This window comes from Streptomyces sp. NBC_00285 (assembly GCF_036174265.1).
GTDB lineage: Bacteria > Actinomycetota > Actinomycetes > Streptomycetales > Streptomycetaceae > Streptomyces.
The window spans coordinates 3,027,976-3,083,771 of sequence record NZ_CP108055.1 but is presented as its reverse complement, the minus strand read 5'-3'; the positions used below and the strand labels follow the sequence as shown (position 1 = coordinate 3,083,771).

Below are 55,796 nucleotides of genomic sequence, written 5' to 3'. Positions count from 1 at the left end.
CCGGGCCGTCGCCGAGACGGCCCTGGAGCACGGCTGGGACGTGACCGTCTTCCACCGGGGACGGCACGCACCCGTGGCCGGGGTGCGGTCGCTGCACGGCGACCGCACCGAGCCCGACGGACTCACCGCCCTCTCCGGAGGCGGCACCTGGGACCTGGTCGTCGACACCTGGTCGGCGGCGCCCCGCGCGGTCCGGGACACGGCGCGGCTGCTGCGGGACCGCGCCGACCGGTACGCGTACGTGTCGAGCCGCTCGGTGTACGCCTGGCCGCAGCCCCCCGGGTTCGCCGAGGACGCGCCCCTGGTCGAGGGCGCCGAGCCCGACGCGGACGAAACCGACTACGCGCGGGACAAACGGGGCGGCGAACTGGCTGTCCTCGACACCTTCGGCGCGGAGCGCTCCCTGCTCGCACGGGCCGGCCTGATCCTCGGCCCGTACGAGAACATCGGCCGCCTGCCATGGTGGCTCGGCCGTATCGCCCGCGGCGGCCCGGTCCTCGCCCCCGGCCCCCGGGACCTCCCGCTCCAGTACGTCGACGTCCGCGACCTGGCGCAATGGGTGCTGGGGGCCGCCGTGGCCGGTCTGAACGGGCCGTACAACCTGGTCAGCCCGCCGGGCCACACGACCATGGGTGAACTCCTCGACGCATGCGTGGCCGTGACCGGCTCCACCGCCGAACTCCGCTGGACCACCCCGGACATCGTCCTCGGCGAGGGCATCGACCCCTGGACCGAACTCCCGATCTGGGTTCCGCCGGACACGGACCTCCACGACACCCTCCACGCGGGGGACACCTCCCGGGCCGGTGCGGCGGGCCTGCGGTGCCGCCCGGTCACCGAGACCGTGAGCGACACCTGGCGCTGGCTCCAGGAGCTCGGTGGGGTGGCCCCGCAGCGAGCTGACCGGCCGGTGGTCGGGCTCGATCCGGAGAAGGAGGCGAAGGCGTTGGCGCTGACGCTGGGGGAGGGGGAGGCGCGGGTTCCTTAAGGCGTTGCGCGTCGGGTGGCTGCGGGCCGGTGGGGGCTGGTCGCGCAGTTCCCCGCGCCCCTGGGGGGTGGGGGCGGCGCTGGTCACCCTTCGTGGAAACGGCGGTCCTGCTGTTCGTGGCCGCGAACAGCAGGACCGTCACTCACCGGGCGTGGCCGGTGTCACCCCACCTTCTCGATCACGGCCCGGCGGATGAGGAACTTGCCCGGCTCCCGCACCTCTTCGAAGGCCGCGTTGTTGAGCAGGGCACAGCTGCCGGAGACCGAAGTGACCTCCACCGTCGTGGACTTGTTGTTGTCCAGGTTGGTGACCTTCAGTTTCGTACCGGCCGGGAACTGGTTGCTGGACGCGGCGGGCGCACCGGCCTCCCCGGACAGCGTGACCGTCGAGCCGTTGCAGACCTGCTGCCCCGAACCGGCGTTCCCCGTCGAGGGGGCCTGGGACGCGGGAGGGGCCTGAGCGGCGGGTGCCGACGCGGAGGCGGTCTGCGAAGGCTGTTGCTGTGCGGCCTGGGAGTCCTGAGCCGACTCCCCGACCACACAGGTGGACGCCTTCTGCTGGACCTCGATCTGCGCGATCACCGCTTCCCGGTTGGCGATCCGGGCCGCCGACTGCGCGTCGGGAGCGGCCCGTTGGCCCTCGATGAACCGCTGGTTGTTGCCGAGCGCGGTGGCGAGCCCCTGGCAGACGGTGGACTCCGCCGCCGTCTGCGGACTCTGCGCGGCGTTGGAGGTGCCGGCCAGGACGAAGGCCCCACCGCCCGCCACCGCCGCCGCGCTCACCAGCAGCGCGACCTTCTTCTTCGTACCGAGTGTTCTCCTGCGCGACATCCGCGCCTCCTGCGAGGTAGGGGAGCGTACGCCGCCATGTACGAAATACCGAACGAGGTTGCTCAGCCGTCACGGGAGACGTGCGACGTAACCTGCGTCACATCCCGTCATTTCCTGGCCAGGGCGTCCCGTACGGCGTCGTCGGTGCGGGCGACCAGGGCAGAGCCGTCCTCCGCGGTGATGATCGGGCGCTGGATGAGCTTGGGGTGCGCGGCGAGTGCCTTGATCCAGCGGTCGCGTGAACTGCTCTCCCGGGCCCACTCCTTGAGCCCGAGTTCCTTGGCGGCGGCCTCCTGGGTGCGGGTGATGTCCCACGGTTCGAGGCCGAGCCGGCCGAGCACCTCGCGGATCTCGTCCTCGCTCGGGACGTCCTCCAGATAGCGGCGGACGGTGTACTCGGCGCCCTCCGCGTCGAGCACTCCGATCGCGCTGCGGCACTTCGAACAGGCCGGATTGATCCAGATCTCCATGCCGCCAACGGTACGCGAAAACCCGTCCTCCACCTGCGTCACAGCACCCCCGACAGCCTTGTGGCCAGGGGCTTTTGTCAGTGCCGAGAGGTAGAATAGAAGCAGTGTTCGAGGGTGTCGCCGGAGCCCCGGGGGCCGCCCTTACCGCGACAGGAGGATGCCTGTGCCCGCTGCCGCACTGAAGCAGAAGCCGTTGCCGACCCAGTCCACCGCGAAGCACCCCGTGCTGCTCGACCTTCCGTACACGCCTGTGGAGAAGCGCCCGTTGCCGCCGGGCCGCCCCCGCGAGTGGTACGTCACCCACAACCGCCGCCTCAAGGCGATGCGACTCGCGATCGCCCTGCTCGACTGCGGCGTCCTCATGCCGAACCAGGCCCGCAACGAGACGATCCGGGACACCGCCGAGATGATCGGCGTCCACCCGCCGTCGGACACGACGTGCCACATGGTGCGGGCCCTGATGCGGTACGCGCGGTAGCCGTGACGCCGGGCGCCCCTGTGACGGGGCGCCCGCTGTTGCGGTCAGCCGCCGGACTCGGCCAGTTCCCTCTCCAGCGGGTTCCGGAAGCGCGGTGTCACCCGGGTCGAACCGACCCACCCGCGCAGCCGGTCCGCCTGCGCGGCGATCGCCTCTCTCTCCTCACGCCCGATTCCCTCCGGGGCCAGCAGGCGCCAGACGATCTCCCCGTCGGGACGCTGACCCCAACCTCCCACCACCCGCCCGTTCCACCACACCGTCGGACCCACGTTGCCGCTCCCGTCGAACAGTGCGGGCCGCAAGGACGGGGCCAGATACCAGTCCCGCTGCTGCCAGCCCATCGCCGTCGGGTCGAGGCCGGGCAGCAGCGCCGCCCAGGGTTCGGCGGGGCCCGCGACCGGGTCCGCGTCGCCGTCGACGACATAGGCAGGGCCCTCGTCGACGGACACCGTCACCGCGCGGATCGCCGTGAGGGCACGGCGGACGTCGGTCACCTTCCAGCCCGTCCACCACTGCAGGTCGGCCTCCGTGGCGGGACCGCACACGCTGAGCCAGCGCCGCAGCAACCCGGCCTGCGCCTCGGCCACGTCCAGTTCGGGATGCGGCGGTGCCACCGCCCAGCGGAACTGCGTGGAGGTCCAGGAGCCGAGGGGGCGGCCGCGGACCACCTTGCCCTCCACGCCGAGCACCTTCAGCAGCCGGGTCGAGACACTGTGGACGCCCTCGTAGCTCTTCCCGGCCGCGTACACGAACTGCTCCCGCAGCCGCGGCTCCTCCACGCCGAGCTCCGAGGCCGTCGCCTGCCCGCGCCGGGCGAGCGCGGCCAGCGCCGACTCCTCGACCTCCTTCAGCCAGGTCGCGTCCGGGGCACCCGCCTTCGCCATGTCCTTGAGGAGCTTGGCCCGTTCGCGGGCGGCCACCGTGAGTCCGGTGGAGGCGTGCACTACCGCGGTCAGCTCGGCGGGGAACGCGAACACCGTGTGCCGCATGCCGTGCATCCGCACCAGCGACCGGTCCTCGTACAGCGCCCGCTCGGTCTCGGCGACGGTCCCGGCGGAATCCGTGAGCCGCGCGCCGACCGCCAGATACACGGTCGCCGGATCGGACCCGTGCAGGGCGACCAGAGCGGCGGCCACCTCCTCCGGACTCCCCACGCGAGCCCCGCCGGCGAGCTGCTGCCGCAGCCCCAGCCGCCCCCGCCGCTCGGCCACCCCGATGTACCGCACCCCGTCACCCAAGACCATGGGGCCCATCCTGACCCAGGCCACTGACAACGACCCCCTTCAGGGGCCGCGGACCACAGACGAGCTGCCGCGTCCCGGCGGGACACACAGTCACCCGATCGCCGTACCCGGCATGCGTACCTCCCCGCTCCGGCTCTTCACTGCGATCAGGAGGTGCAGGCACCGGGAACCTGGAGGCGGGCGTGACGCAGAGGCAGGGCGCATGAACACCTCCGGCGCGGCCGGCACTCCCACCGCCCGAGCCGACCGCGGCCGTGCCGCCCGCAAACGCGTCGGCCGTTCCGCGCACGCCCTCTGGATCCCGTCCGCGGACCGCCGGGACCCCGTCGCCGTACTGGAACGACAGGGCCGTGACCGTCTGCCGGAACTGCTGCCGATCCGGTACGGCAGGATGTCGGCCTCACCGTTCGCCTTCCTGCGCGGCGCCGCCGCCGTGATGGCCGCCGACCTTGCCGCCCAGCCCCACACCGGCCTCACCGTGCAGCTCTGCGGCGACGCCCACCTGCTCAACTTCGGCCTCTACGCCTCCCCGGAACGCTCCCTCCTCTTCGACCTCAACGACTTCGACGAGACGTTCCCCGGCCCCTTCGAGTGGGACGTCAAACGACTGGCCGCGAGCATCGTCGTGGCCGCCGGGGAGAACGGGCACAGCGAGGCCGAGGCGCACCGGGCGGCCCGGGAGGCGACCACCGCGTACCGCACGTCCATGCGCCAGCTGGCCCGGATGGGCGAGCTGGAGGTCTGGTACGAGACCGTCGACGCCGACAGCCTGCTGCCCCTCGTACGCTCCGGCCGCCATCGCCGCCGCGTCGCGTCCAGCCTCACCCGGGCCCGGCGCCGCACCAGCCTTCAGGCCCTCGGCAAGCTGACGGAGACCGTCGACGGCCGCCACCGCATCATCAGCGACCCGCCGCTCCTCGAACCCGCCGGCACCCTCGACACGGCGGGCCTGCGCAAGCTCTTCAGCGACTACCGCTCCACGCTCTCCGAGGAACGGCGGCTGCTCTTGGACCGCTACCGGTTCGTCGACGCGGCCCGCAAGGTCGTCGGCGTCGGCAGCGTCGGCACCCGCTGCTTCATCGTGCTGCTGTCCGGGCGGGACGCCGACGACCCGCTGTTCCTCCAGATCAAGGAGGCGCGGGCATCCGTACTGGAAGAACACCTCCCGCACGGGCCGTACGTCCATCCCGGACGCCGTGTGGTCGCGGGCCAGCGCCTGCTCCAGGCCGCGAACGACATCTTCCTGGGCTGGATGAGCGGACCCCAGGGCCGCGCGTTCTACTGGCGCCAACTGCGCGACATGAAGGGCTCCGCGGACGTGGCCGGCATGCCCCCGGCCGACCTCACGGCCTACGCCCGTCTGTGCGGGACCACCCTGGCCCGCGCCCACGCCCGTTCCGGCGACCGGATCGCCATCGCCGGATATCTGGGCACCGCCGAAACCTTCGACCACGCGATCGCCGACTTCGCCCTCACCTACGCCACCCGGACGACCAGGGACCACGCGGCCTTGACGGCGGCCATCGCGGCGGGCGTCGTCGGAGCGGCGCCGGGTGAGTAGGCGCGGGTGCGCGCGGGGGCGGCGTGCGCCGCCGACCCGGACCACCCCCGTCACCCGTACCGCTCCACCAACCCCCGCACATACGCCTCCAGCCGCCCGCCCAGCACCCCCGGAGTCAGATCGGTCCGTCCGAGCTCGCGCCACGGGCCGGCGAGCTTCGCCGCGTCGGGGCAGTAGGCGAGGGCGTCCAGGAGCCTCCAGTACAGGTGGTCCGGCCCGTCGGCGAGGCCGCGGCCGCCGTGCGCCTCGTACCGTTCCCGGAAGCCGAGGCCGTGTTCGGGGCCGTGGAGGAGTGCGAGGGCAGTGGAGCAGTGGGCGACGTCGAGGTCGGCCGGTCCCCACGAGGTCTCCACCCAGTCGACCACCCCGCTGACGGCGAGCCCGGAACCCGACCCGGTGAACAGCACGTTCCCGGGGTGGAAGTCCCGGTGCAGGAAGCACCCTTCGTACGGCGGCGGGTCCCGGCGGATGACGTCCACGGCCCGTTCCCACAGCGGGCCCCGCACCCCTCGCACCTTCTCGGGCGACGTCCACGCCTGATAGGCGCGCGGCCGTTCCTCGGGAACGACCCGGTGGATCCGGACGAGTTGGGCCGCCAGCAGGTCCAGGCGGCGCTCCAGTTCCTCTTCGTCGACCCGCACGCGGCCCGGCAGCCGGGACATCAACAACGAGGGGTGGTCGCAGTGTTCGGCCGTGGCGTCGACGGCGATCGGCGCGGGTGCCGGAACGCCGTCGCGAGCGGCGAGCAGCGCGAGGACCGATGCCTCGCGGTTCAGAAGCCCGGGCGCGTGGTGGCGGAAGAACGGCTTCACGAACGACCGCAGGACCAGCTCGGTGTCGTCGTCGAGGGTGAGGCGGCGCATCTGGGAGCTCCAACCTCCGGACAGGAAACCGGTGTCGACGACCGACCGGCCTTCGGGAAGCTGCTTGGCCACCCACCGCCGGGTCGCCGTCCACCCCCGGTCGCCGAGGCCGGTCAGCAGCGCCGTCACCAACTCGCGCCGGTCGTCCGGGTGATCATGCAACCATGCCCCCAACCGGTGATCCGCGTGGGGCAGTTCGAGGCGCCTGAACTGGGACCGGAAGACCAGCGCCTCCTGCACGGCCTCGGTCACCTCCGGCGGGATCACCGCGTCCGTGCCCGGCACCGCGAGCACCGCCCGCCCCTGATGGGCCCGCAGCACATCGAGGGCCGGTGCCCGGCGCCAGCTGTCCGGACGCCGGATGATCTCGCTGAACCTCCCGTCGCCGCGGCCGAACGGCACGTCCCAGGCCTCGGCCGCGTACACGGCGGGCGCGCACAGGGCGAGCGCCGCGACCCGCTCGCCGTAGTGCCGGGTGAGGTCGGCCACCGTCTGCCCGCTCATGCTGAACCCGACCAGCACCAGCGGACCGTCCGCCGGAGCATGCGCATCGATCACGGCGACCGCCTGCTCGAACCGCCTGCGCAGACTCAACTCCGCCAGCTCACCGGTACTTTCGCCGTGCCCGGAGAAGTCGAAGGCGAGCGCGCTGCAGCCGTGCGCCACGAACTCGTCGAGCAGCGGCAGGAGTCGCTCCGCGCTGCCGTTCCCGGCTCCGTGCAGCAGGACGACCGTCGCGGCCGCGGCCCGGTCGCCGCCGCCGTCCCGGACGCCGTACAGGCGCTCACCGTCGTGTTCCTGAGTGAAGGACTCGGGCATGGCGGCGACTCCAGGGTGCGGGGAAAGAGCTCACGCAGGGCAGGCGCCAGGCCGCCCCTCCGGCGCTACTCTTCTACACCACAACCACGTACACGGAGGCCCGTCATGGGCACCATGGTCATTTCCGGGACCGTCGTCCTGGTCGTCCTGGGCTTCGGGAACCACACCTGGTGGCTCGTAGCCGTAGCCGTGCTCTTCCTGTACATGCAGTACGGCCGCAGCGGCCGTGTCGGCCGGGGCGCCTCCACGTCCTCGCCGGGCGGCTCGGGCGGGGGAGCCTCGGGCATGACGCCCGGCAGTTACCGGGCGTACCGCGACCGCCGGGACAAGCAGGCCAGGTGGGAACGCCGTTACCGCCGCGAGCACCCCATGGAGGCCCGCCGACAGGCGCGCGAGAGAAAGAGCTAGGAGCTCAGAGGCCGGGCGCGCCCCACACCGGGAACCAGCGGTTCAGGTCCTGCTCGATCCGCAGGTCGTTCGTGAGCGCGGCCTTCACCCGCAGCTCCAGCGGGTTGTCGCGGCGCTGCCCGTCACCGGGCAGCGGGGCGAAGGGGAAGAACGTGCCGCGCTTGTAGAGGTAGACGAGCGCGAGCGACCGGCCCTCGGTGTCGTGGAACCCGGCGAGCGAGCACAGCAGTTGCGGCCCGAAGCCGTTGACCTCCATCGAACTGTTCACCGCGTGCAGGTCGTTGACGAGTTGCGGCAACTGGTCCGGGGTGCGCTCGGAGACCAGCCAGGAGTAGCCGAAGTCGTCCCGCCGCAGCTCCACCGGCGGGCCGTCGCGGTCGGCGTCCGCGTCGAGCAGGGCCTGGACCTCCCGGTGCGTCTGCTCGAAGGCGGCCCCCTCGACCGTCGCGAAGCACACCGCTCCGCGTCCGGTCGGCGTGAGGGAGACCGCCGCCTCCAGCGTCACGGCCGCCGACGGCAGCGCGAAGAGCTGGTCGAGATCGGGCGCGACAGGCTTTGTGCGCCCGAGCAGGATGTCCAGCAGCCCCATCCTCAGCCCGCCTTCCCGGGCTCCGCGGCCTCACCCAACTCGGCGGAGATCCGCCCCAGTTGATCGAGCCGCTGTTCCAGGGACGGGTGCGTCGAGAAGTACCGCTCGATACCGGGCTCCTTGCCGGTGGCCGGGGTGAAGTAGAAGGCGTTGAAGGCCTGGGCCGTGCGCAGGTCCTTGGTGGGGATCCGGGCCAGCTCGCCGGAGACCTTGGTGAGTGCGGACGCCAGCGCCGAGGGCCGGCCGGTGAGGTGGGCCGCGGCCCGGTCCGCCGCCAGCTCCCGGTACCGCGACAGCGCCCTGATCAGCAGGAAGCTGAGCGCGTACACGGCCGCCGACACACCCATCACGGCCGCGAAGATCACGGCAGTGTTCTGGTCCTTTCGCCCGCCGAACACCTGGCTGTAGAAGGCGAACCGGACGATCAGGCCGGCGATCACCCCGAGGAAGGACGCGATGGTGATCACGGCGACGTCCTTGTGCGCCACGTGCGACAGCTCGTGCGCAAGGACGCCCTCCAGCTCGGCCGGATCCAGCCGCCTGAGCAGCCCGGTCGTCACGCACACCACGGCGTTGTCGGGGTTGCGCCCGGTGGCGAACGCGTTGGGCATGTCCATCGTGGACACCGCGATCACCGGCTTGGGCATGTCGGCGATGGCACACAACCGGTCGACCACGGCGTGCAGTTCGGGATACTCCTCCCGCTCCACGACCCGTCCGCGCATCGCGAACATCGCGATCTTGTCGGAGAACCAGAACTGCGCCACGAACATCACGGCGATCAGGCCCACGACCAGCAGCCAGGATTTCAACAACACGATCAACGCGGCGAAGAACGCCACGTACAGCAGTCCGAGCAGGAACATCGTGACCGTCATCCGCACGGTCAGCCGCCGGTCGCTCCGGAAACGACTCCGCATCTGCACCACCCCGCAGTCAGGCACTCGTCCCACCTTCCAGTGTGCACCCGGCCCCGGCCATGAAGCGGTCGCGATCAGCCCTAGGGCCAGCAAAGGCTCAGCCCTTGAGGCCGGTTTCCCACCGGCGCGTCCTGAGCACGTGGTCACTCAGGAGATGGCGCACCCGCCCCAGCAGCTCACCCACCTCGTCCGCCCCACGCGGCACATCCGCAGTCGGGTGCCAGCGCTGCACGGACTGCCGGGCCCAGGCGCGCAGCCGGTCGTCCGGATCGTCGACCAGTGCGACGGCGGCCCGCAGCCGTACGAGCCCGCCGTGCGCGGTGAGCAGCCGGAACGCGGAGACCCGCGTCCCACGGGGCCGCTCCCCAGCCGGCTGCTCCAGCAGCCACCCGTCGTCCAGCAGCCGCGCGGACGGCAGCAACGCCAGGGTCGCCTCCCGCACGACAGCGGGCGCGGAATCGTCGAGCAACGCCCGCAGCCGCCGTACGTCCAGCGTCCGCAACCCGCCGCTCCTTCACCCGCGGAGATCCGTGAGACCGGCCTCAGTACGGTCGGAAGTTCGCGTATCCCAGCACCAGGATGAGCACCGCCATACTCCCGAGGACGATCGCCGTCGACCGCCAGGACGAGCGGCTCGGTGTCCTCGGCCCCGGGTCCGCTCGGAAGGGCTGGGGCTTCGGCGGGTTCTCCTTCCAGCGGGCGGCGAGCATCCGGGCCCGCGCGGAGGGCTCCTTGAGCTCGGCCCCGTCGGCCCACCTGATGTCGAACTCCCGCTCGCTGTCGTCGTCCTGCGCGGACATCGCCGTCTCCCCCGTCGTCCCCTGTCGAACAGCTGTGCAGGAAACGATACGACGGCGCCCCCGTCCCGGGAAACCGGAACGGGGGCGCCGTAGGACGGTCGCAGGCCCGCCGTGGGACGGCCTACGTGCCGATCACACGTCGAAGTACAGCTCGAACTCGTGCGGGTGCGGACGCAGCTGCAGCGGCGCGATCTCGTTGGTGCGCTTGAAGTCGATCCACGTCTCGATCAGGTCCGGCGTGAAGACGTCGCCCTGGAGGAGGAACTCGTGGTCGGCCTCGAGGCGGTCGAGGACGGCCGGGAGGGAGGTCGGGACCTGGGCGACGCCCGCGTGCTCCTCGGGAGCCAGCTCGTAGAGGTCCTTGTCGATCGGCTCGGCCGGCTCGACCTTGTTCTTGATGCCGTCGAGGCCCGCGAGCAGCAGGGCCGAGAAGGCCAGGTACGGGTTGCCGGAGGAGTCGGGCGCACGGAACTCGACGCGCTTGGCCTTCGGGTTGGAGCCCGTGATCGGGATACGCATGGCCGCGGAGCGGTTGCGCTGCGAGTACACCAGGTTGATCGGCGCCTCGAAGCCCGGGACCAGGCGGTGGTACGAGTTCACCGTCGGGTTGGTGAAGGCCAGCAGCGACGGGGCGTGCTTGAGGATGCCGCCGATGTAGTAGCGGGCGGTGTCCGACAGGCCCGCGTAACCGGCCTCGTCGTAGAAGAGCGGCTGGCCGCCGGTCCACAGCGACGAGTGGATGTGCATGCCCGAGCCGTTGTCGCCGAAGATCGGCTTCGGCATGAAGGTCGCGGTCTTGCCGTTGCGCCAGGCCACGTTCTTCACGATGTACTTGAAGAGCTGGAGGTCGTCGGCCGCGGCGAGCAGCGTGTTGAACTTGTAGTTGATCTCGGCCTGGCCGGCGGTGCCCACCTCGTGGTGCTGGCGCTCGACCTGGAGGCCGGACTTGGCCAGCTCCAGGGAGATCTCGGCACGCAGGTCGGCGAAGTGGTCGACCGGCGGGGTCGGGAAGTAACCGCCCTTGTAGCGGACCTTGTAGCCGCGGTTGTTGTCGACCGCACCGGTGTTCCAGGCGCCCGCCTCGGAGTCGATGTGGTAGAAGGACTCGTTGGCGCTGGTGGCGAAGCGCACGCTGTCGAACACGTAGAACTCGGCCTCGGGGCCGAAGTACGCCGTGTCGGCGATACCGGTGGAGGCGAGGTAGGCCTCGGCCTTCTTCGCCACGTTCCGCGGGTCACGGCTGTACTGCTCGCCGGTGATCGGGTCGTGGATGAAGAAGTTGATGTTCAGCGTCTTGTCGCGGCGGAAGGAGTCGACCCGGGCGGTCGACAGGTCCGCGCGCAGCGCCATGTCGGACTCGTGGATGGCCTGGAAGCCGCGGATCGACGAACCGTCGAACGCGAGCTCCTCGTCCGGGTCGAACGCCTCGACGGGCAGCGTGAAGTGCTGCATCACGCCCGGCAGGTCGCAGAAACGGACGTCGACGAACTTGACGTCCTCGTCCGCGATGAACTTCTTGGCCTCGTCGGCGTTCTGGAACATCCAGCTCCTCCTACTCCCGACCGTTCCTGGGCCGGGGTGGTAGTTCGTTCGTGCGGCCAGTGCGGTGGCACACGCTGTCCACGACCCTAGGGACGGGTGGTTTCTCGGGCGTGACCCATTTGTTTCGCACAAGTTAACCGGACATCGTCGGCACCGCCCCACCTGTCCGTATCCCGAAACGCGCGCAGTACCGTGGACCCGTGGACAACAGGGATGCAATCGGATCATGGCTCTCCGGACCCCGCGCGGCCGCCGAGGACGCCGGTGTCGACTTCGGATACCGCGGACAGCAGCTCGGACTGCCGGAGCAGGGGCCGGGTTCGATCGCCCGTCCCGGCCGGCGCCTGGGCGCACTGGCCGTGGACTGGGCGATGAGCGTCCTGATTGCATCCCGGCTGATCACGCAGAGCTACAGCGGCCAGGCGACCTCCAACTGGGCGCTGCTGGTCTTCTTCGTGATGGGTGCCCTCACGGTCGCCACCATCGGTTTCACCCCGGGCAAGCGTCTCTTCGGGCTGCGCGTGGTCGCCCTCGACACCGGCCGGGTCAGCCCCCTGCGGGCCCTTCTGCGCACGGTCCTGCTGTGCCTCGCCCTTCCGGCCCTGATCTGGGACCGCGACGGCAGGGGCCTGCACGACAGGCTGGCGAAGACCGTGGAAGTGCGCATCTGATCGGATACGGCTGACGCCCCACCTCTGGTACGACGATGGGGGCGCCCGGAGTGATCCGGGCGCCCCCATCGTCGTACGAGAAGACTCAGCGGGACCTGCCGCCGCCCTTCGGGAGCTTCATGCCCTTGGGCATCGGTCCCTTCGGCACCGGCATGTTGCTCATGAGGTCGCCCATCGCCCGCAGCCGGTCGTTGGTGGCCGTCACCTGGGGGCCGGTCAGCACGCGCGGCAGCTTGAGCATCGTGGTCCGGACCTTCTTGAGCTCGACCCGGCCCTCGCCCGTGCCGACGAGGATGTCGTGCACCGGCACGTCCGCCACGATGCGGTTCATCTTCTTCTTCTCGGCGGCCAGCAGGCTCTTGACCCGGTTCGGGTTGCCCTCGGCGACCAGCACGATGCCGGCCTTGCCTACGGCCCGGTGCACCACGTCCTGGCTGCGGTTCATCGCCACCGCGGGGGTCGTCGTCCAGCCCCGGCCGATGTTGTCCAGGACGGCCGCCGCCGCTCCGGGCTGGCCCTCCATCTGACCGAAGGCGGCTCGCTCGGCCCGTCGCCCGAAGATGACCGCCGTCCCGAGGAAGGCGAGCAGGACGCCCAGGATGCCGAGATAGACCGGGTGGCCGACCAGGAAACCGATCGCGAGAAAGACACCGAGGATGAGGATGAAGACGCCCGCGAGAACCAGGCCGATCTTCTTGTCGGCCTTCCGGGTCATCTTGTACGTCAGGGCGATCTGCTTCAGTCGCCCGGGGTTCGCGGCATCCGCCGCACTGTCACTTCTCGCCATGCCCCGAAGTCTACGTGGCCCCGGAGGCGCCGACGACGGCAGTGCCCGCCCTCCGGGAGGAGGGATCAGGAGCGGGCGCTGTACGTGTCGGTGAGCGTCTTGGTGAGCGTCTGCTCCAGGATGTGCTGCGCCTCGACCCTGTCCTTGGCGCGGCGGCGGTCCGCCTGGACGGACGTCCAGGCATTGCGGCGGGCGGTGCGCTGACCGCTGCTCAGGAGCAGCGATTCGACGGCACGGAGTGCATCGGTGAACGACGGGATGGCGGTGGCGCGAACGGGCGCGGCCTGCATGATGGAGGTCCCCCCTCGGGATGGCGGCTCTGGTGAGTGGTGCACGGGGTGTACAGACAGGGTCACTGAATGGTGTTACCAGGGCGTGACCGACCGGTCAAACGCCGATGAAGCCTTGATGCGCTGCCCGAAAACACCGACGCGGCCCTGTAGGCCCCCTATCTGCGGGGACGTCCAGAACCGCGCCAATCAGCCGCCACCGAGCGGTTGTTGCTTGTGCTGGGATTCACACACACCGGGTGGCACTCAGTGCCATCAGACGGCCTGCGAGGCGACGTACGCCCCCCGCTTCTCCACGGCCATCTGGTAGAGCCGGCCCGCCCGATAGGAGGACCGGACCAGCGGCCCGGACATCACGCCGGAGAAGCCGATCCGGTCGGCCTCCTCCTTCAGCTCCACGAACTCCTGCGGCTTCACCCAGCGCTCCACCGGGTGGTGACGCACGCTCGGCCGCAGGTACTGCGTGATGGTGACGAGCTCGCAGCCGGCGTCGTGCAGCTGCTGGAGCGCCTCACTGACCTCCTCGCGGGTCTCGCCCATGCCGAGGATCAGGTTCGACTTGGTCACCAGGCCGAAGTCGCGGGCCTCGGTGATGACCTTCAGGGAGCGCTCGTAGCGGAAGCCGGGGCGGATCCGCTTGAAGATCCGCGGGACCGTCTCCACGTTGTGCGCGAAGACCTCGGGGCGGGACTCGAAGACCTGCTGGAGCAGCTCCGGCACGGCGTTGAAGTCGGGGGCCAGCAGCTCGACCTTGGTGCGGCCGGCCTCACGGGAGGACGTCTGCTCGTGGATCTGGCGGACCGTCTCGGCGTACAGCCAGGCGCCGCCGTCCTCCAGGTCGTCGCGCGCGACGCCGGTGATGGTGGCGTAGTTGAGGTCCATGGTGACCACGGACTCACCGACGCGGCGGGGCTCGTCGCGGTCCAGCGCCTCGGGCTTGCCGGTGTCGATCTGGCAGAAGTCGCAGCGCCGGGTGCACTGGTCGCCGCCGATGAGGAAGGTCGCCTCGCGGTCCTCCCAGCACTCGTAAATGTTGGGACAGCCGGCTTCCTGGCAGACCGTGTGCAGGCCCTCGCTTTTCACGAGCTTCTGCATCGCGGTGTACTCGGGACCCATTTTCGCCCGGGTCTTGATCCACTCGGGCTTGCGCTCGATGGGGGTCTGGGCGTTGCGGACCTCCAGGCGCAGCATCTTGCGTCCGTCGGGGGCGACTGCGGACACGACCGGCTCCCTAGCGTTTGATTCTTCGGCGTTGTTCAGGGTACGCCCGTTGATTTGAAAGTCTGCGGCGGTGTTCAGGCTGCCGGTGTCTTCTCGATCACCCTCGGCCTGAGTTCCGCGTTCTCCAGTACGTCCCGCAGGTGCCGTTCGGCGACGGGCAGCACCTCGTCGATCGTCACGTCCCGGCCGAGCTCGCCGGCGAGGGAGGCGACACCGGCGTCGCGGATGCCGCAGGGGATGATCCGGTCGAACCACTTGTTGTCCGGGTTCACGTTCAGCGCGAAGCCGTGCATCGTCACGCCCTTGGCGACACGGATGCCGATCGCCGCGATCTTGCGGTCCTCGCGGCGCTGCCCGGCGTTGGAGGGGGCGTACTCCGGGCCGTTCATGCGCGGGTCGAACTCCTCGTCCGTGAGCCGGGGGTCGAAGTCCAGGGAGAGCCCGCCGATCGCCGGACGCGTCCCGACCGGGTCGCCGAGCACCCATACGCCACTGCGGCCCTCGACCCGGCTGGTCTCCAGGCCGAACTCCGCGCACGTGCGGATCAGGGCCTCCTCCAGGCGTCGTACGTGCGCCACCACGTCCACCGGACGCGGGAGCTTCTGGATCGGGTAGCCCACCAGCTGGCCCGGGCCGTGCCAGGTGATCTTGCCGCCGCGGTCGACGTCGACGACCGGGGTGCCGTCGAGGGGGCGCTCGCTGTCCGCGGTGCGCCGGCCCGCCGTGTACACGGGGGGGTGTTCGAGCAGCAGGACCGTGTCGGGGACCTCGTCCTCGAACCGCGCCGCGTGCACCCGGCGCTGCTCGTCCCACGCCACCCGGTACTCGACCGCGTCCGCACCGAACCCCATGCGGACGAACCGCAACCCACTCACGGCAAGCGCCTCCCTAGAAGGTCGTAAGGCACGAAGCGTGCCTACGCCACTGTACGTCCGGCCCGTGGGCGTCAGCCCTGGGGGCAATCCTCACACGATCGGATGAACGAGCGTCGAAGTGTGCGATCGTCTGCTCACTCTCCGCTACATTCGCGCCGTTCGCAGAGGCCATAAGGGCTGCTCACAGGCAATCCGGGCACCACGTACGACGTGACGGCCCGAAAGGCAGGAGACCGCACCGCAGATGACGGAACGACCCGCGCAGCGCACTCCCAACCGACAGCTCGCCGCGCTCATCGCAGAAGCGGGGTTCTCCAACGCGGGTCTCGCCCGGCGCGTGGACCAGCTCGGACTCGAACACGGGCTGGATCTCAGATACGACAAGACATCCGTGACCCGATGGCTGCGCGGCCAGCAGCCCCGGGGCACCACACCGGCCCTCATCGCCGAGGTCTTCACCCGCAGACTCGGCCGCCGGCTCTCCGCGCAGGACCTGGGCCTCGACGCCTGCGCCCCCGTGTACGCCGGCCTCGAGTTCGCCGCGGGTCCCGAGGAGGCCGTCGACATCGTCAGCGGGCTGTGGCGCAAGGACTCCGGCAGCCATGCCGAACTGCGCAAGATCGCCTTCACCCCGGCCGGCCTGGTCGTGCCGAGCCGCGACTGGCTGATCGGCCGCCCCGACGACCGGGTCGCCCGCGGTGAGCCCGCGATCCGGGTCCCGGCCCAGGGGCGCCCGGTGGTGCCCCGGCAGCGCTCGCAGTCCGAGCGCGGTCCCGGCCAGAAGGTCACCGGGGGCGACATCGCCGCGCTCGGCTCGGTCGGCGACCTCTTCCGCTCCCTCGACGACCAGTACGGCGGCGGCCACGCCCGGCAGGCCCTGGTGCGCTACCTGGAGCACGAGTGCGAACCGATGCTGCGCGGCACGTACGGCGAGACGACCGGCCGCAGACTCTTCGCCGCGGCTGCCGACCTGACCCGGCTCGCGGGCTGGACGTCGTACGACATCGCGGCGCACGGACTCGCACAGCGGTACTTCGTGCAGGCGCTGCGGCTCGCGCAGGCCGCGGGGGACCGGGCGTACGGGGCGTACGTACTGGTCACGATGAGCCGGCAGGCCGTGTATCTGGGGCACGGGCGGGAGGCGATCCAGCTGGCGCGGGTGGCCCAGCAAGGGGTCGGCACCAACGCTCCGCCGGTCGTGCAGGCGCTGCTGCACTCGGCTGAGGCACGGGGGCACGGGGTACTGGGGGAGGTGCGGGCCTGCACGGCCTCACTGGTGCGCGCGGAACGCTCCCTGGAGACAGCGCGCCCGGCCGACGAGGTCCCGCACTGGGCACGCTTCTTCGACGAGGCGCAACTGGCGGACGAGTTCGGCCACTGCCACCGGGATCTGCAGCAGTTCCGGGCGGCGGCGCAGCACGCCGAACGCTCGCTCCAGCTGCGGGCGCCGGCGTACGCGCGCAGCCGGTTGTTCTGCCGGGTGGTGCTCGCCTCCGCGCGCCTCGGTCTGGGGGAACTGGACCAGGCCTGTGCGCTCGCGGCCGAGGCCGCCGGTCAGGCGGCGGAGATGCGGTCGGTGCGGGCGATCGAGTACGTACGGGACTTCGAGCGGCGGCTGGAACCGTACAAGGACGCGGCGCCGGTGCGCAGTTATCGCGACAAGGTCGCCGCGCTGGGGTGAGGCCCGCCTCGGCGTGACGCTGCCGTGCGTCGGACACGGCCCCGCGCCCCCTTCGGGGCGCGGGTGGACCCCCTTGGTCTCAAGCCGCCTGTACTGCCGGAGCCGGGTCCGCGGTGTCCGTCGAGGCCGCCGCTCCCAGGTCCGTCAGGACCGCCGTCGCGGCCCTGTGCGCTGAATGCAACGCACCCTGGAGCGTGCTGGTGTCGCGGTGGTCGCCGCAGACGTACAGGCCCGCCAGCAGGCGGACCGGGCGGCGCAGGTCGTGCGGAGGGCGCATCGCGGGGACCGCCTCGGCGGTGTGGTGGACCGCCACCGTCTCCCAGCGGTGCGTCGGCGTGCCGTACAGGCGGGCCAGGTGGGTGCGCACCGCCGTCTCCAGGTCCGGGGGAGGGGTCCCGAGGACCGTCGAGGAGATCAGGGCCCGGCCCGCGGGGGCCCGGCTCGGGTCGACCTCGCTGATCACCGTCGTGTGCGCGACGGGGCCGCCCCGGTCGGCGTCGAGCAGCAACGCGGAACCCGTGCGGGGCGGTTCGTCCGTCGTGTGGTGGACGACCGTCACCGGGTGGAACTCCGGGACCCGCAAGCCCGGCAGCAGTTCCGCCGCGGCCCGCGCGTCCGTCGCCAACAGCACCGCACGGCACCGGATCTCCCCGTACCCGGCCGTGGTCACCGAGGTCGTCGCGACGGACGTGACCCGCACCCCCGTGTGCACGGTCCCCGCGGGCAACGACTGCGCGAGCAGCTCCACGAGCGTCTCGGCGCCCCCCTCCGGCACACACAACCGCCCGCCCGCGAAGGCCCGCAGCGCGAGGTCCGCGCACCGGCTGGACGTGGTCAGGGCGGGGTCGCACAGCAGGGCGGCGAGCAGCGGACGCAGAAAGCCGTCGATCGTGCGGGCGGGCACCCCGCGTGCCGCGAGTGCCTGTCCGGCGGGCTGCTCGGGACGGGCGAGAAGCCGCTCCACAGGCGTGTTCGCGAGCCGGACGAGCGCGGCGCCGAGCCGGGCCTGGTCGACCGCGCCCCCGAGCGGCGCGACCCCGCGGGCACCTCTGGCCGCAGGCCCCTGACCGGCACCGGGCGGCATCCCGACCGTCCCCCGAGGGGCGCTCGCCAGGGCGCGCACCGCATGCAGTGCGCCCCTCGCGCTCCCCGCGCCCGCCGGAGCGTCCACGCGGTGGTGACGCCCGTCGGCGTGCAGCAGGACCCCCGGTGCGAAGGGGCGCAGCACGAGCCCGTCGAGCCCGGGTGTCAGCCGTAGTTCGGGATACGCGGTGGACAGCAGCTGCCCGATCCGGTCGAGCCGGAAGCCGTCGACCTTCTCGGTCGACATGCGGCCGCCCGCACACGGGGCGGCCTCCAACACCACGACGGTCATTCCTGCGCTGGTCAGCCGATGCGCGGCGGAGAGCCCGGAGACCCCGGCTCCCACGATCACGACGTCTGCCTGGTACGCGGGCTCAAGCACGTGCCCCTCCTCGAGGTTGCGCGGCCGATGGGGGCGTGATGCCCCCGACAGGCTCCGGGGATACCCGAGTTCGGGTCGAGGGTAGGACTGGGACCGGTCAAGAACAGTCGCGCATCAACAGAGCACGGTCGCACGCCGGTCGCATCTCGTCACAGACGGTCGCCGGCGGCGTGCGGCGTCACTCGTGGCGGCCGGCGGCGTACGACATCTCCAGTGGCCGTCACCGACGCCGTGCGGCGTCCCCCGTGGCCGTCACCGGCCTCGCGCCGTGGACTCAGGCGGCCGCCCGGATCGCCCCGTCGATCTCCGGGAACGCGAACGTGAACCCCGACTCCAGCAGTCGCGTCGGCCGTACCCGTGCGCTGCCCAGCACGTCCCCGGCCATCTCGCCGAGCACGGTCCGCAGCACCGGCGCGGGCACCGCGAAGAGGGTCGGCCGGTGCAGCACACGGCCCATCGCCTCGGTGATCTCGCCGTTCGTGAGGGGTTCGGGAGCGGTGAGGTTGAACGGTCCTGACAGCCCGTCGGTCTCCAGGAGATGGCGGATCGCGGCCACCTCGTCGTGCAGCGCGATGAACGACCAGTACTGGCGTCCGTCGCCCATGCGCCCGCCGAGCCCCGCCTTGAACAGCGGGAACAGCTTGCCCCAGGCTCCGCCCCCGCGGCCCACCACGAGGCCGGTGCGGGTGAACGCGGTCCGTACGCCGGCCTCCTGCGCGGGCGCGGCCGCCGCCTCCCACTCCACGCACAGTTCGGGCAGGAAGCCCTTCCCTGCGGGCGAGTCCTCGTCGACGATCCGGTCGCCGGTCTCGCCGTAGTACCCCATCGCGCTGCCGTTCACGAAGACCCTCGGCGGCTCGTCCAGCGAGGCGACGGCCTTGGCGAGGGCGGTCGTGCCGTTGACCCGGCTGTCGTGGATGCGGGTCTTGTACCCGTCGGTCCAGCGCCGCGAACCGACGCCCGCCCCGGCGAGGTTGACCACGGCGTCGCATCCGGCGAGCCCGGCCGTGTCCACCCGACCGGCCTCGGCGTCCCAGCGGACCTCGTCGTCGCCTCGGGGGTCCCGGCGCACCAGCCGCACCACCTGGTGCCCGTCCGCGGTGAGGGACCGCACCAGAGCCGAGCCGATCAGACCGGACGCCCCGGCCACCGCGATTCTTGAACGTTGCATGACTTCATCCTGCCTGGTGGGTGCATAAAAGCGATGTCTGGTTCTGGTACCCCCGCCGTAGGGTGGCGCTCATGTCCCAGCTGTCCATACGCCTCGCACTGCCCGACGACGACGAAGAACTGGCCCGCCTCGACCACGCCGAATGGTCGACCCTGCACTCGGTCCAGGGCCGGCCCAAATCGCCGAACGGGCCGTTCTTCGACGAACGTCACCTCCCCGACGACTGTATGGTCGCCGAGGCCGACCGCCGCATCCTGGGATACATCCGCCTGGGCCTGCCGACCGGACTCGAGGCCAACGCCCATGTGCGTCAGATCCAGGGCTTCGCCGTCGGTGCGGAGGCCCGCGGCCGTGGCGTCGGCCGGGCCCTGATCCGCGCGATCACCGAGGAGGCCCGCCGCCGCGGCGCCCGACGCCTCACCCTGCGCGTCCTCGGCCACAACGCACCCGCCCGGGGGCTCTACGAGTCCGAGGGCTTCGCGGTCGAGGGAATCCTGCCCGAGGAGTTCCTGCTGGCCGGGGAGTACGTCGACGACGTGCTCATGGGGCGCAGTCTCTGACCCCCGGAAACCCGGGCGAGGACCAGGTCAGGAACTGATCAGGTCGCCCGTGTCGACCGGGGCCGTGGCGTCCGCCGCGCGCTTGGCGTCGACCCCGACCTCGTCGGCCGTCAGGACGTAGCCCGTCTCGTCGTCGGAGGTGGAGCGGGCGAAGACCACGCCGAACACCTTGCCGGACGTGGTCAGCAGTGGGCCGCCGGAGTTGCCGGGGCGGACGGTCGAGCGGATCGAGTAGATCTCCCGGGTGACGAGGGAGTTGTTGTAGATGTTCTGCCCGTTGGCCTTCACCCGGTTGGCCACGGTGGCCGCCTGGAGGTTCAGGTCGCCGTCCTGCGGATAGCCGGCGACCACCGCGGAGTCGCCCCGCGCGGCGCTGTCGTCCCAGCGCAGGACCGGTGCCCGCAGATCCGGGACGTACAGCACGGCCACGTCCTTGTCCGGATCGAAGAAGACCACCCGTGCCTCGTACACCTGCCCGACCCCGCCGATGCGCACGCTCGGCCGGTCGATGCCGGCCACCACGTGGGCGTTGGTCATCACGTGCCGCGGCGCGTACACGAAACCGCTGCCCTCGCGGCCCTGGGTGCCCGAGGAACCCTCGATCTTGACGGTGCTGAGCTTGGCGGCGTTCGTGGCGGCGGCCGTGACGCTGTCGCCGGTCGGCTTGGCGACCTCCGCCGTCGACTCGTTCTCGAACGGGTTGAAGACCTGCGGGAAGCCCGCCTCGGTGAGCGCGGAGGTGGCCCGCGCGAACCAGGACGGAGTGGTGTCCGGCATGGCGTCCTGGACCGTGCCGAGCAGGGCGGAGTCCCGGATGGCGGTGGTCACCAGCGGGGACGAGGACGCGCCCAGGACACTCGCGGCGACCCACGCCACGATCATCACCGACACCGAGTTGGCGACCGCCCCGCCCACCCCGTCGGCCACCCGCAGCGGCCCCCGGTCCAGCTCCCGGCGCAGCCTGAGCGCCAGCCGGCCCGCCAGCTCGTGCCCCACCGCGGCCGGGACCAGCACGGTCAGCACCGCGGTCACCGTCGCCGCCGTGCTCCCCGGCGTCACCAGATCCATGATCCAGGGCAGTACCCACACGCCCACGATCGCACCGCCCACGAATCCGGCGAACGAGACGCAGCCGGCCACCAGGCCGCGCCGGTAGCCGGAGGCCGCATAGGCGGCGATCACCAGCAACAGCAGGATGTCGAGCAGGTCCACGGGGCCGCCTTTCTCTCAGATCCTTTAGTACGCGGGCGAAGGGCTCAGTGATCAGCCACGCGCACGCGTGCCGCCCCGAACCGGCCACGCGCGTGTGCACCTGGGAAAACGTCGCGGGCCGGGACGATGGTTCCACCGGGTGGCACAGCACACATCGCGGACGGAGCGGATCCGGCCGACAGTGGGACCATGCGTGTCCGAAGATCGCGGGGGATGCGAAGGCGCCGGGCGACCCGGATACGCCACGCGGTGCGCCTGCGTCACGTGGCCCGCACACGGCTCACGCGGCGGCGAAGCCCCGCAGCCCGCACCGGGCCCACGATTCTCGCCCGGGTGCCCCGCCCGCTTCTCCTGGTGCTCGCCTGCGTCCCCGGTCTCACCGTCGCCCTCGTCCTGGTGCTGTGCGCGAACGGCGTCGAGCGGGCGGCCGCCGGGCCCGCGAGTACCGTCGCCGGGGCCCGGCACGGGCTCGTCGCGCACACCGCGGCCAGGCCGCACATCGTGCCGAGGTCGGTGTGGGCGAAGGGCGCCGGCGAGGCGAACACCGCCGCCCGCACCCCGCCCGCCCCGCGCTACGACGACAGGGTGCTCGTGGTCTTCGTGCACCACACCGACTCGCCCAACGGCTACGACTGCTCCGACGCGCCCCGCATCATCCGCTACCTCGCCGCCGGCCAGATGGGCGCCCGGGACTGGGACGACATCGGCTACAACTTCCTCGTCGACCGCTGCGGCACCATCTATGAGGGCCGTGCGGGCGGCGTCGACCGTCCCGTCACCGGTGCCCACACCCAGGGCTTCAACCACCGCACGACGGGCATCGCCGCCCTCGGCACCTTCACCGCAGGCGTCCCCGTCCCGCGGGCGATGACCGACGCGATCGCCGCCCTGGCCGCCTGGAAGCTGGGTCTGGCCGGAATCGACCCGCGCGCCACGGTCCGGCTGACCTCCAGCAACAGTCTCAGCCGGTACGCCGCCGGGACGGCCGCCGAACTCCCCGCCCTCGCCGGCCACAACGAGGGCTACATGACGACCTGCCCGGGCGCCGCCCTCAGGGCCCGGCTGCCGGAGATCAGGGAACGGGCGGCCCGGCTGCAGGGCAGGACCTGACACACCGCGCCGCAGCGCGCCCACGACGCCGACCCTGTGCGCCCGTTCAGGCCCCCCGTCACCTGCGCCCGAGATAGACCCGCAGCGCCCGTTGGAGCACCCTGCCCTGGATGCCCACCGGCCGTTCCCACTCCCCGAGGTACTCCACGACCCGGCCGCCCGCCCCCGTCTTGAAGCGGAGCCGGCCCAGCAGACGGTCCCCGGACAGGGAGGGGGTGACGGAACGCAGGTCGTACGTCTCGGCGCCCGCCGCCCGCGCGTCGCACAGCATGCGCCACAACAGCGCGCTGCTGGGCCGCAGTTCCCGCCCCCGGCGGCCGGACGCGGCGTAGGAGTGCCAGACCCGGGAGCCGACGTTGATCATCAGTGCGGCGGACAGCACCTCGCCGTCGTACTCGGCGAGATAGAGCCGCAGCCGGTCGGAGTCCTCGGCGTTCAGCGCCTCCCACATACGCCGGAAGTACTCCGGAGACCGGGCCCGGAAGCCGTCGCGGGCCGCGGTCACGGCGTACAGGCGGTAGAAGTCGGGCAGGTCGGCGGCGGTGCCCCAGGAGACCCGGACGCCCGCCGACTCGGCCGTGCGCAGGGACTGCTCGAAGTGGGGTGCGAGCGCCTCCCGCAACTCGTCCACCGAGCGGCCCGCGAGCGGGATGTGACAGCCGTAGCGCGGCTGGCCGGGACCGAGTCCGCTGTCCTCGTCCTGCGCGCACCGCCGCCAGCCGAGCTGCCGCAGCCGCTCCCCGGTGTCCAGCGCGAAGCCGTCGACACCGGCCGCGGGCAGCTCACGCAGGTGGTGGACGTCGGGGTCGGCGATGCCCGCCGTCACGGTGTCCGCGTCCCAGTGGCGGACGACGACCGGCGGCCCGATCCGGACCGAGAACGCCCCGCGCTTCTCCAGGTGCGCGACCATCGGGTCCAGCAGGCGCTCCGGGCGCGGGCCGTGCCAGTCGATCGCGGGTCCGTCGGGGAGGTAGGCGAGAGAGCGCCGGGTACCGGGCAGCGGCCGGTACAGCACCAGTGCCGCCGCGGCCATCACGTCCCCCTCGAACCAGCCGACGCTCTCCGCCAGCCAGTCGGGCTTCACGTCGGCCCACTCGGGGATCTGGAGATGGCTGGCGTCGGGATGCAGCCGCAGGTGGGCGAGATGGTCCTCGCGCGTGATCTCGCGCACGTACGGGCTGGTCATGGGCGGGGTGCTCCTGTTCGGGGCGGCCAAGGTAAGCCGGGAGTCACGGCGGCGGTCAAGAGCCCGAGGTCTCACAGGTTCCTCGTAGGCGACTCAAGGATCACGCCGAAACTGCCGCCCTATCGTCATGCACACGCACTGACCGGAGGTGGGGAAGAAATGAACAACAGTCACACCGACACCACGGAGAAGACCGGCGGCTGGACCGGGAGCGCCCGCGGACCCTGGGCGGTCGTCTGCGCCGTCGCGGCCGTACTCCTCGGCCCGGCGGCCGTCACCGCGAGCGCCCTCGACCAGGCCAACGCGGCCCCGATGCACCACGCGGTGAGGGCCGACCAGACGCAGGCCTACATCCCGACGGACACGACCCGCCGCCGCGCCACCGCAGGAATGTGAGCGCTCAGGCCCGGAAACGCTCCCACAGTTTCGGACAGCGCTCCGCCAGCACCCGGTCGCTCTCCAGGTCCAGCGGCGTGCCGAGCGGCTCGGCGGCCGCGGGCGGGATACCGAGGTCGGGAGCGACGGTCCCGGTGAGCTGTTCGTAGGCCTCGTCGGCCGCGAAGCCCAGCTCCTCGCCGTCGCCGTCGATCTCCTCGTCGAAGTCCTCCAGGAACCCGGCGAGCGAGTCGGGGTCGTGCACGGCCCCCTCGTACACCTCGCGCCCCTGGCCGATCAGCCAGCAGCGGAAGAAGTCGAAGGCGTCGTCGCTCGCCCCGTCCAGCAGGATCCACGCGGCGGCCCAGAGGTCCCAGGTGTACGCGCGGTTGTAGCGGGCCTCGAAGTGACGGGCGAAGTCGAGGACCATCTCGGGGTCCAGCGCCAGCAACCGGTCCACGAGCAGGTCGGCCTGCTCCTCGGGGTCGCCGTCGGCGGCCTCGCGGGCGCCGTCCACCAGCTCCCAGAACTCCGTCTCGTCCATCACGGGTCCAGCATCGGGCCTGAAGGAGTGGGGCGCACGTGGAGTGCGGCGGATTGTTATGTCCCTAACAGAGTCCTTCACGTCCTGTACAGCCTCGCCAGACGTACGGCGTCCCTCGCGAACCGCGCCCGCAGGCTCTCCGGAGCCAGCACCTCGGCCTCCGGCCCCAGCGAGGCCAGCTGCGCGTGGGCGACCTCCTCGGACTCCACCCGCAGGGTCACCGTCACCCACCCGTCCCCGTCCGGCGCCCGGGCTGACGCCAGCGCCTCCCGGGCGGTGACGGTGTCGACGGCGTACGGCAGGGCGCGCACCCCGCCCGCGGACAGCCGGACGACGACCTCGGCGTGCAGGATCGACCGCGCGAACTGTTCCGCCCGCTCCTCCCAGAACCGGGGCAGATCGAACTCCCCGTCCCGCTCGAACCGCTCCTCGCCCGCCGTCACCGCGGTGAACCGGTCGATCCGGTACACCCGGAAGGAACCGTCCCCGGGGATCCGCGCGCACAGGTACCAGACCCCCGCCTTGAGCACGAGCCCGTACGGCTCCAACTCCCGCTCCACCTCGGCCGCCCGGCTCCGGTAGCGCGCGGTGAACCGCCGGTCGTCCCACACCGCGTCCGCGACGGCGGGCAGCAGCTCGGGGGACTTCGGCTCGGCGAACCAGTTCGGCGCGTCGAGATGGAACCGCTGAGCGGCCGTACGGGAGGCGTCGCTGAGGGAGGGCAGGAGGGCGGCGGACACCTTCAGCCGGGCGGCGGAGGCGGTGTCCTCCAGGCCCATCTCGCGCAGCGCCCCCGGCACACCGGAGAGGAACAGGGCCTCGGCCTCGCCGCGGGCCAGCCCGGTCAGCCGGGTCCGGTACCCGCCGATCAGCCGGTACCCGCCGGTCCGCCCCCGGTCGGCGTACACCGGGACCCCCGCCTCCGACAGCGCCTGCGCGTCCCGGGTCACGGTCCGCTCCGACACCTCCAACTCCCGCGCCAGCTCGCCCGCGGTCATGGAGGACCGCGACTGGAGCAGCAGGACCATCTTGATCAGGCGGGCGGCGCGCATACCTTCATGATGCCGGGACCCACTGACAACGAGGGGGCACGGCAGCCGCCGTACCCCCTCGACGAGCGTCGGCCCCTACAGGCCGTACTTCTCGCGTGCTTCCTTCACCGCGGTCGCCTTGACCTCGCCGCGGCGGGCGAGCTGGGCCAGGGCCGCGACGACGACCGACTCGGCGTCGACGCCGAAGTGGCGGCGGGCGCCCTCGCGGGTGTCGGAGAGGCCGAAGCCGTCCGCGCCCAGGGAGGACCAGTCCTGCTCGACCCACTGCGCGATCTGGTCGGGGACCTGACGCATGTAGTCGGAGACCGCCAGCACCGGGCCCTCGGCGCCGTTCAGCGCCTGCCGGACGTACGGCACCCGCTCCTCGCCGCGCAGCAGGGCCGCGTCCGCCTCCAGGGCGTCCCGGCGCAGCTCCGTCCAGGACGTCGCCGACCAGACGTCGGCCGCGACCCCCCACTCCTCGGCCAGCATCCGCTGGGCCTGAAGGACCCAGTGGATCGCGGTGCCGGAGGCGAGCAGCTGGACGCGCGGGGCGTTGGCCGCGGCCACCTCGACACCCGCCGACTCGGCCGTGTTGAAGCGGTACAGGCCCTTGACGATGCCCTCGTCGACGCCGGAGCCGGACGGCTTCGCCGGCTGCGGGATCGGCTCGTTGTAGACCGTCAGGTAGTAGAAGACGTTCTGGTCCTCGCCCGGGGCCGCCTCGCCGTACATACGGCGCAGTCCGTCCTTGACGATCGTCGCGACCTCGTACGCGAACGCCGGGTCGTACGACAGCGCCGCCGGGTTCGTCGCCGCGATCACCGGCGAGTGGCCGTCCGCGTGCTGCAGGCCCTCGCCCGTCAGCGTCGTACGGCCCGCCGTCGCGCCGACCAGGAAGCCGCGGCCCAGCTGGTCGCCGAGCTGCCACATCTGGTCGGCCGTGCGCTGCCAGCCGAACATCGAGTAGAAGATGTAGAACGGGATCATCGTCTCGCCGTGCGTGGAGTACGCGGTGGACGCGGCGATGAAGTCGGCCATCGAACCGGCCTCGGTGATCCCCTCGTTGAGGATCTGGCCGTTCTTGGCCTCCTTGTAGTACATCAGCTGGTCGCGGTCGACCGGCTCGTACGTCTGGCCCTTGGGGGAGTAGATCCCGAGGGACGGGAACAGCGACTCCATGCCGAAGGTGCGCGCCTCGTCGGGGACGATCGGCACCCAGCGTTTGCCCGTCTCCTTGTCGCGGACCAGGTCCTTGACGAGACGGACGAAGGCCATGGTGGTGGCCACGTTCTGGGTGCCCGAGCCCTTGTCGAAGGACGTGAAGGCCTTCTCCGCCGGCGCGGGCAGCGGGGCGAGCGCGTGCGTACGGCGGGCCGGGGCCGGACCGCCGAGGGCCGCGCGGCGCTCCTGGAGGTAGCGGACCTCGGGGGAGTCGGCGCCCGGGTGGCCGTAGGGCACCACACCGTCGACGAAGTCGCTGTCCTTGATGGGGAGTTCGAGCAGATCGCGCATCGTCTTGAACTCGTCCACCGAGAGCTTCTTCATCTGGTGGTTGGCGTTCTTCGACGCGAAGCCCTCGCCCAGGGTGTGGCCCTTGACCGTCTGGGCCAGGATCACGGTCGGCGCGCCCTTGAACTCGACGGCGGCCTTGTAGGCGGCGTACACCTTGCGCGCCTCGTGGCCACCGCGGGACAGGTGGAAACACTCCAGGATCTTGTCGTCGGACAGCAGCTTCGCCATCTCGGCGAGCGCCGGGTCCTTGCCGAAGAAGTCCTGGCGGATGTAGGCGGCGTCGCGCGTCTGGTACGTCTGCACCTGCGCGTCGGGCACCTCACGCAGCCGCCGTACGAGCGCGCCGGTGGTGTCGAGCGCGAACAGCTCGTCCCACGCACCGCCCCACAGCGACTTGATGACGTTCCAGCCGGCGCCGCGGAACTGGGCCTCCAGCTCCTGCACGATCTTGAAGTTGGCGCGGACCGGGCCGTCGAGGCGCTGCAGGTTGCAGTTGATGACGAAGGTCAGGTTGTCGAGACCCTCGCGGCTCGCGAGTGCGAGGGCGGCCGTCGACTCCGGCTCGTCCATCTCGCCGTCACCGAGGAAGGCCCAGACGTGCGAGTCCGTGACGTCCTTGATGCCGCGGGCCGTCAGGTAGCGGTTGAAACGCGCCTGGTAGATCGCGGAGAGCGGGCCGAGGCCCATCGACACGGTCGGGAACTCCCACAGCCAGGGCAGGCGGCGGGGGTGCGGGTACGACGGGAGGCCGTCGCCGCCCGACTCGCGGCGGAAGTGGTCGAGCTGGTGCTCGTTCAGCCGGCCGTCGAGGAAGGCGCGGGCGTAGATGCCGGGGGAGGCGTGGCCCTGGATGTAGAGCTGGTCGCCGGACCCGTCGGCCTCCTTGCCCTTGAAGAAGTGGTTGAACCCGGTCTCGTAGAGCCAGGCCGCGGAGGCGAAGGTGGCGATGTGGCCGCCGACGCCGTATTTGCTGCCCCGGGTCACCATCGCGGCCGCGTTCCAGCGGTTCCACGCGGTGATACGGGCCTCCATCTCCGGGTCACCGGGCAGGCCCGGCTCGGCGGCGGTGGGGATGGTGTTGACGTAGTCCGTCTCGAGGAGCTTCGGCAGCGCGATGCCGTTGCCCTCCGCCCTCTCCAGCGTGCGGCGCATCAGGTACGCGGCACGGTGCGGGCCGGCCGCCTTGGCGACCGCGTCCAGGGAGGCCTGCCATTCGGCGGTCTCCTCGGGGTCCCGGTCGGGGAGCTGGTCGAGCTCGCTCGGCTGGATGGCGTAGGGGTCGGTCATCACGCCGCCTTCCTCAGTCGAAGGGGGTTCCCTCAAGCAGGCAGGGTTTCGGGGGTGCCCTTTGTCTTTGGCAGGACAGGGCGGCGAGCCTCTGTGAAGGCCCGTCGGCGACTGTAACTCGCTGATCGATGATCGATCAAAGGGTTGAGGGGCAAAACTTCTCGATATCGAGAAAATAGGCACGCGGTGCCTTCGGTGATGGCACCGGGTGACTGCTGTTGTGTGGGGTTTTTGCAGGTCGGGGGCGTTTGAGCGGGGGCGCGCTCGGGTGTTCGGCAACCGTGTGCGGGCGGGTGTGCGGGGTGGCGGTACGACCGCGTCGGCGAGGTGGAGACCGAGGCCGGGGTCGAGGAGGCTCGGTCGGTGTTCGTGTCCCCCGCGAAGGATCAGGGCGGCCGCCGTGAATGCTGCCGGCCAGGGGGCACCGAAGCGGTCGTCACGGCCTCGGCGCGCACCCCAGCACGTGCGCCTTCACGATGTCGGCGATCCGTGGATCCCGCCTGCGGAACGCCGCCACCAGTTCCTCGTGCTCCTCGGCGTACGACTGCTGGACCGTCCCCAGCCAGCGGATCGACAGAGCCGTGAAGACCTCGATGCCCAGGCCCTCCCAGGTGTGCAGCAGCACCGAGTTGCCGGCCGCCCGCACCAGCTCCCGGTGGAAGCCCACCGTGTGCCGCACCTGCCCCGTGCCGTCCGACTCCCGGTCGGCCTCGTACAGCGCGGCGACATGCGGTTCCAGGGCCGAGCAGTCCTCCGCCAGCCGGGCCGCCGCCAGCTCCGCGGCGATCGCCTCCAGACCGGCCCGGACCGGGTAGCTCTCCTCCAGGTCGGCCGCCGTCAGGTTCCGCACCCGTACGCCCTTGTTCGGCGCGGACTCGATCAGCCGCAGCGACTCCAGCTCGCGCAGCGCCTCCCGCACCGGCGTCTGGCTGACCTCCAGCTCGGTCGCGATACGCCGCTCCACGATCCGCTCGCCCGGCTGCCAGCGCCCGCTGACGATCCCCTCCACGATGTGCTCGCGGATCTGTTCGCGCAGCGAGTGGACGACGGGCGCGGTCATGAGAGCTCCTTAAGGGCGTTTGACGCTTAGACAATAAGGCCGAGCACCCGTCCGGGAGGGGCGCACGGGGGCGCTTCCCCGCAGGTGAGACGAGGCTTACACGCTCCCAGTCGCACGGCTTCTGTCAAGTCAGGGAACCTCCCGGGCTCCAGAAGTGTCGCGTTCGGCAGGGGGTTCCCGCGCGGGGCGCCCCTTCGCACCACAGGGGGACGGCATGGACATCGGGGGACGGCGGCACCTGGCCGCGGCGGTCGTGATCGGCGCGATCGTCGCGGTGTCGGGCTGCGCGCAGACAGCCACGCGGGCGACGACGGAGACGGGGCCGAGCGGCACGGGGCCGCGCAGCACAGAAGCGATCACGGGCCTGGCGGGCGCCGCCGGCAGCGGTGCGGGCGGTACCGGCGCCGCCTGTGTCTTCGTCAAGCCTGACGGGGCACAGAAGTTCGGCCACGTCGGCTGGGGCTTCAAGGTCCCGGGCACCGGCCGCTGGGTCTACGGCGCCGTGGAGAACCCCAGCGCAAAGCTCTACACCCCGCCGGGCGACGACATCGGAGCCTGGCACGCGGAGGGTTCGTACGACCGCATGCTCAGCGATATGTCCAGGGACGCCCTCCCCCACGCTCGAACAACCTCGCGCGGGGGGACCCCCATCCCCGGGCGGGCCGAGCACCCCTACAGCCGCTACCGCTGCACCAGCTCCTCGACCCACGACGTGAACAACGCACGGGCCGCGATCCGCACCGTCGAGGCCCGCGGCTTCCTGGTCGGCGTCGACCCGCGAACCGGGGAACTCACCTCGCGGGACTGCCTGGACGCCACGTACGACGTCCTCAAGGCGTACCGCACGAAGCACCTCACCCGCGCGCCCAGGCTGTCCATCCCCAACGTGTGGGTGGAGGAGCTGTGGGGCTGGTCGGACAAGAAGCTGACGCCCCGGTGAGACGACGGTGCCCCCGTCCCGAGAACTCCGGACGGGGGCACCGCGCAGCACCAGGTGGCTTACAGGCCGAGCTCGACCTCGAACTCGCCCGCCTCCAGGATCGCCTTGACCGCGGTCAGGTAACGGGCCGCGTCGGCGCCGTCCACCAGACGGTGGTCGTAGGAGAGGGTCAGGTAGGTCATGTCGCGGATGCCGATGACCGTGCCCTCCTCGGTCTCGATGACCGCCGGACGCTTGACCGTGGCACCGATACCGAGGATCGCGACCTGGCCCGGCGGCACGATGATCGTGTCGAAGAGCGCACCGCGCGAACCGGTGTTGGAGATGGTGAAGGTCGCGCCGGACAGCTCGTCCGGAGTGATCTTGTTCGCCCGGACCTTGCCCGCGAGCTCGGCGGTGGCCTTGGCGATACCGGCGATGTTGAGGTCACCGGCGTGCTTGATGACCGGGGTCATCAGGCCCTTCTCGGAGTCCACCGCGATACCGATGCTCTCGGTGTCGAAGTAGGTGATCGTGCCCTCGTCCACGTTGATCCGGGCGTTGACGGGCGCGTGCGCCTTCAACGCCTGGGCCGCGGCCTTGACGAAGAACGGCATCGGGGAGAGCTTGACGCCCTCACGGGCCGCGAACGAGTCCTTCGCCCGGGCACGCAGCTTCATCAGACGTGTGACGTCGACCTCGACGACCGACGACAGCTGCGCCTGCTCGTGCAGCGCCTTGACCATGTTGTCGCCGATGACCTTGCGGATGCGCGGCATCTTGACGGTCTGGCCACGGAGGGGAGAGGCCTCCAGGCTGGGTGCCTTCTTGGCGGCGGCGGCCGGGGCAGCGACGGCCGGAGCCGGAGCGGCGGCGGCCTTCGCGGCCTCGGCGGCGGCGACGACGTCCTGCTTGCGGATACGGCCACCGACGCCGGTGCCCTTGACGGCGGCCAGGTCGACGCCGTGCTCGGCGGCGAGCTTGCGCACCAGCGGGGTCACGTAGGCGCCGTCGTCACCGGAGGGTGCGGCGGGCGCCGGAGCCGGGGTGACCGGAGCCGGAGCGGCCTGCGCGGGCGCCGGGGCGGCCGGAGCCGGAGCAGCGGCCTGGACCGGAGCCGGAGCCGGGGCGGGCGCCGGAGCCGCGGGGGCGGGTGCGGGTGCCGGAGCGGCGGCAGCCGGGGCCGGGGCGGCGGGTGCCGGAGCAGCGGCCGGAGCCGCACCCGGGGCGCCGATGACGGCGAGCTTCGCGCCGACCTCGGCGGTCTCGTCCTCGCCGACCGTGATCTCCAGCAGCACACCGGAGGTGGGCGCCGGAATCTCGGTGTCCACCTTGTCGGTCGACACCTCCAGCAGCGGCTCGTCGGCCTCGACCGAGTCGCCGACCGACTTCAGCCAGCGGGTGACGGTGCCCTCGGTGACGGACTCGCCCAGGGCGGGCAGGACGACGTCCGTGCCCTCGGCGGAACCGCCGCCGGACGCGGCCTCGGCGGTGGGAGCGGGCGCCGGAGCGGCCTGCTCGGTGGACGGGGCTGCCTGAGCCGGTTCGGGAGCGGGCTCGGCGACCGGCTCGGCCGCCGGGGCCGGGGCAGCGGCGGGAGCGCCGGTGCCGTCGTCGATGACGGCCAGCTCGGCGCCGACCTCGACGGTCTCGTCCTCGGCGACCTTGATGGAGGCCAGGACGCCGGCTACGGGGGAGGGGATCTCGGTGTCGACCTTGTCGGTCGACACCTCGAGCAGCGGCTCGTCGGCCTCTACGCGCTCACCCTCGGCCTTCAGCCAGCGGGTGACAGTGCCCTCGGTGACGCTCTCGCCGAGCGCCGGAAGGGTTACGGAAACCGCCATGGTTTCGGTTGCTCCTTACGAATTGCGGAAGTCTGAGTCGCTTCTCGACCGAGGGATCAGTCGTGCGAGTGGAGGGGCTTGCCCGCGAGGGCCAGGTGGGCCTCGCCGAGCGCCTCACTCTGCGTCGGGTGGGCGTGGATGAGCTGCGCCACCTCGGCGGGCAGCGCCTCCCAGTTGTAGATCAGCTGGGCTTCGCCGACCTGCTCGCCCATGCGGTCGCCGACCATGTGGACGCCGACCACGGCACCGTCCTTGACCTGGACGAGCTTGATCTCGCCCGAGGTGTTCAGGATCTTGCTCTTGCCGTTGCCCGCGAGGTTGTACTTCAGGGTGACGACCTTGTCCGCGCCGTAGATCTCCTTGGCCTTGGCCTCGGTGATGCCCACGGAGGCGACCTCGGGGTGGCAGTAGGTCACCCGCGGGACGCCGTCGTAGTCGATCGGGACGGTCTTCAGACCGGCCAGACGCTCCGCCACCAGGATGCCCTCGGCGAAGCCGACGTGCGCGAGCTGGAGCGTGGGGACCAGGTCGCCGACGGCGGAGATCGTCGGGACGTTGGTGCGCATGTACTCGTCGACCAGGACGTAGCCGCGGTCCGTCGCGACGCCCTGCTCCTCGTAGCCGAGACCGGCGGAGACCGGGCCGCGGCCCACGGCGACCAGCAGGAGCTCGGCCTCGAACTCCTTGCCGTCGGCGAGGGTGACCTTGACGCCGTCGGCGGTGTACTCGGCCTTCGAGAAGAAGGTGCCCAGGTTGAACTTGATGCCGCGCTTGCGGAACGCGCGCTCAAGAAGCTTGGAGGAGTTCTCGTCCTCAAGAGGGGCGAGGTGCTTGAGACCCTCGATGATCGTGATGTCGGTCCCGAAGGACTTCCAGGCGGAGGCGAACTCGACACCGATCACACCGCCGCCGAGGACGATCGCCGACTTCGGCACGCGGTCCAGGACGAGAGCGTGGTCCGAGGAGATGATCCGGTTGCCGTCGATCTCCAGGCCCGGCAGCGACTTCGGCACGGAGCCGGTCGCCAGCAGGACGTGACGGCCCTCGACACGGCGGCCGTTCACGTCGACGGAGGTCGGGGAGGAGAGCCGCCCCTCACCCTCGATGTACGTCACCTTCCGGGAGGCGACGAGTCCCTGGAGGCCCTTGTACAGGCCGGCGATCACGCCGTCCTTGTACTTGTGGACCCCGGCGATGTCGATGCCCTCGAAGGTGGTCTTCACACCGAACTGCTCGCTCTCGCGGGCCTGGTCGGCGATCTCGCCCGCGTGCAGCAGGGCCTTGGTGGGGATGCACCCTCGGTGCAGGCAGGTACCGCCGACCTTGTCCTTCTCGATCAGGGCGACGTCAAGCCCCAGCTGCGCCCCGCGCAGGGCCGCGGCGTAACCGCCACTACCACCGCCGAGGATCACTAGGTCGAAAACGGTGCTGGCGTCGTTCGCCACGTCACGTCCTCCATGCATGTGCGCCGTACGCCGGTCTCCAGTGACCGCGCGGCGGCTGGTGTCCGGCCGCTCTTTCTCGGCCCTGTGGTGGGGGCCCTGTCCTGCCGAGCCCCATCTTCGCACTTGTCGGCCCTGAACGAGACGCCGGGCCGGGGTGTGAGACACCACACGCTCACATGTGAAGCAGGGCCGCCGCTGAGACACCGACGGACGGCGAGGCCGTATCAACCCCCAGTCCCGCCACGCGCACACGACCGGCTTCCCCGCTCAGAGACGGACGAGGGCCAGGGCAGCCCACCCAGGGGCGCGGGGCTGTGTCGATATGCGGCTCCGCCGCGCGGACGCGACCGGCGCCCCGGGGCGGAGGAGGGCCAAGGCAGCCCACCAGGGGCGCGGGGAACTGCGCGACGAGCCACAACGGGCCCGCAGCCGCCCACGCCCCTGGGGAACCGGGCTATCGGGCGGACGTCACCCCAGGTCACCGGAGCCGACCAGCTCCGCCAGCCGCACCAACGTACGCACCGCGGTCCCGGTCCCACCCTTCGGCGTGTACCCGAACGGCCCACCGTCGTTGAACGCGGGACCCGCGATGTCGAGGTGCGCCCAGGTGATCCCCTCGCCCACGAACTCGCGCAGGAAGAGCCCGGCGACCAGCCCGCCGCCCATCCGCTCGCCCATGTTCGCGATGTCCGCGGTGGGCGAGTCCATCCCCTTGCGCAGGTGCTCCGGCAGCGGCATCGGCCACGCCGGCTCGCCGACCTCCTCCGCGGCCTCGTACACCGCCGTACGGAAGGCATCGTCGTTCGCCATGATCCCGAACGTCCGGCTGCCCAGCGCCACCATCATCGCGCCGGTGAGGGTCGCGACGTCCACGATGGCGTCCGGCTTCTCCGCCGACGCGGCCCACAGCGCGTCGGCCAGCACCAGCCGGCCCTCCGCGTCGGTGTTCAGCACCTCCACCGTCTTGCCGCTGTACATCCGCAGCACGTCACCGGGCCGCGTCGCGGACCCCGACGGCATGTTCTCGGCCAGCGCCAGCCAGCCGGTCACGTTGACCTCAAGGCCCAGACGCGCGGCCGAGACCACGGCTGCGAACACCGCGGCCGCCCCGCTCATGTCGCACTTCATCGTCTCGTTGTGGCCCGGCGGCTTCAGCGAGATGCCGCCCGAGTCGTAGGTGATGCCCTTGCCGACCAGCGCGAGGTGCTTTGTCGCCTTGGACGACGTGTACGACAGCTTCACCAGCCGCGGCCCCGACGCCGACCCCGCGCCGACGCCGAGGATGCCGCCGTAGCCGCCCTTCTCCAGGGCCTTCACGTCGAGCACCTGCACCTTGAGGCCGTGCTCCTTGCCCGCGGTCTGCACGATGGCGGCGAAGGCCTCGGGGTTCAGGTCGTTCGGCGGCATGTTGATCAGGTCGCGCGCGCGGTTGAGCTCCTCGGCGACGGCGGTGGCCCGGGCGAGCGCGGTCTTGTGCGCGGCGTCCCGCGGCTTGCCGCCCAGCAGCGCGGCCTCGGCGAGCGGGGCCTTGCTGTTCTTGGCGGCCCTGGCACCGCCCGCGTTGTTCTCCTTGTAGGTGTCGAAGGAGTACGCCCCGAGCAGCACGCCCTCGGCGACCGCGCCGACGTCGCCGGCATCGGCCAGCGGCAGCACGAACGCGGCCTTCTTCGCGCCGGTCAGGGCGCGGGCGGCCGCGCCGGCGGCCTTGCGCAGGGTCTCCGGGGCGAAGGCGGAGTCCTTCTCGGGCTCGGCGCCCAGACCCACCGCCACCACGAGCGGGGCCTTGAGGCCGGAGGGCGCGGGCAGCTTCGTCACCTCGCCCTCGGCGCCCGAGGCACCGAGGGTTTCCAGGACGCCGGCGAGGCGGCCGTCGTAGGCCTTGTCCACGGCCTCGGCGCCCGGCGCGGGGACCGGGCCGTTCGCGCCCTTGGCGACACCGATCACGATCGCGTCGGCCCGTAGGCCGGGCGCCGCGGCGGTGCTGAGAGTGAGAGCAGTCACGGTGGTGAATTCTCGCTTCCGATGTGAGGTTGCTGTGGTCGAGCGGGTGGGTCGACCGGGCCCGACGGCCGACCCTGTCTCTCGTCCGGGAATCGTCCGAGCGCGGGTACCGATCGGGGCCTTCACCCCTGTCGGCGACCACCCGGGACGAGCCTACGCTCGGGGCGGTGGCCGATCGTTCCTGCGGTCCGGCTCCCCCGCCTCCTGTGAGGTGGGTCACACCCACCTGATTCCGGCGAGCGTACCGCCCGACGCTCGCGTCATTGCCACGGCCCTGGAGCCCACCCCTTGAAACGCCTTCCCCTGCTCGTCACCCTGCTGCTCCTGACGGCGGGCTGCTCGGCCGCCCCCGACTCCGGGCCCGGTGAGGCCCGTTGGCAGCCCCGGCCCGGCGTCGCCTGGCAGTGGCAGCTGACCGGCCGTGTCGACACCTCGGTGGACGTGCCGGTGTACGACATCGACGGCTTCGACCAGTCCAGGTCCGTGGTGTCCGCCCTGCACCGCAAGGACCGCAAGGTCATCTGCTACCTCTCCACGGGCGCGTGGGAGGATTGGCGGCCCGACGCGAAGAAGTTCCCGGCGTCGGTGACAGGCCGTGGCAACGGCTGGGAGGGGGAGCGCTGGCTCGACATCCGCCGCACGGACGTGCTGGAACCGCTGATGGCCGCCCGCTTCGACATGTGCCGCACAAAGGGCTTCGACGCGATCGAGCCCGACAACATGGACGGTTACAAGAACCGCACGGGCTTCGCCCTGACCGCGGCGGACCAGCTCCGCTACAACCGGCTGATCGCGAAACTGGCCCATGAGCGGGGAATGGCGGTGGGGTTGAAGAACGACCTCGACCAGATCCCGGACCTGGTCGACGACTTCGACTTCGCGGTCAACGAACAGTGCGCGCAGTACCACGAGTGCGGGGACATGAAGCCGTTCATCACGGCGGACAAGGCGGTCTTCCACGTCGAGTACGAACTCCCGACGACCCGCTTCTGCGCGGACTCCCGCCGCCTGAAGCTGAGTTCGATGCTGAAGAAGTACGAGCTGGGGGTGTGGCGCAGGCCCTGCTAGCGGAACTGTCAGGGGTTCATGGACAGGACCACCAGAGCCGTCGTCGCCGCCGCCTCCGCCAGCCCTCCGAACACGTCCCCGGTCACCCCGCCGAAGCGGCGCGTGCAGTGCCGCAACAGAAGCTCGGCCACGATCACGGCGGCGGCGACCGCCAGCACCGAACGGACGAGGTCGTACGGTCCGAAGAGCGCCCCCGCTCCGGCCGCCCCCAGCACCACCGCGGCGGCCACCGGCACCGCCGCCCGACGCGGGACGACCCCTGCCACCGCCGCCCCCAGCCCCTCCGGCCGCGCTGCCGGCACCCCGGCACGTGCCGCCAGGGTCAGCGCGAGGCGGGCGGCCGTCGCCGAGACCACCGTCGCCACCGCACCCCGTGCCCAGGAGTCGCCGTACGACTGCGACAGCGCGGCCACCTGGGCGAACAGCACGAAGACGAGGGTGATCACACCGAACGGGCCGATGTCCGACTGCTTCATGATCCGCAGCGCGTCCTCGGCGGGCTTGCCGCTGCCCAGGCCGTCCGCCGTGTCGGCGAGCCCGTCGAGATGCAGGCCCCGAGTGAGAACCGCGGGTACGGCGACCGCGGCGACCGCGGCGAGCAGCGCGGAGGCGCCCAGGAACAGGAGCAGAAGTCCCAGCGCGGCCGACAGACCGCCCAGTACCACCCCGACCAGCGGAGCGCACAGCATGCCGCCCCGTGCCGCCTCCCGGTCCCAGCGGGTCACCTTCACGGGGAGCACGCTGAGCGTGCCGAAGGCGAAGCGGAGGCCGTCGAGGGGGAGGCGGGTCATGGACACGCCCGCAGGGTAGCCCGGACGCCGGATCCGCCGGGCGGCCCACCCCGGGCCCCGGGAGACTGGGCCCATGGGCCACTGGCTGCACCGCAACATCGTCGAACCCGGCAAGCTGCCGCTCCTTCTCGCCCTGACCGCGTTCGTGTTCACCTTCCTGATCACCCGGGTCATCACCCGCCTCATCCGGGCGGGCAAGGGCCCCTTCGGCAACGTCAGTTCCGGCGGAGTGCACATCCATCACGTGGTTCCCGGTGTGGTGCTCAGCGTCGTCGGCGGCTTCGGCGCGGTCGCCAGCGGGCGGTACGGCTTCGGGGCGGCGGTGTGCGCGGTCGTGTTCGGGATCGGCGCGGGTCTGGTGCTGGACGAGTTCGCGCTGATCCTGCACCTCGACGACGTCTACTGGAGCGAGGAGGGCCGCAAGAGCGTCGAGGTCGTCGTCCTCACCGCGGCGCTGGTCGGCCTGGTGCTCGCGGGCTTCTCGCCGTTCGGCGTCAACGACGTGACGCAGGCGGAGGCCCAGGACCGCGGCGGCGTCATCACCAGCGTGGTGGTCAACTTCCTCTTCGCGATGCTGGTCCTGCTCAAGGGCAAGACCCGGATGGCGATCTTCAGCGTGATCGTCCCGCTGGTCGGACTCATCGGCCTGGTCCGGCTGGCCCGCCCCGGCTCACCCTGGGCCCGGCGCTTCTACGGCCGCCGCCCGCGCGCCCGCGCCCGGGCCACCCTGCGCGCCTACCACCGCGACAAGCGCTGGGCGGGCCCCCGCAGAAAGTTCCAGGACCTGATCGGCGGCAAACCGAACCCGACGACACCCCCACCTCTGGAACGCCGCTGACGCGGTGCGGGCGCCGACGCGATGCCGGTGCCGGGCCGGCGGGCGCGACCGTTTGTCATCGGCCGGACGACTCCGGGGCACCCGGCACCCGTCCTCAGCGCCGTCGCCCGGGCCCGGGCCGCAGGTGCCGGGCTCTGATCGACGGCGCCCCGGCCCTGGCGTCCTGCCCGGCTCCGCCCTCGTCCTCGGGTCCGGAAGGGGCTCCGAAAGCGTCCCTGTCCTCGGGTCCGGAAGGGGCTCCCCAATCGCCCCCGGAGCGGGCTCCGGACCCGCCCCCGACACCTGTTCCGGACCCGCCCCCGGAACACGTTCCGGAACGGTCCCCGACAACGCCCCCGGAACGGGATCCGGACCCGCCCCCGGAACGTCGCCGGCGGGTCGCCGAGACTGCGCACAGCACGCACATCGCCGCGATCGCCGCCAGGTGTTCCTTGCCGGCGAGGTTTCCCTTGACCAGCACCTCGACCACCATGGCGCCGACCACGACACCCGCGGTGAGCCGGGCGCCGTAGCGCCAGCCCAGGAACACGGCGAGGCCCACCACGGCCGCTGAGGGGCCGGTGTCGACGACATGCGCGTCCGAGGCGTACAGGCCGAACAGGCTGTCGGGACCCAGCCCGATGCCCACGCGCGCGTACAGCGTCCCGGCGAGCGTGGCCGTGTACGCCAGCGCGAGCGTCCGCCACCGGCCCAGCCCGATCTCGGCGAGCCCGAACACGAAGAGGATCTGCGCCAGCGCACCCCACACCGGCAGGTCAAGGGCGGGTACGAACAGTGAGAGGGGGGTGCGCAGCAGGGCCAGCCACAACGGGTCCGCGGCGCGCACGCCACCCACGTCCTGGACGAAGCCGTAGCCCCACGACTGGTTGTGCACGAAGTGCAGGGCCGCCGTCAGAGCGACGGCCAAAAGCGCCATGGGGACCACCCGCCACCTCCGCCGGAGCAGGGCCTCGCGCACGGTGACGTACAGCGGCCCCCACTCCACGCGTGCCCAGCGGGCGAGTGTCTTCATCCCATGGTCCTCATCTGTGCGTACTCAGGTGCTCCCGACGCCGTAGCCACCTCGGCAGTCCCGGCACCTCCAGGAACCCCTCCGCACGGGCCGAGGCGAGGCCGATGCGGGGCAGGTCCGCGCTCTTCTCGAAGAGCAGGAACCGCGGCTCCCAGATGGGCCGGTACTTGGCGTTGGCCCGGTACAGCGACTCGATCTGCCACCAGCGGGAGAAGAAGCTGAGCAGCGACCGCCACAGCCGCAGCACCGGTCCGGCGCCAAGACGTGCGCCACGTTCGAAGACCGAACGGAACATGGCGAAGTTGAGTGAGACCTGGGTGATCTGAATCTCCTGGGCCCGGTTCAGGAGCTCGATGACCATGAACTCCATGAGTCCGTTCTCGGAGTCGCGGTCCCGGCGCATCAGGTCGAGGGACAGCCCGTGCGGCCCCCACGGCACGAAGGAGAGCACCGCTTTCAGCTCACCGCTCGCGTCCCGGCACTCCAGCGCCACGCACCGCCCGTCCTCCGGGTCCCCGAGCCGTCCCAGCGCCATGCTGAACCCGCGCTCGGTGGCCCCGTCCCGCCAGTCGTCGGCCCGTCGTACGAGAGCCGCCATCTCGTCGGCGGGGATGTCCTCGTGGCGCCGGATCCGTACCGTGTACCCGGCCCGCTTGACCCGGTTGTAGGCCTGCCGGACGGTCCGCATCGCCCGGCCTTCCAGGGTGAACTCGGCGACCTCGACGATCGCCTCGTCGCCCAGCTCCAGCGCGTCCAGGCCGTGCCGCGCGTACACCGTCCCGGCGTCCTCGCCCGCGCCCATCACCGCGGGCAGCCACCCGTGTGCCCGCGCCTCGGCCAGCCACGGCTCGATCGCACCCGGCCAGGCCTCCGGGTCGCCGATCGGATCACCCGAGGCCAGCGACACCCCGCCGACGACCCGGTAGGTGACGGCCGCCTTGCCCGTCGGCGACCACACCACGCTCTTCTCCCTGCGCAGCGCGAAGTACCCGAGCGAGTCCCGCTCGCCGTGCCGCGCCAGCAGTTCCCGCAGGCGCCGCTCGTCGTCCTCGGTGAGCGGGTCGACAGCACGCCGGGAGCGGAAGGCGGCGTAGAAGACGGCCAGCACGAGGACCGTGCTGAGCACGTTGATGACGACGTTGACCCAGTTCGGCGTCAGGATCCCGTCGAAGCGGGAGTCGTCGGCGGCGACGGAGACCAGCCGCAGCGTGCCGTACCACCAGCGTTCCGTGAAGCTCGACGACCTCGACGCCTCGTTGGTGGCGGTCACCAGCAGCGCGGCGAGCAGCGAGGACACCAGCAGGCCGCCGACGGCGACCGCGGCGGCGAGCCGCGGGTTGGACCGGTCTCCCTTGGCGTAGAACTCCCGCCGTCCGGCCAGCAGTGCGGCGACGAACGCGGCGGTGAGGGCCAGCGAGATCCAGTTCTGCGCGTACCGCCGGATCTCCGGGAACACCATCGCGAACACGAACAGTGCGAGGAACGCCCCGGACACCACCAGGTTCAGGATCCACGCCGCGCGCTTGCGCCGTCGCATGGTGATGGCGAGGAAGGCCGTGAACACCCCGGAGGCGAAGCCCGCCGTCAGCAGATACGGCGTGAAGTAGTCCTCCTGGTTGTGCCGCCGTACGTCCTGCCCCAGCGAAACCCACGCCGCGCTGAGGAAGTTGACGAACGCGACGACCCGCAGGTACCAGACGGCGAACCCGGCCGCCCGCCGGGAGGCGGTGGTGGAGGGCCGCCGGGCACCGGTGGCCGGTTCCGGGGGCGGTTCGGCGGGCTGGTCCTGCTTCGCGGCATTTCGGACGTCTCCCATAAGGGGCGATCATGCCCCTTGCGCCCACGCTTGGGCAGCCGCGGCACTCGCCTGTCTCTCTTTTCCGCCGCGAGGACGCGAGGCAGCCGCGCCGCCAGCCCCTGCCTACTCGTCCTTCTTCTCCACCACAGCGTCCACGGCCTCCGCCGCCTCCTGCGTCTCCTGCGCCTCCACCGTCTCCGTCTCCGGCTCGTGCTCGTCCTCGGCGGGCGAGGGCTTCTCGGGCAGTTCGGCGGCCAGCGCCGCCGCGGCCTGCACCAGGGGCAGCGCCAGCAGCCCGCCCGCGCCCTCGCCGACCGTCACGCCGTGGTCGAGCAGCGGTTCCAGGGCCATCCGGTCCAGTGCCTTCGCCTGTCCCGGTTCGCCGCTGTTCTGCCCGGCCAGCCACCAGTCCGGGGCCCGGAACGCGATCCGCTGCCCCACCAGGGCGCAGGCGGCCACGACCACCCCGTCCAGCACCACGGGCAGCTTCCGCACCGCGCTCTGGAGCAGAAAGCCCGTGATCGCGGCAAGGTCGGCGCCGCCCACCGTCGCCAGCAGCTGCAACTGGTCCCCGAGCACCGGCCGCGCCCGCCGCAGCGCGTCCCGGATCGCGGCGCACTTGCGCATCCACGCCAGGTCGTCGATCCCGGTCCCGCCCCGCCCGGTCACGACGGACGCGTCGGTTCCGCACAGCGCGGCGACCAGCACCCCGGCCACCGTGGTGCCGCCCACGCTCACATCGCCGAGCACCACGAGATCGGTCCCGGAGTCGGCCTCCTCGTCGGCCACCGCGACCCCGGCCCGGAAGGCGGCCTCCGCCTCCTCCGAGGTCAGGGCGTCCTCGATGTCGATACGACCGCTCCCGCGCCGCACCCGGTGCCGTACGACGTCCTTGGGCAGCTCGGCCGGATCGCAGTCCAGCGCCATGTCGACGACCCGCACCGGCACGCCCAGCCGCCGCGCGAGGACCGACACCGGGCGGCCGCCCTCCAGGACCTCCCGCACCAGCTCCGAGGCACTGCCCGCGGGACGCCCGGAGACGCCCTGGTCGGCGATCCCGTGGTCACCGGCGAACAGGACGACCCGCGGCCGTTCGATCGGCCGTACCGGAACGGCCGACTGCGCCGCGGCCAGCCACTCACCCAGTTCGTCGAGGCGGCCCAGCGCCCCGGGCGGCACGATCTGACGCTCCCGGCGCGCCTCGGCGTCGCGACGCACCCCGCCGTCGGGGCGCTCGATCAGATCGGAGAAGTCGTCGAGATTAAGCGAGCTCATTCGCCGAACAGTACCGGCCCTGATCGAACACGGGGGCGCCACGTGGCCCTGGTGTCATTGCACCCTGGATCGGGATCCCATACGTTCCGGTTTGTAGCGAATTGCCATGCGTCTCCGGGAGGCCTCATGAATGCATCAACCGCCCCTTCCGTACGGCGTCTTCGCTCCACCGCCCGCGCGATGCTGCCGTTCCCCGAACCGGAGAGCTGGCTGGACGTGCAGACGGGGGACGCGGACTTCCCGGAGGCGGCGAGAACGTTCTTCCCCTACACGGCCTTCGACGGCCTGGACCTCACACCCCGCGTGGTGCACGCCCAGGCGATCGAACGCCTGGAGGAAGCCCACCTGGGCCGGCTGACGGACCCGCAGATCACCACCCGCCTCCGGGCCCGTTACGACGTGGTCAGCCTGCTGAACCAGAGCCCGGGCCCCGAAGGTCTCCGGGCCGCCCTCGCCGTCCTGCGTCCCGGCGGCCACCTCCTCGTGGAGTCCCCGGACGACCCCCGCGCCGAACTGGAGTCCCAGGGCTGCACGATCGTCACCACGACCCGCAGATCCGCGCACGTACCGGAACGCGTGACGACCCGTCTGACCCGGGTCCTGCCCCCGAGAGCGACCGGACCGCTGATCCCGACCGCGAGGGCCCTGGACCACACCCTCGCCCTCCTCCTCGCCGGCACCCGCTACGCGAAGACCTACCGGGTGATCGCCCGCAAGAACGCGGAGGCGGACAACGCGGACGCCGGGAGCACGGACACCGGCCGCCTGGACGCGGGCAGGGCGAACGCGGGTCGCGACGCGGACATCGACCGCACGGACGCAGCCAGCGCGGACGCCGGGAGCGCGGACGCCCGCAGCGTGGACACCGGCCGTATGGATGCAGCCAGGGCGGACGCAGTCGGCGCGGAGTCGGGCAACGCGGACACCGGGAGCACGGGCACCGCCTGCGCCGGCCCCGCGGAGCGGCCCGCGCACGCCTCAGCCCCGTAGCACCAGCGCCTGTCCCGCCACCACCAGCACCACCTGCTCGCACTCGCCCGCGAACGCCGCGTTCAGCCGCCCCAGCTCGTCCCGGTACCGGCGTCCGGACGCGGTGGCCGGCACGATGCCCGAGCCCACCTCGTTCGTCACGGCGACCACGGTCCGCCGTGCGGCCCGTACCGCCTCCGTCAACTCCCGCACCCGTGAACGCAGTTCACGCTCCCCGCCGTCGGCCCACTCGGCGTCGTCCCACGCCCCCACGGCGTCCATCGCATCCGTCAGCCACAGCGACAGACAGTCGATCAGCAGCGGCGCCCCGTCGTCCTTCAGCAGCGGCACCAGGTCGCAGGTCTCGGTCGTACGCCAGGATCCGGGCCGCCGCTCCCGGTGCACGGAGACCCGGGAGGCCCACTCGGTGTCCCCGTTCCGGGACCCGCCGGTCGCGACGTACAGCACCTCGGGAAAGGCCTCCAGGCGTCGCTCGGCCTCCACCGACTTCCCGGACCGCGCCCCGCCCAGCACCAGCGTCCGCCGCGGCACATCCGGTACGTCCTCGTAGGCCCCGACCGTCAGCGTCGTCCCGTCGGGCACGGCCCGCGCCCCGGCGGCGGCCAGCCTCCGGCGCAGCTCGGCGCCGGGAGGCACGTCGTGATCGAGATGGACGGCGACGACGTCGGTCGTGGGCCCGACCGCCCCCACGGCCCGCAGCCGGGCCAGCGCGTCCGGCCGTCGTACGACATCGGCGAGCACCAGGTCGTACGACTCGACGGCCCCCTCCTCCAGCCCGGCGGGCGCACCACCCGGAGGCAGATACAGCGCCCGCTGCCCGTCGGGCCCGGTGACGGCGTACCCGGTCCCCGGCGCGTCCATGGCGACGGCCCGCACCCGGTGGCCCGTCAGCAACGCCAGCTCCCGCCCGTCCGGCACCCGCCCCGGCTGCGGAATCCCGGCAGGCACCTCGACCGCGGGCCCGTCATGCGGATGCGACAGCAGTACCTGCCGTACGCCTGCGAGCGAATGCCCCGCGCGGGCGGCGGCGAAGGCGGCACCGGGGGTCAGATCGAGCAGCAGGGCCCCGTCGACGAGCACCGCGGTGGCACCACGGGCGTCCGCCCCGACGGCGACGGCGCAGGCGGCGCAGGGACAGCCGGGGCGGGGAAGGCCGTCGGGGGCACCGGTACCGAGAAGAGTGAGTTCCACGAGCCGATTCTCCCCGGTGCCTGTTGATCTTGCTCGCGCAGAGGTGCGTTCAAGTGGCGCGGGACCGCGTCGACATCAGGCCCACGGACGACGAACTGTCGCGATCTTGTTCCGTCCGACCCAGCGGAGCGCATAGGCTCGACCACGGAACGTGCCCATACGAGGGAGGCCTGCATGGCGACATGGATCTGGCGGTTCGAGAAGGCCGACGGCGCGGAGACCCAGCCCGCGGTGGAGCCGGAGGAGTTCACCACCCAGGGAGACGCGGAGTCCTGGCTCGGTGAGTACTGGAAGCCCCTGCTCGCCGGTGGCGCCGAACAGGTGCGGCTGTTCGAGGACGCCACGGAGATCTACGGCCCGATGAGCCTGCGCGCGGCCGAGGAGGCGTGACACGGACGGGCGAGGGCCGTCGCACACCCTCGCCCGCCTCCTCCGCCTCTGCTCACCCGGCGTCACGTCCACGGCCCTCGCGCCTCCGTCACGCGTGAAGGCCACCGACGTCTGATCCTGGTGTCGTCATTGCCGCTGTCGCCCTCGCCGGAGGGTCCGGCCGGGCGCCGGGACGATGCCCTGGACGACGCTCGACGCCACCGACACCCGAGCGGCGATCCTGCGGCGAAGCCGATGTGGCTGGTCCGAGCGGGCTCAGCCCCGCACGCCGCAGAGATGCAGCAGCGCGGCGACCCCCCGGTACGGATCCGTCCGCCCCGCCCGCTCCTCACAGGCCAGCAGCGCCTCCGTGTCGGCAGGGACCTCCGCGTCGTCCGTGGCCGTGTCCGTGAACACCCGCACGCCGTACCAGGCCCGGAGCGGCGCCCCGATGCCCGCGAGCGTCGCCGTCAGCGTGCTCAGCCGGTCGGCGCGAACGTCGAGGCCCAGGCGGTTCCGGTACGCCACCGAGTCGAAGGCGTCCCACGTGCCGGCCCAGTCCCCGGCCAGCCCCGGCCGCATCGCCAGCGCGTCCGCGTTCCGCACGAGCAGCGACAGCAGCCCGCCCGGTGCCAGCATCCGCGCCAGTCCCGCAAGCAGCGGATCCGGCTCCTGGACGTACATGAGCACACCGTGGCAGAGCACGACGTCGAAACTGCCCGGCAGGAAGTGCACCCCGGTGTCCCTGCCGTCGCCCTCGATGATCCGCATCCGCTCCCGGATGCCCTCAGGCTCGGCGGACAGGGACTCCCGGGCGGCCGCGACCATCCGTGCGTCCTGCTCGAGCCCGGTCACCTGATGCCCGGCCCGGGCCAGCCGCAGCGCCTGCGTGCCCTGGCCCATGCCCACGTCGAGCACCCGCAGTCGCTGTCCGACCGGGTACCGCCCGACTATCTGCTCGTCGAGCTGCCGGGCCACCAGCTCCTGGCGTACGACGTTCCGCAGCCCGCCCAGCTTGTCCAGCCAGGCATCCGCCGCGCCCCCGGAGAAAGACGTCGTACTCAGGGCCGCTCTCCGCGCTTGACCTGCGGCTTCGGTAGCCGGAGGCGACGCATCTGCAGAGAGCGCATGAGGGCGTAGGCGACCGCGCCCTTGCGGTTGTGGTCCGGGAAGCGCTCGGCGAGCTGCTTCTTCAGACGGAAACCGTTGAGGATCGCGTCGAGCACGATCAGCACGATCACGACGAGCCACAGCAGCAGCGCGATGCTCTGGAGCGCGCCCACCCGTACCACGCTCAGCACGAGGATGACCACGGCCATCGGGAGGAAGAACTCCGCCACGTTGAACCGGGAGTCGATGAAGTCGCGGGCGTACTTGCGCACCGGGCCCTTGTCCCGTGCGGGCAGGTACCGTTCGTCGCCGCCGGCCAGCGCCTGGCGCTGCCTCTCCAGCGCCGCACGCCGGTCGTCGCGCTGGCGCTTGGAGGCCTCCTTGCGCGTCGACGGCGTATTGGCGACGCTGCGGCGCTGGGGCTGGGCCGCACTGCGCTTGGGCGTGGGCCGACCCTTCGGGGCCTGGGGGTCACGGATCTGCTTGGAGTCGGTCAGCTGCGCCTTGTCGGCGACGGCGGCCTTCTCTTCCTTGGTGGCACGGCTACGGAACACAAAACCCAAGGGTAAGGGGTGTCCGGGGTTGGACCCCAGCCCGCTGGGGAACGATCCGGCAACACCAGTCGTCATCCAGGGGGACGGAGGGGACGTCCGGTGACCGGAAAACAGACCTGTTCGGATCCATGCCGATCCGTGCGGACCCTGAAGGTCACCTACTCCTCACGCCGGAGCAAGGGATTGGTCAGTCGTCCTTGGGGATGACCGCATCCGTCCCGGAACAGTGCGTCAATGGATGCAGGGCCCGTACTGTGGGTTCTGTCGCAGAACTGGTGCTGGAAGTCCGTCAGAAGGGGGCGCGCGAAGCCCATGAGCGGTGTCATGAAGCGTATGGGGATGATCTTCCGCGCGAAGGCGAACAAGGCCCTTGACCGGGCCGAGGATCCGCGCGAGACCCTCGATTACTCGTACCAGAAACAGCTGGAGCTGCTTCAGAAGGTACGCCGGGGCGTGGCCGACGTGGCCACCTCCCGCAAGCGTCTGGAGCTCCAGCTCAACCAGCTGCAGTCGCAGTCCTCGAAACTGGAGGACCAGGGCCGCAAGGCGCTCGCGCTCGGCCGCGAGGACCTCGCCCGCGAGGCGCTGTCCCGTCGTGCCGCGCTCCAGCAGCAGGTGACGGACCTCGAGACGCAGCACTCGACGCTGCAGGGCGAGGAGGAGAAGCTCACTCTTGCGGCCCAGCGTCTCCAGGCCAAGGTGGACGCCTTCCGTACGAAGAAGGAGACCATCAAGGCCACCTACACGGCGGCCCAGGCGCAGACCCGGATCGGCGAGGCCTTCTCCGGCATCTCCGAGGAGATGGGCGACGTGGGCCTGGCCATTCAGCGGGCCGAGGACAAGACGGCCCAGCTCCAGGCCAGGGCCGGTGCGATCGACGAACTGCTGGCCTCCGGCGTCCTGGACGACCAGTCCGGCATGCACAAGGACGACATCCAGGCCGAGCTGGACCAGCTCTCCGGTGGTACGAATGTGGAGCTGGAACTCCAGCGCATGAAGGCGGAGCTGGCGGGAGGCTCCCCGTCGCAGCAGGCGATCGAGGGCGGCACCGGACAGGCGCAGTCCCCGCAGCAGCCGCAGGACACCCCCCGCTTCGACAAGCAGTAGGGGCCACGCCGAGGAGGGCGACATGATCGTCAGGATCATGGGGGAGGGTCAGGTGAGGCTGGCCGACAGCCACCTCGCCGACCTGGACAAGCTGGACGACGAGCTGTTGGCCGAGATGGAGAACGGCGACGGTCCGGGCTTCCGCCGCACCCTGAAAGCCCTCCTCACCAGGGTCCGCGAACTGGGAGATCCCCTCCCGGACGACTCCCTGGAACCCTCGCAGCTGATCCTCCCCGCCGAGGACGCGACTCTGGAAGAGGTCCGGGACCTCCTGAGCGACGACGGCCTGATCCCGGGGTGACTGCGGCCACCCCGATCCACGGCCACCACCGGTTCCGGGGTGGACAGGCCCCCTCTACTGTTCACACGTGAGCCGCACACTCGACCGCGTCCGCAAGCAGCTCAAGGCCCACCCCTTGGCACTGGACGCGATACTCGCGGCGGGCGTCCTCGTCTGCATGGTGGCCGGCTCCTTCGTCGCGCCCCATCAGAAGGACGCCGTCAGCTGGAGCATCCACACCCCGGCCCCGCTCAGCCTCGTCCTCATGGCCCTCGGCGCCACCGCCCTGGTCTTCCGCCGCCGCGCCCCCCTCATGGTTCTCGCCTTCACCGGCACCGTCTCCCTGATCGAGTCCGTCACCGGTGATCCCCGCGCTCCCGTCGCCATGTCCGCGGTCATCGCCCTGTTCACCGTGGCCTCCAGTACCGACCGCCCCACCACCTGGCGCGTCGGCCTGCTCACCATGACGGTGCTGACCGGCGCCGCGATGCTGGCGGGCCCCCTGCCCTGGTACGCCCAGGAGAACCTGGGCATCTTCGCCTGGACCGGTATCGGCGCCACCGCGGGCGACGCCGTCCGCAGCCGGCGCGCCTTCGTCCAGGCCATCAGGGAGCGCGCCGAGAAGGCCGAGCGCACCCGCGAGGAGGAGGCCCGCCGCCGGGTCGCCGAGGAACGCCTGCGCATCGCCCGTGACCTGCACGACGTCGTCGCCCACCACATCGCCCTGGTCAACGTCCAGGCCGGAGTCGCCGCCCATGTGATGGACAAACGCCCCGACCAGGCCAAGGAGGCCCTCGCCCACGTCCGCGAGGCCAGCCGCTCCGCCCTCAACGAACTCCGCGCCACCGTGGGTCTGCTCCGGCAGTCCGGTGACCCCGAGGCCCCCACCGAACCCGCCCCCGGCCTCGCCCGCCTCGACGAACTCGTCGGCACCTTCCGCAACGCGGGGCTACGGGTCGAGGTCGCCCGCACCGACCACGGCACCACCCTCCCCGCCGCCGTCGACCTGGCCGCCTACCGGGTCATCCAGGAAGCCCTCACCAACGTCCAGAAGCACGCCGGTGCCGAGCCGAAGGCCGAGGTCAGCGTCGTACGCGTCGGCCCGAACGTGGAGATCACGGTCCTCGACAACGGCACCGGCGAGGAGGACCACCCCGACAACGGCGGCGGCCACGGCCTGCTCGGCATGCGCGAGCGGGTCACCGCCCTGCGCGGCGCCCTCACCACCGGCCCCCGCTACGGAGGCGGTTTCCGCGTCCACGCGATCCTGCCGGTCAAGACCCGAACCGTAGCCAGGGACCAACCAGGAGAGCCCGTATGACGATCCGTGTCCTGCTCGCCGACGACCAGGCGCTGCTGCGCAGTGCCTTCCGGGTGCTCGTCGACTCGGAGCCGGACATGGAGGTGGTCGGCGAGGCGTCCGACGGCGCCGAGGCCGTACGGCTGGCCGGACAGGAGCGCGCCGACGTGGTCCTCATGGACATCCGGATGCCCGGCACGGACGGTCTCGCGGCCACCCGCATGATCAGCGCCGACCCGTCCCTCGCGCACGTCCGTGTGGTCATCCTGACGACCTTCGAGGTCGACGACTACGTCGTGCAGTCCCTGCGCGCCGGCGCCTCCGGCTTTCTCGGCAAGGGCAGCGAGCCCGAGGAACTCCTCGCCGCGATCCGGGTCGCGGCCGGCGGCGAGGCACTGCTGTCCCCGGCCGCCACCAAGGGCCTGATCGCCCGCTTCCTCGCCCAGCGGGACGTGGACGACGAGCACGACCCCCTGCGCTCCGAACGCCTCGCCGCCCTCACCCACCGCGAGGGCGAGGTCCTCGTCCAGGTCGCCGGTGGCCATTCCAACGACGAGATCGCCGAGCGCCTGGAGGTCAGTCCGCTCACCGTCAAGACCCACGTCAACCGGGCCATGGCCAAGCTCGGCGCCCGGGACCGGGCCCAGCTCGTGGTCATCGCGTACGAGTCGGGGCTGGTACGTCCAAGGGTGGAGTGAAAACAAGTTCCGCGGCGATGTCGAGAACCCGCGCCCCGTTCCGTCCCCGTGGTGAGAGCGACCGGAACGCGTCGCATCAGGACCGAGGAGAGACACCATGGCCAAGTACCTGCTGCTGAAGCACTACCGTGGCGCCCCGGCTCCGGCCAACGACGTGCCCATGGAGAAGTGGACGCCGGAGGAGATCACGGCGCACGTGCAGTACATGCGGGACTTCGCGGTCCGACTGGAGGAGAGCGGGGAGTACGTCGACGGACAGGCGCTCGCTCCCGAGGGGGAGTGGGTCCGGTACGACGGTGAGGGACGCCCTCCGGTCACCGACGGGCCGTTCGCCGAGACCAAGGACCTCATCGCCGGCTGGATGGTGATCGACGTCGACAGTCACGAGCGGGCCGTCGAACTGGCCGGGGAGCTGTCCGCCGCCCCCGGCGCGGGCGGCAAGCCGATCCACGAGTGGCTGGAACTGCGCCCGTTCTACGCGGCGGATCCCAACGTCGCGGACTGCCACGCCGGTGGATGAGGCCCTGCTCAGGAGCCTCACGCCCAGCGTGCTCGCCGTCCTCGTCCGCCGCGGAGCCGACTTCGCGGCGGCCGAGGACGCCGTGCAGGACGCGCTCGTCGAGGCGGTCCGCGTCTGGCCGGCCGACCCGCCGCGCGATGCGAAGGGCTGGCTGGTCACCGTGGCCTGGCGGAAGTTCCTCGACGCGACCCGGTCGGACTCCGCCCGCCGCCGCCGTGAGGACCGTATCGACGAGGAACCGACGCCCGGGCCCGCCCCCGGCGTCGACGACACGCTCCAGCTGTACTTCCTGTGCGCCCATCCCGCGCTGACCCCGTCCTCCGCCGTCGCCCTCACCCTGCGTGCCGTCGGCGGGCTCACCACCCGCCAGATCGCCCAGGCCTACCTGGTCCCCGAGGCGACCATGGCGCAGCGGATCAGCCGCGCCAAGCGGACGGTCTCCGGCGCGCGCCTCGACCAGCCCGGTGACGTCGCCACCGTGCTGCGCGTCCTCTACCTGGTCTTCAACGAGGGCTACTCCGGCGACATCGACCTCGCCGCCGAAGCCGTCCGCCTCACCCGGCAGCTCGCCGCCGCCATCGACCACCCCGAGGTCGCGGGACTGCTCGCCCTCATGCTGCTCCACCACGCCCGGCGCGCCTCCCGCACCACTCCCGACGGCGGTCTGGTGCCGCTCGCCGAACAGGACCGCACCCGATGGGACACCTCGGCGATCGCCGAGGGCGTGGCGATCCTGCAGACCGCGCTGGCCCGCGACCGGCTCGGCGAGTTCCAGACCCAGGCCGCCATCGCCGCCCTCCACGCCGACGCGCCCACCGCCGAGGAGACCGACTGGGTGCAGATCGTCGAGTGGTACGACGAACTCGTCCGCCTGACCGACAGCCCCGTCGTCCGCCTCAACCGCGCGGTCGCCGTCGGAGAGGCCGACGGACCCCGGGCGGGCCTCGCCGCCCTCGCCGCGCTGGACGACTCCCTGCCCCGGCACACGGCGGTCGCGGCCTACCTCCACGAACGCGACGGCGACCCGACGACAGCGGCCCGTCTGTACGCCGAGGCCGCTCACCGGGCACCGAACCTGGCCGAACGCGACTATCTGACCCGCCGGGCGGCCCGTCTCAACAGCCGCGGCAGTCACTGAGGGCACCCTCCGCTCCCGTTACATATGCTGTGCCCGCGAACTGCCGCACGCGGAAGGGGATTCGGGCGTGCCACTGCACAAGGACGACCCGAGATCGGTCGGCGGGTACAAACTGGTCGACCGGCTCGGTGCCGGAGGCATGGGCATCGTCTACCGCGGCCGGACGCGTTCCGGGCGCGAGGTCGCCGTGAAGGTCGTCCACGCCCAGCACGCCGAGGACAAGGTCTTCCGCGCCCGTTTCCGCCAGGAGATCGAGGCCGTCCGCAAGGTGAGCGGTGCCTTCACCGCCCCGGTCGTGGACGCCGACCCCGAGGCGGTACGGCCCTGGATGGCCACCCAGTACGTACCCGGCCGCTCCCTCGCCGACCGGATCCGCGAGCGGGGCGCGCTGAAGGACGGCGAACTGCGGCAGCTGGCCCTCGGACTGGTGGAGGCGCTGCGGGACATCCACCGGGCCGGCGTGGTGCACCGCGACCTCAAGCCCGCCAACGTCCTGATGGCCGAGGACGGACCCCGCGTCATCGACTTCGGCATCTCCCGCGCCGCCGAGAACCACAACACCCTCACCGAGACCGGGCAGATGATCGGCACCCCGCCCTTCATGTCCCCGGAGCAGTTCACCGACGCCCGCACGGTCGGCCCCGCCTCCGACGTCTTCTCGCTGGGCGCGCTGCTGGTGTTCTCCGCCACCGGGCGCGGGCCGTTCGACGCCGACAGCCCCTATCTGACCGCCTTCCGGGTCGTCCACGAGTCACCCGTCCTCGACGGCGTGGCACAGCCGCTGCGCGCGATCCTGGAACGCTGTCTGGCCAAGGAGGCCGCGGACCGGCCCGAACTCGACCGGCTGGCCAAGGAGTTCGCGGACACCCTGCCCGAACCGGGCCCCGGCGAACCGGCCACGGTGACCCTGCGCGCACAACTGCTGCGCGCCGCCGAGGAGACCTCCGCCGAAGGGGACCCGGCCGCGAAAACGAGGTCCGGGCGCCGCAGCCGTGTCCGCCGCCCCCTGCTCGTGGCGACCGGCACTGTGGGGGTGCTGGCCCTGGGACTGCTGGGATACCTGCGGTTCGGACCGGGTTTCGCAGACAGCCCCCGGGCGGCGAGTCCCGCCCCGACCGTGGCCTCCCGGTGGGCCGCGGTCCCCGCAGGCTGGCAGCCCTGGGAGACGACGGTGCACGAGACCTCGCCGCGCGGCGAGGCCGAGGCGCTGGGGGTGAAAACCGGCGACCCGGGCGACGCCACCTGCGGGAGGTACGAGGACGCGGTCTACTGCGCCGGCAACAACATCCTGCCGGTACGCCTCGACGGCCGTACCGGCAAGACCGTCTGGCGCTTCTCCCTGGCGCCCGCCGACTCCGAAGGGACAGGGCTGAAGAGCTTCACGCTCCTCGGCGTGCGGGACGGCGCGGTGCTCGTCCGGCAGGTCGTCTACCCAGCGGCCGGCGCCGGGGACGGCACGGTCAGCATTGTCGCCCTCGACGCGGACAGTGGCGAGAAACTGTGGGCCCGCAAGGTGAACGACACGAGCGTCGACCTGGCCATGTCCGGCGACCTGGTCCTGACCACCGACCTCGACGGCCGGTCGGTGACGGCCCGCGACCCGCGCACCGGCGCCGACCGGTGGACCGCGCAGATGCCCGCCGACAGCTACTGCATGTTCCCGGCGGCCGGCTCCGGCCTGTACGCGCACTGCTTCCCGGGTGACGAGAGCCGGTCCGCAGTGGTCCTGGAGCTGAACCGGAGTGACGGATCGGTCGTCAGGCGGCTGAAGACCCCGTACACGAGCGGCCTGCTCGGCGTCGTCCAGGGCCGGCCGGCCTTCGTGATCGGGGGCACCACCGGTCCGGCGCGCCCCGAGGACCTGACGTTCGGCAAGGTCCTGCTCCTCGACCCGGACACCGGCGCCGGCACCACGACCAAGCTGTCGCAGACCTACGAGGGCTCGGTGACGCTGGCCGCCGACACCCTGTGGATCGCCGAGCCCGACGGCCAGGTGACCGCCGTGTCCCCGCTGACCGGAAAGCAGCTGTGGCAGACCCGGACCGGCGCCGAGGGCTCGGGCCAGCCCACCTACGACAGCCGCACCCGCACTCTGTACCTGGTCAGTACCAGCGGCCGGGTCGCGGCTCTCGACGCCCGCGAGGGCACGCTGCTGTGGGAGACGGGCGCGCACGCCGAGCAGCTCGCGAGCGGCGACGTGATCAAGTCCGAGGTGCTGCCGTACGGCGGGGCGCTGATCGCCGGCACCCCGGACGGCACCGTCTTCAGCCTCGACCCCGCTCACCCCACGGCGTCGGGGTGAGCGGGGGCCGCGGCTGCCCTACGGCAGTGCCAGCATCCGCTCCAGCGCCAGCTTCGCGAACGCCTCCGTCTCCTTGTCGACCTCGATCCGGTTGACGAGCTTGCCCGCGGCCAGCGACTCCAGGGTCCAGACCAGGTGGGGCAGGTCGATGCGGTTCATGGTCGAGCAGAAGCAGACGGTCTTGTCGAGGAAGACGATCTCCTTGCCCTCCGGCGCGAAACGGTTGGCGAGCCGTCGTACGAGATTGAGCTCCGTGCCGATGGCCCACTTGGAGCCGGCCGGGGCCGCCTCCAGCGCCTTGATGATGTACTCCGTCGAGCCGACGTAGTCCGCCGCGGCCACGACCTCGTGCGTGCACTCGGGGTGAACGAGGACGTTCACCCCGGGTATCCGGGCGCGTACGTCCTCCACGGACTCCAGCGAGAAACGCCCGTGCACCGAGCAGTGCCCGCGCCACAGGATCATCTTCGCGTCCCGGAGCTGCTCGGCGGTCAGGCCGCCGTTCGGCTTGTGCGGGTTGTAGAGGACGCAGTCCTCCAGGGACAGGCCCAGGTCCCGGACCGCGGTGTTGCGGCCGAGGTGCTGGTCGGGCAGGAAGAGGACCTTCTCACCCTGCTCGAAGGCCCAGTTCAGGGCGCGCTCGGCGTTGGACGACGTGCAGATGGTGCCGCCGTGCTTGCCCGTGAACGCCTTGATGTCCGCCGAGGAGTTCATGTACGACACCGGCACGACCTGCTCGGCGATGCCGGCCTCGGTGAGGACGTCCCAGCACTCGGCGACCTGCTCGGCCGTCGCCATGTCGGCCATGGAGCAGCCGGCGGCGAGGTCCGGGAGGACGACCTTCTGGTCGTCGCCCGTCAGGATGTCCGCGGACTCGGCCATGAAGTGCACACCGCAGAACACGATGTACTCGGCCTCGGGGCGCGCGGCCGCGTCCCGGGCCAGCTTGAAGGAGTCGCCCGTGACGTCGGCGAACTGGATGACCTCGTCACGCTGGTAGTGGTGGCCGAGAACGAACACCTTGTCGCCGAGCTTCTCCTTGGCCGCGCGGGCACGCTCGACGAGGTCGGGGTCGGACGGCGAGGGCAGATCGCCGGGACACTCGACGCCCCGCTCGCTCCTCGGGTCGGCCTCACGGCCGAGCAGCAACAGGGCGAGCGGAGTCGGCTGTACGTCGAGCTCCGTGGTCTGGGCGGTGGTCACGACACGCACCCTTTCTACTTTTCGTCGAACTGACGTTATCTATCATAGCCTGCTTCACGTCACTTTGACGATCGTCATAACGTCGATGTGACGTGAATCCCCCTCGGGGGCCGACCGGACATTTTCCGACCGCCAACGCATGTGCGAGCATGAAGGAGGCGCCGGAAAACCGGCGTCCGGCCCGGAATGAATCCGCGGCCTTGCCGGTTGCACCAGTCGGCAAGCAGTCTCCGTACAACCCGGGAGAGATGTAGATGTCCGTATCGGACGAGACCGGCACCGTCACCGACGGCATCATCCTGTCCGACGCCGCCGCGGCGAAGGTCAAGGCCCTGCTCGACCAGGAAGGCCGTGACGACCTGGCCCTGCGCGTCGCCGTTCAGCCCGGTGGCTGCTCCGGCCTGCGTTACCAGCTCTTCTTCGACGAGCGCTCGCTCGACGGCGACGTCCTGAAGGACTTCGACGGCGTCAAGGTCGTCACCGACCGCAT

The 55,796-nt window shown here is 71.7% G+C and carries 53 protein-coding genes and 1 pseudogene (2 of these 54 only partly in view); 22 read left to right on the top strand and 32 right to left on the bottom strand.

Annotated features, from left to right (window positions below):
* Window positions 1–988, top strand: partial view of an SDR family oxidoreductase gene (locus OHT57_RS14230; RefSeq protein WP_328746746.1) — the 3' portion only. 38 nt of this gene lie to the left of the window's left edge; the window shows 988 of its 1,026 coding nt (coding positions 39–1,026); its start codon lies beyond the left edge, outside the window; its stop codon occupies window positions 986–988.
* A gap of 161 nt (window positions 989–1,149) precedes the next feature.
* Here the strand turns inward: OHT57_RS14230 and OHT57_RS14225 are convergent, their stop codons facing one another.
* Window positions 1,150–1,818, bottom strand: coding sequence for a hypothetical protein (locus tag OHT57_RS14225; protein ID WP_328746745.1), 669 nt, complete (start codon window positions 1,816–1,818; stop codon window positions 1,150–1,152).
* 107 nt (window positions 1,819–1,925) lie between these two features.
* Window positions 1,926–2,288, bottom strand: coding sequence for an arsenate reductase family protein (locus tag OHT57_RS14220; protein WP_328746744.1), 363 nt, complete (start codon window positions 2,286–2,288; stop codon window positions 1,926–1,928).
* Window positions 2,289–2,451: 163 nt separating this feature from the next.
* Between OHT57_RS14220 and OHT57_RS14215 the strand changes: the two genes are divergently transcribed.
* Complete coding sequence (locus OHT57_RS14215) at window positions 2,452–2,766, top strand: hypothetical protein (protein WP_328746743.1); 315 nt, start codon at window positions 2,452–2,454, stop codon at window positions 2,764–2,766.
* Between the two features lie 44 nt (window positions 2,767–2,810).
* Here OHT57_RS14215 and OHT57_RS14210 read toward each other — a convergent pair whose 3' ends face one another.
* Entirely contained in the window at window positions 2,811–4,010 is a 1,200-nt protein-coding gene (locus tag OHT57_RS14210) for a winged helix DNA-binding domain-containing protein (protein ID WP_328746742.1), read from the bottom strand.
* Window positions 4,011–4,212: 202 nt separating this feature from the next.
* On the opposite strand from OHT57_RS14210, the gene OHT57_RS14205 reads away from it, so the two are divergent.
* Window positions 4,213–5,571, top strand: coding sequence for a DUF2252 domain-containing protein (locus tag OHT57_RS14205; protein WP_328746741.1), 1,359 nt, complete (start codon window positions 4,213–4,215; stop codon window positions 5,569–5,571).
* A gap of 50 nt (window positions 5,572–5,621) precedes the next feature.
* Here the strand turns inward: OHT57_RS14205 and OHT57_RS14200 are convergent, their stop codons facing one another.
* Entirely contained in the window at window positions 5,622–7,253 is a 1,632-nt protein-coding gene (locus tag OHT57_RS14200; protein WP_328746740.1) for an alpha/beta fold hydrolase, read from the bottom strand.
* Window positions 7,254–7,358: 105 nt separating this feature from the next.
* Here OHT57_RS14200 and OHT57_RS14195 point away from each other — a divergent pair, with 105 nt between their 5' ends.
* Window positions 7,359–7,661 (top strand): hypothetical protein, encoded by a 303-nt coding sequence (locus OHT57_RS14195; protein ID WP_328746739.1) that lies wholly within the window; start codon window positions 7,359–7,361, stop codon window positions 7,659–7,661.
* Window positions 7,662–7,665: 4 nt separating this feature from the next.
* Here the strand turns inward: OHT57_RS14195 and pspAB are convergent, their stop codons facing one another.
* The 5 genes from pspAB to glnA all read right to left on the bottom strand — a co-directional run bounded on the left by pspAB (window position 7,666) and on the right by glnA (window position 11,512).
* Window positions 7,666–8,250, bottom strand: coding sequence for a PspA-associated protein PspAB (pspAB, locus tag OHT57_RS14190; protein WP_328746738.1), 585 nt, complete (start codon window positions 8,248–8,250; stop codon window positions 7,666–7,668).
* A 2-nt stretch (window positions 8,251–8,252) separates the two neighbouring features.
* Window positions 8,253–9,170: a zinc metalloprotease HtpX gene (gene htpX / locus OHT57_RS14185; RefSeq protein WP_328746737.1), complete on the bottom strand. Its 918-nt coding sequence runs from the start codon at window positions 9,168–9,170 to the stop codon at window positions 8,253–8,255.
* Window positions 9,171–9,267: 97 nt separating this feature from the next.
* Window positions 9,268–9,672, bottom strand: coding sequence for a hypothetical protein (locus OHT57_RS14180; protein WP_328746736.1), 405 nt, complete (start codon window positions 9,670–9,672; stop codon window positions 9,268–9,270).
* A gap of 40 nt (window positions 9,673–9,712) precedes the next feature.
* Complete coding sequence (locus tag OHT57_RS14175; protein ID WP_328746735.1) at window positions 9,713–9,970, bottom strand: SCO2583/SCO2584 N-terminal domain-containing protein; 258 nt, start codon at window positions 9,968–9,970, stop codon at window positions 9,713–9,715.
* A 132-nt stretch (window positions 9,971–10,102) separates the two neighbouring features.
* Window positions 10,103–11,512: a type I glutamate--ammonia ligase gene (gene glnA, locus OHT57_RS14170; protein WP_328746734.1), complete on the bottom strand. Its 1,410-nt coding sequence runs from the start codon at window positions 11,510–11,512 to the stop codon at window positions 10,103–10,105.
* A gap of 200 nt (window positions 11,513–11,712) precedes the next feature.
* Here glnA and OHT57_RS14165 point away from each other — a divergent pair, with 200 nt between their 5' ends.
* Window positions 11,713–12,183, top strand: coding sequence for an RDD family protein (locus tag OHT57_RS14165; RefSeq protein ID WP_328746733.1), 471 nt, complete (start codon window positions 11,713–11,715; stop codon window positions 12,181–12,183).
* An 85-nt stretch (window positions 12,184–12,268) separates the two neighbouring features.
* On the opposite strand, the gene OHT57_RS14160 is transcribed toward OHT57_RS14165, so the two are convergent.
* The 4 genes from OHT57_RS14160 to lipB form a co-directional block, all read right to left on the bottom strand.
* Window positions 12,269–12,970, bottom strand: coding sequence for a DUF4191 domain-containing protein (locus OHT57_RS14160; RefSeq protein WP_328746732.1), 702 nt, complete (start codon window positions 12,968–12,970; stop codon window positions 12,269–12,271).
* A gap of 65 nt (window positions 12,971–13,035) precedes the next feature.
* Window positions 13,036–13,260 carry an SCO2195 family GlnR-regulated protein gene (locus OHT57_RS14155; protein ID WP_328746731.1) on the bottom strand — a complete coding sequence of 75 codons (225 nt, stop codon included), beginning with the start codon at window positions 13,258–13,260 and terminating at the stop codon, window positions 13,036–13,038.
* Window positions 13,261–13,515: 255 nt separating this feature from the next.
* Complete coding sequence (lipA, locus tag OHT57_RS14150; RefSeq protein ID WP_328746730.1) at window positions 13,516–14,481, bottom strand: lipoyl synthase; 966 nt, start codon at window positions 14,479–14,481, stop codon at window positions 13,516–13,518.
* 74 nt (window positions 14,482–14,555) lie between these two features.
* Complete coding sequence (gene lipB / locus OHT57_RS14145) at window positions 14,556–15,356, bottom strand: lipoyl(octanoyl) transferase LipB (protein WP_328746729.1); 801 nt, start codon at window positions 15,354–15,356, stop codon at window positions 14,556–14,558.
* 244 nt (window positions 15,357–15,600) lie between these two features.
* On the opposite strand from lipB, the gene OHT57_RS14140 reads away from it, so the two are divergent.
* Window positions 15,601–17,037 (top strand): regulator, encoded by a 1,437-nt coding sequence (locus OHT57_RS14140; protein WP_328746728.1) that lies wholly within the window; start codon window positions 15,601–15,603, stop codon window positions 17,035–17,037.
* Between the two features lie 79 nt (window positions 17,038–17,116).
* Here OHT57_RS14140 and OHT57_RS14135 read toward each other — a convergent pair whose 3' ends face one another.
* A complete protein-coding gene (locus tag OHT57_RS14135; RefSeq protein WP_328746727.1) occupies window positions 17,117–18,502 on the bottom strand; it encodes an NAD(P)/FAD-dependent oxidoreductase in 1,386 nt (461 codons plus the stop codon).
* A gap of 274 nt (window positions 18,503–18,776) precedes the next feature.
* On the bottom strand, window positions 18,777–19,673 hold the full coding sequence (locus OHT57_RS14130; RefSeq protein WP_328746726.1) for a TIGR01777 family oxidoreductase: 897 nt from the start codon (window positions 19,671–19,673) through the stop codon (window positions 18,777–18,779).
* Between the two features lie 71 nt (window positions 19,674–19,744).
* On the opposite strand from OHT57_RS14130, the gene OHT57_RS14125 reads away from it, so the two are divergent.
* A complete protein-coding gene (locus OHT57_RS14125) occupies window positions 19,745–20,233 on the top strand; it encodes a GNAT family N-acetyltransferase (RefSeq protein WP_328746725.1) in 489 nt (162 codons plus the stop codon).
* Between the two features lie 27 nt (window positions 20,234–20,260).
* On the opposite strand, the gene OHT57_RS14120 is transcribed toward OHT57_RS14125, so the two are convergent.
* Window positions 20,261–21,445, bottom strand: coding sequence for a MarP family serine protease (locus tag OHT57_RS14120; protein ID WP_328746724.1), 1,185 nt, complete (start codon window positions 21,443–21,445; stop codon window positions 20,261–20,263).
* Between the two features lie 333 nt (window positions 21,446–21,778).
* Here OHT57_RS14120 and OHT57_RS14115 point away from each other — a divergent pair, with 333 nt between their 5' ends.
* Complete coding sequence (locus OHT57_RS14115) at window positions 21,779–22,555, top strand: peptidoglycan recognition protein family protein (RefSeq protein WP_328746723.1); 777 nt, start codon at window positions 21,779–21,781, stop codon at window positions 22,553–22,555.
* A 58-nt stretch (window positions 22,556–22,613) separates the two neighbouring features.
* Here OHT57_RS14115 and OHT57_RS14110 read toward each other — a convergent pair whose 3' ends face one another.
* Complete coding sequence (locus tag OHT57_RS14110) at window positions 22,614–23,741, bottom strand: lipid II:glycine glycyltransferase FemX (RefSeq protein WP_328746722.1); 1,128 nt, start codon at window positions 23,739–23,741, stop codon at window positions 22,614–22,616.
* A gap of 159 nt (window positions 23,742–23,900) precedes the next feature.
* On the opposite strand from OHT57_RS14110, the gene OHT57_RS14105 reads away from it, so the two are divergent.
* The gene (locus OHT57_RS14105) at window positions 23,901–24,137 is read left to right on the top strand and encodes a hypothetical protein (protein WP_328746721.1); all 237 of its coding nucleotides are present in this window, start codon (window positions 23,901–23,903) and stop codon (window positions 24,135–24,137) included.
* Between the two features lie 4 nt (window positions 24,138–24,141).
* On the opposite strand, the gene OHT57_RS14100 is transcribed toward OHT57_RS14105, so the two are convergent.
* The 4 genes from OHT57_RS14100 to OHT57_RS14085 all read right to left on the bottom strand — a co-directional run bounded on the left by OHT57_RS14100 (window position 24,142) and on the right by OHT57_RS14085 (window position 29,553).
* The gene (locus OHT57_RS14100; RefSeq protein WP_328753193.1) at window positions 24,142–24,660 is read right to left on the bottom strand and encodes a DUF4240 domain-containing protein; all 519 of its coding nucleotides are present in this window, start codon (window positions 24,658–24,660) and stop codon (window positions 24,142–24,144) included.
* Window positions 24,661–24,737: 77 nt separating this feature from the next.
* On the bottom strand, window positions 24,738–25,712 hold the full coding sequence (locus tag OHT57_RS14095) for a helix-turn-helix transcriptional regulator (RefSeq protein ID WP_328746720.1): 975 nt from the start codon (window positions 25,710–25,712) through the stop codon (window positions 24,738–24,740).
* Between the two features lie 75 nt (window positions 25,713–25,787).
* Window positions 25,788–28,493, bottom strand: a complete 2,706-nt coding sequence (gene aceE, locus OHT57_RS14090) for a pyruvate dehydrogenase (acetyl-transferring), homodimeric type (protein WP_328746719.1) — start codon at window positions 28,491–28,493, stop codon at window positions 25,788–25,790.
* 436 nt (window positions 28,494–28,929) lie between these two features.
* The gene (locus OHT57_RS14085; RefSeq protein ID WP_328746718.1) at window positions 28,930–29,553 is read right to left on the bottom strand and encodes a GntR family transcriptional regulator; all 624 of its coding nucleotides are present in this window, start codon (window positions 29,551–29,553) and stop codon (window positions 28,930–28,932) included.
* A gap of 214 nt (window positions 29,554–29,767) precedes the next feature.
* On the opposite strand from OHT57_RS14085, the gene OHT57_RS14080 reads away from it, so the two are divergent.
* On the top strand, window positions 29,768–30,493 hold the full coding sequence (locus OHT57_RS14080; RefSeq protein ID WP_328746717.1) for a hypothetical protein: 726 nt from the start codon (window positions 29,768–29,770) through the stop codon (window positions 30,491–30,493).
* A 59-nt stretch (window positions 30,494–30,552) separates the two neighbouring features.
* Here the strand turns inward: OHT57_RS14080 and sucB are convergent, their stop codons facing one another.
* The 3 genes from sucB to OHT57_RS14065 all read right to left on the bottom strand — a co-directional run bounded on the left by sucB (window position 30,553) and on the right by OHT57_RS14065 (window position 35,762).
* Window positions 30,553–32,316 (bottom strand): 2-oxoglutarate dehydrogenase, E2 component, dihydrolipoamide succinyltransferase, encoded by a 1,764-nt coding sequence (gene sucB, locus OHT57_RS14075; protein ID WP_328746715.1) that lies wholly within the window; start codon window positions 32,314–32,316, stop codon window positions 30,553–30,555.
* Window positions 32,317–32,372: 56 nt separating this feature from the next.
* A complete protein-coding gene (lpdA, locus tag OHT57_RS14070; RefSeq protein ID WP_328746714.1) occupies window positions 32,373–33,761 on the bottom strand; it encodes a dihydrolipoyl dehydrogenase in 1,389 nt (462 codons plus the stop codon).
* A 468-nt stretch (window positions 33,762–34,229) separates the two neighbouring features.
* The gene (locus tag OHT57_RS14065; RefSeq protein ID WP_328746713.1) at window positions 34,230–35,762 is read right to left on the bottom strand and encodes a leucyl aminopeptidase; all 1,533 of its coding nucleotides are present in this window, start codon (window positions 35,760–35,762) and stop codon (window positions 34,230–34,232) included.
* A 288-nt stretch (window positions 35,763–36,050) separates the two neighbouring features.
* Here OHT57_RS14065 and OHT57_RS14060 point away from each other — a divergent pair, with 288 nt between their 5' ends.
* Window positions 36,051–36,830 (top strand): endo alpha-1,4 polygalactosaminidase, encoded by a 780-nt coding sequence (locus tag OHT57_RS14060; protein ID WP_328746712.1) that lies wholly within the window; start codon window positions 36,051–36,053, stop codon window positions 36,828–36,830.
* Window positions 36,831–36,838: 8 nt separating this feature from the next.
* Here the strand turns inward: OHT57_RS14060 and OHT57_RS14055 are convergent, their stop codons facing one another.
* Window positions 36,839–37,621, bottom strand: coding sequence for an adenosylcobinamide-GDP ribazoletransferase (locus tag OHT57_RS14055; RefSeq protein WP_328753192.1), 783 nt, complete (start codon window positions 37,619–37,621; stop codon window positions 36,839–36,841).
* A 73-nt stretch (window positions 37,622–37,694) separates the two neighbouring features.
* On the opposite strand from OHT57_RS14055, the gene OHT57_RS14050 reads away from it, so the two are divergent.
* Window positions 37,695–38,459, top strand: coding sequence for a hypothetical protein (locus OHT57_RS14050; RefSeq protein ID WP_328746711.1), 765 nt, complete (start codon window positions 37,695–37,697; stop codon window positions 38,457–38,459).
* Window positions 38,460–38,793: 334 nt separating this feature from the next.
* Here the strand turns inward: OHT57_RS14050 and OHT57_RS14045 are convergent.
* From OHT57_RS14045 to cobT, 3 genes and pseudogenes are all read right to left on the bottom strand, one after another.
* Window positions 38,794–39,471: pseudogene (locus OHT57_RS14045) on the bottom strand (hypothetical protein); the annotation flags it as partial.
* Window positions 39,472–39,481: 10 nt separating this feature from the next.
* On the bottom strand, window positions 39,482–41,287 hold the full coding sequence (locus tag OHT57_RS14040; protein WP_328746710.1) for a phosphatidylglycerol lysyltransferase domain-containing protein: 1,806 nt from the start codon (window positions 41,285–41,287) through the stop codon (window positions 39,482–39,484).
* Between the two features lie 105 nt (window positions 41,288–41,392).
* The gene (gene cobT, locus OHT57_RS14035; protein WP_328746709.1) at window positions 41,393–42,544 is read right to left on the bottom strand and encodes a nicotinate-nucleotide--dimethylbenzimidazole phosphoribosyltransferase; all 1,152 of its coding nucleotides are present in this window, start codon (window positions 42,542–42,544) and stop codon (window positions 41,393–41,395) included.
* 126 nt (window positions 42,545–42,670) lie between these two features.
* Here cobT and OHT57_RS14030 point away from each other — a divergent pair, with 126 nt between their 5' ends.
* Complete coding sequence (locus OHT57_RS14030; protein WP_328746708.1) at window positions 42,671–43,534, top strand: hypothetical protein; 864 nt, start codon at window positions 42,671–42,673, stop codon at window positions 43,532–43,534.
* Here OHT57_RS14030 and OHT57_RS14025 read toward each other — a convergent pair.
* A complete protein-coding gene (locus tag OHT57_RS14025) occupies window positions 43,523–44,725 on the bottom strand; it encodes a bifunctional adenosylcobinamide kinase/adenosylcobinamide-phosphate guanylyltransferase (protein ID WP_328746707.1) in 1,203 nt (400 codons plus the stop codon). The genes OHT57_RS14030 and OHT57_RS14025 overlap by 12 nt on opposite strands.
* 174 nt (window positions 44,726–44,899) lie before the next feature.
* Between OHT57_RS14025 and OHT57_RS14020 the strand changes: the two genes are divergently transcribed.
* Window positions 44,900–45,115 carry a hypothetical protein gene (locus OHT57_RS14020; RefSeq protein WP_328746706.1) on the top strand — a complete coding sequence of 72 codons (216 nt, stop codon included), beginning with the start codon at window positions 44,900–44,902 and terminating at the stop codon, window positions 45,113–45,115.
* 255 nt (window positions 45,116–45,370) lie between these two features.
* Here the strand turns inward: OHT57_RS14020 and OHT57_RS14015 are convergent, their stop codons facing one another.
* Together OHT57_RS14015 and OHT57_RS14010 are read right to left on the bottom strand one after the other, a co-directional pair.
* Window positions 45,371–46,072 (bottom strand): methyltransferase domain-containing protein, encoded by a 702-nt coding sequence (locus OHT57_RS14015; protein WP_328746705.1) that lies wholly within the window; start codon window positions 46,070–46,072, stop codon window positions 45,371–45,373.
* Window positions 46,073–46,155: 83 nt separating this feature from the next.
* On the bottom strand, window positions 46,156–46,833 hold the full coding sequence (locus tag OHT57_RS14010; RefSeq protein ID WP_328746704.1) for a DUF3043 domain-containing protein: 678 nt from the start codon (window positions 46,831–46,833) through the stop codon (window positions 46,156–46,158).
* Between the two features lie 249 nt (window positions 46,834–47,082).
* On the opposite strand from OHT57_RS14010, the gene OHT57_RS14005 reads away from it, so the two are divergent.
* The 7 genes from OHT57_RS14005 (at window position 47,083) to OHT57_RS13975 (ending at window position 54,103) form a co-directional block, all read left to right on the top strand.
* The gene (locus OHT57_RS14005) at window positions 47,083–47,865 is read left to right on the top strand and encodes a PspA/IM30 family protein (RefSeq protein ID WP_328746703.1); all 783 of its coding nucleotides are present in this window, start codon (window positions 47,083–47,085) and stop codon (window positions 47,863–47,865) included.
* Window positions 47,866–47,887: 22 nt separating this feature from the next.
* Window positions 47,888–48,166 carry a PspA-associated protein PspAA gene (pspAA, locus tag OHT57_RS14000; protein WP_328746702.1) on the top strand — a complete coding sequence of 93 codons (279 nt, stop codon included), beginning with the start codon at window positions 47,888–47,890 and terminating at the stop codon, window positions 48,164–48,166.
* 67 nt (window positions 48,167–48,233) lie between these two features.
* Window positions 48,234–49,466, top strand: a complete 1,233-nt coding sequence (locus OHT57_RS13995; protein WP_328746701.1) for a sensor histidine kinase — start codon at window positions 48,234–48,236, stop codon at window positions 49,464–49,466.
* A complete protein-coding gene (locus tag OHT57_RS13990; RefSeq protein WP_328746700.1) occupies window positions 49,463–50,143 on the top strand; it encodes a response regulator transcription factor in 681 nt (226 codons plus the stop codon). The genes OHT57_RS13995 and OHT57_RS13990 overlap by 4 nt, the downstream gene beginning before the upstream one ends.
* Before the next feature lie 97 nt (window positions 50,144–50,240).
* The gene (locus OHT57_RS13985) at window positions 50,241–50,663 is read left to right on the top strand and encodes a YciI family protein (protein ID WP_328746699.1); all 423 of its coding nucleotides are present in this window, start codon (window positions 50,241–50,243) and stop codon (window positions 50,661–50,663) included.
* Entirely contained in the window at window positions 50,656–51,801 is a 1,146-nt protein-coding gene (locus tag OHT57_RS13980; protein ID WP_328746698.1) for an RNA polymerase sigma factor, read from the top strand. The genes OHT57_RS13985 and OHT57_RS13980 overlap by 8 nt, the downstream gene beginning before the upstream one ends.
* Before the next feature lie 67 nt (window positions 51,802–51,868).
* Window positions 51,869–54,103, top strand: coding sequence for a serine/threonine-protein kinase (locus OHT57_RS13975; protein ID WP_328746697.1), 2,235 nt, complete (start codon window positions 51,869–51,871; stop codon window positions 54,101–54,103).
* An 18-nt stretch (window positions 54,104–54,121) separates the two neighbouring features.
* Here the strand turns inward: OHT57_RS13975 and nadA are convergent, their stop codons facing one another.
* Window positions 54,122–55,306, bottom strand: a complete 1,185-nt coding sequence (gene nadA / locus OHT57_RS13970) for a quinolinate synthase NadA (protein WP_328746696.1) — start codon at window positions 55,304–55,306, stop codon at window positions 54,122–54,124.
* Between the two features lie 254 nt (window positions 55,307–55,560).
* Between nadA and OHT57_RS13965 the strand changes: the two genes are divergently transcribed.
* Window positions 55,561–55,796 carry the 5' portion of a HesB/IscA family protein gene (locus OHT57_RS13965; RefSeq protein WP_328746695.1) on the top strand. It continues 121 nt past the right edge of the window, so the window shows 236 of its 357 coding nt (coding positions 1–236); its start codon is at window positions 55,561–55,563; its stop codon lies beyond the right edge, outside the window.

Excerpts from the sequence above, each read along its gene's own strand:
- OHT57_RS14225 (WP_328746745.1), bottom strand. The coding sequence starts at position 1,818 with ATGTCGCGCAGGAGAACACTCGGTACGAAGAAGAAGGTCGCGCTGCTG.
- OHT57_RS14220 (WP_328746744.1), bottom strand. The coding sequence starts at position 2,288 with ATGGAGATCTGGATCAATCCGGCCTGTTCGAAGTGCCGCAGCGCGATC.
- OHT57_RS14210 (WP_328746742.1), bottom strand. The coding sequence starts at position 4,010 with ATGGTCTTGGGTGACGGGGTGCGGTACATCGGGGTGGCCGAGCGGCGG.
- OHT57_RS14205 (WP_328746741.1), top strand. The coding sequence starts at position 4,213 with ATGAACACCTCCGGCGCGGCCGGCACTCCCACCGCCCGAGCCGACCGC.
- OHT57_RS14200 (WP_328746740.1), bottom strand. The coding sequence starts at position 7,253 with ATGCCCGAGTCCTTCACTCAGGAACACGACGGTGAGCGCCTGTACGGC.
- OHT57_RS14195 (WP_328746739.1), top strand. The coding sequence starts at position 7,359 with ATGGGCACCATGGTCATTTCCGGGACCGTCGTCCTGGTCGTCCTGGGC.
- pspAB (WP_328746738.1), bottom strand. The coding sequence starts at position 8,250 with ATGGGGCTGCTGGACATCCTGCTCGGGCGCACAAAGCCTGTCGCGCCC.
- htpX (WP_328746737.1), bottom strand. The coding sequence starts at position 9,170 with ATGCGGAGTCGTTTCCGGAGCGACCGGCGGCTGACCGTGCGGATGACG.
- OHT57_RS14175 (WP_328746735.1), bottom strand. The coding sequence starts at position 9,970 with ATGTCCGCGCAGGACGACGACAGCGAGCGGGAGTTCGACATCAGGTGG.
- glnA (WP_328746734.1), bottom strand. The coding sequence starts at position 11,512 with ATGTTCCAGAACGCCGACGAGGCCAAGAAGTTCATCGCGGACGAGGAC.
- OHT57_RS14160 (WP_328746732.1), bottom strand. The coding sequence starts at position 12,970 with ATGGCGAGAAGTGACAGTGCGGCGGATGCCGCGAACCCCGGGCGACTG.
- OHT57_RS14155 (WP_328746731.1), bottom strand. The coding sequence starts at position 13,260 with ATGCAGGCCGCGCCCGTTCGCGCCACCGCCATCCCGTCGTTCACCGAT.
- OHT57_RS14140 (WP_328746728.1), top strand. The coding sequence starts at position 15,601 with ATGACGGAACGACCCGCGCAGCGCACTCCCAACCGACAGCTCGCCGCG.
- OHT57_RS14130 (WP_328746726.1), bottom strand. The coding sequence starts at position 19,673 with ATGCAACGTTCAAGAATCGCGGTGGCCGGGGCGTCCGGTCTGATCGGC.
- OHT57_RS14125 (WP_328746725.1), top strand. The coding sequence starts at position 19,745 with ATGTCCCAGCTGTCCATACGCCTCGCACTGCCCGACGACGACGAAGAA.
- OHT57_RS14110 (WP_328746722.1), bottom strand. The coding sequence starts at position 23,741 with ATGACCAGCCCGTACGTGCGCGAGATCACGCGCGAGGACCATCTCGCC.
- OHT57_RS14105 (WP_328746721.1), top strand. The coding sequence starts at position 23,901 with ATGAACAACAGTCACACCGACACCACGGAGAAGACCGGCGGCTGGACC.
- OHT57_RS14100 (WP_328753193.1), bottom strand. The coding sequence starts at position 24,660 with ATGGACGAGACGGAGTTCTGGGAGCTGGTGGACGGCGCCCGCGAGGCC.
- OHT57_RS14095 (WP_328746720.1), bottom strand. The coding sequence starts at position 25,712 with ATGCGCGCCGCCCGCCTGATCAAGATGGTCCTGCTGCTCCAGTCGCGG.
- aceE (WP_328746719.1), bottom strand. The coding sequence starts at position 28,493 with ATGACCGACCCCTACGCCATCCAGCCGAGCGAGCTCGACCAGCTCCCC.
- OHT57_RS14085 (WP_328746718.1), bottom strand. The coding sequence starts at position 29,553 with ATGACCGCGCCCGTCGTCCACTCGCTGCGCGAACAGATCCGCGAGCAC.
- OHT57_RS14080 (WP_328746717.1), top strand. The coding sequence starts at position 29,768 with ATGGACATCGGGGGACGGCGGCACCTGGCCGCGGCGGTCGTGATCGGC.
- sucB (WP_328746715.1), bottom strand. The coding sequence starts at position 32,316 with ATGGCGGTTTCCGTAACCCTTCCGGCGCTCGGCGAGAGCGTCACCGAG.
- OHT57_RS14055 (WP_328753192.1), bottom strand. The coding sequence starts at position 37,621 with ATGACCCGCCTCCCCCTCGACGGCCTCCGCTTCGCCTTCGGCACGCTC.
- OHT57_RS14050 (WP_328746711.1), top strand. The coding sequence starts at position 37,695 with ATGGGCCACTGGCTGCACCGCAACATCGTCGAACCCGGCAAGCTGCCG.
- OHT57_RS14040 (WP_328746710.1), bottom strand. The coding sequence starts at position 41,287 with ATGGGAGACGTCCGAAATGCCGCGAAGCAGGACCAGCCCGCCGAACCG.
- cobT (WP_328746709.1), bottom strand. The coding sequence starts at position 42,544 with ATGAGCTCGCTTAATCTCGACGACTTCTCCGATCTGATCGAGCGCCCC.
- OHT57_RS14030 (WP_328746708.1), top strand. The coding sequence starts at position 42,671 with ATGAATGCATCAACCGCCCCTTCCGTACGGCGTCTTCGCTCCACCGCC.
- OHT57_RS14020 (WP_328746706.1), top strand. The coding sequence starts at position 44,900 with ATGGCGACATGGATCTGGCGGTTCGAGAAGGCCGACGGCGCGGAGACC.
- OHT57_RS14010 (WP_328746704.1), bottom strand. The coding sequence starts at position 46,833 with ATGACGACTGGTGTTGCCGGATCGTTCCCCAGCGGGCTGGGGTCCAAC.
- OHT57_RS14005 (WP_328746703.1), top strand. The coding sequence starts at position 47,083 with ATGAAGCGTATGGGGATGATCTTCCGCGCGAAGGCGAACAAGGCCCTT.
- pspAA (WP_328746702.1), top strand. The coding sequence starts at position 47,888 with ATGATCGTCAGGATCATGGGGGAGGGTCAGGTGAGGCTGGCCGACAGC.
- OHT57_RS13990 (WP_328746700.1), top strand. The coding sequence starts at position 49,463 with ATGACGATCCGTGTCCTGCTCGCCGACGACCAGGCGCTGCTGCGCAGT.
- OHT57_RS13985 (WP_328746699.1), top strand. The coding sequence starts at position 50,241 with ATGGCCAAGTACCTGCTGCTGAAGCACTACCGTGGCGCCCCGGCTCCG.